We start from the raw sequence: 57671 nt of genomic DNA on the forward strand, positions 1-57671 counted from the left end.
CGGAGTTAGCTGTAGCAGGAACTGATCTTTCTATAGGTAATTTTAAACTTGAAAAGTTGTTGCCTAAATTTGAAAAGATTGGAGAAAAGATAAAACTATTTAAAATGGTTTCAGATAGAATAAAAAACCTTTTGAATTCAGAAAAAGAGGAAAGTGCAGACAATTTAATAGCTTTATCAACTTTAGTAAATGCAATACTACTTACTCAAGCACAAACAGGTATAGAAGGGAAAATAAATGTTTTAGAAGGATGCAATAAAAAGATAAATACATGTACTCAAAATCGCAAAATAGAACCAGTAGTTCAGGCTTTAACCAGTACTGGTGGAGGACGTTATGCAGTAATAGAAGAAGCTTTTAAAGAAGGAGTTTTTTCTGATACTAGATTACTTCCCTTATTAATAATGGGTTTAGATGACAAATATGCGGAGATAGGCCAACTTATTTATGACAAACTTTCCTTGCATAGCGATGAAATTCCACTTTCTCTTTTACAGGAAACTTTTAATAGGCAGGGGAAAAAAGGAGATGCTTTAAGGCTTAGACTTATAGCTAAAGGGCTAGAAGATGGAGGAAGAGAACTCTGTATTAATTTATTAGAAGATAGTTCTAAAGAAGTTAAAGTTGAAGCTGTAACTATTTTAGGTAATTTTAATGATACAGAAGGAATTTTGACAGATAGAACAAAAGCAGAAATCTTACTAGAGCAGGCAAAATCAAAAATAAAAGACATTAGAAAAGCGGCTTATTTGGGTCTGGTAAAAATAAATACAGAGGATGCAAAGGAAGAATTAAAAAAAGCTATTAAAAAAAGTGACTATAATATAGTTTTAGAAGTTATGGAAGAAAATTATTTAGAAAACTATGAAAATGGTGTTCTAAATCATGCTGACATTCTAGTTACGGGATTAAAAGATGCTTATGGAAAGATGGTTAAAAATAATACTCTTAGTAATCTTGACAAGATAATTGAAATATTAAAAGAATTGAGAATTTATAAAAGTGAAGAAGCATTTAAATTTTTAATAAAATGTCTAGAAGAAGACATTATGGTAGATTGGGAGAAAACTCAATATAGTAATGTTATGTCAGTAGAAAGATACATAATTAACTGTATAGCAGAATATGAAAATATCCCACAAGAAGTTTTAGAATTGATAGAAACTAGAAAAGAAAGAAATGGTGGTAGAATTTTTGATTTGGCCTTTAAAGTTTCTTTAAACAATAGAAAGTCAGAAGAAGTATACGGAATATATAGTCCTTATTTTATAAATAAAACTATAAAAAAAGATATTCTAGAGAATGCATTGGAGCATTTTTCAAAGTATTTAGGATATACAGATAGAAATTGCGCTAGACACGGTTGGTATAGAAATTTAGGAGAAGATGAAATTAAAACAATGCTAGAACCTGTTTGTAAAGAATTTGATAAAAGATGGATTAATATATTTAAAGAATATAGTGCTTATGGACTACTTGCTTATACCATAGATGAAAAAGATACAGCTACAATAGAATTTATGGCTAATAAAATAAAAAATTTCCAACATATGAAAAAGGATGTTAGAGCAAGGTTTAGAGAATATTCAATTGCTTTTATGGACATTACTATAGGACTAATAAAGATTGGACATGAACAAGCTTATGAAGCTATTTTAGAAGATTTAAAAAATCCAAGAAGTTTTAGTACTATGGATGAAATGTTGTTATTTATTCCTTATTTACCACAAAGCTATAGGGAAGATTTGAAAAAGTTTATAAAGGATTCAAGAAATAGCGACAAGTATGTTAGTAATTCCTATGAAGCTACAAGATTAATAACAATGGAAGATATTTTAAATAGCTTCAAGTAAAAAAATATTGAATTTTAGGAGTTGTAAAAAATGAAAAAGGCAGATAATAAGGTAATGCGTTTACCAGCAGAAAAATTATATGAAAAGGAAATTAAAGCTTTAATTAAAGGTGAAACAGAACCTGTACCAGAAGGATGGCAGATGTCTCCAAAGTCTGTTAGAACTTTTATTCTAGGTGGTACTGCAGGCAAAACTCAGATAAGTCCTAAATATATAGGAAATGAAAGATTAGTTGAAATTGCTATTGCAACTTTAGTAACAGATAGGGCACTACTTTTAATAGGAGAGCCTGGAACCGCAAAATCTTGGTTGTCAGAAAATCTTACAGCGGCAATTCATGGGGATTCCTGTAAGGTGGTTCAAGGAACTGCTGGTACTACTGAAGAGCAGATAAGATACTCTTGGAATTATGCCATGCTACTTTCCAATGGTCCAACAGAAGAAGCACTAGTTAAAACACCTGTATTTAGAGCTATGGAAAATGGACAAATTGCAAGAATAGAAGAAATTTCACGTTGTGCATCAGAAGTTCAAGATGCTTTAATATCCATTCTTTCTGAAAAAAATATAGCTATACCAGAACTTAATACAGAAATTCATGCTAAAAAAGGATTTTCTATAATAGCAACAGCTAATACTAGGGACAAAGGGGTAAATGATATGTCTTCAGCACTTAAAAGACGTTTTAATATCATTGTTTTACCTACACCTAAAAATATAGAAACTGAAGTGGAAATAGTAAGAAAGAGAGTAGAGGAGATTTCATCAGGTCTTGATCTTCAAGCATCACTTCCAACAAAAGATGCTATATCAAAGATAGTAACAATATTTAGAGAGCTTAGAGAAGGAACTACTGTAGATAAGAGCATGAAACTTAAATCACCTAGTGGAGTTATTTCCACAGCAGAAGCTATTTCTCTTTTAACAAATAGTATGGCTCTTGCAGGAAGCTTTGGAAATGGTGAAATTCAAGATATTGATATTGCAGCAGGGCTTCAGGGAGCAGTAGTTAAAGATGAAGATAAGGATAAAATGGCGTGGAAGGAATATCTAGAAAATGTAATGAAAAAAAGAGGAGCGGAGTGGCAAAATTTATATAGAGCTTGCAAGGAGCTAAATATATAATGGAAAAAGTAAATGTTTTTGGAGTTCGCCATCTTTCACCTGGTAGTTCATATCATTTGATAGAGTTTCTAGAAAAAATAAAACCTACAGCAGTATTAATTGAGGGGCTGCAGGATGCAAATGAACACATTAAGTCCATTGTTAATGCCAAAAATAAAGCTCCATTAGCAATACTTGCTTATACGGATAGTGTACCAGTTAAAACTATACTATATCCTATTGCTTCTTATTCTCCAGAATATCAAGCTTTATTATGGGCAAGTAAAAATAATTGTTATTCAGCATTTATAGATTTGCCATCAGATGTATCTTTAATGTTAAATATTCACTCTAAAAAGGATGAAAGTATATTAGATGAACAAAAGGATAGCTTAGAATATATACATTATGAAGATTCAATATATGAAAAGATAGCTAAACTTTCTAATGAACCAAATTATGAGACTTATTGGGAAAGAAATTTTGAACATATAAAGGATTTAGAAACCTATAGAGAAGCAATTTTTAAATTTTGTATGGAAATTAGAAATTTAACAGAAGAAAGTGAAGCTATACACTGCAAAAAAGAATATGCTAGAAATTTAATCAGAGAGGCATTTATGAGAAGGCAAATTAAAAATACTATTTTATCTGGGCATAAACCAGATAAAATAGTTGTTGTAACGGGAGCATATCATGCGTCTGCAATAAATATGGATTTAGATCCTATGAGTGATGAAGAAATAAATGCTTTACCAAGGATAAAGACAAATATTACTTTAATGCCATATTCCTATTATAGATTGTCAAAGCAAGGAGGATATGGTGCAGGTAATAAAGCTCCATTTTATTTTAAGCTGATGTGGGAATGTTTAATAAACAATGATTTAGATAAACTGCCTTCATTGTATTTTACAACTTTAGTAAATCATTTAAGACAAGCTGGTACTTATAGATCACCAGCGGAAGTAATAGAAGGTGTTAGACTTGCAAAGTCTTTAGCATATCTACATGGAGATAAAACACCTACATTAATAGATATTCAAGATGCCTGTACCGTATGTTTGGGACAAGGAAGGCGAGCTGTAGTGGCTGAAGCTATGGCAAAAACCGAAATAGGAACTGAAATTGGACATATAGAGGAAGGAGTAAGTCAAACTCCTATACAAGATGATTTTTATAGAAAACTTAAAGAATTAAATCTTGAAAAATATAAGAGTACTGTTTCACAGGATTTAGTTTTAGATTTAAGAGAAAATAGAAGGATTAAATCAGAGAGACTGGCCTTTTTAGATTTAAGAAGATCTGAATTTTTAAATAAGCTTAAAATATTAAATATAAATTTTGCTGTGGAGAGACATGCTTCCCAAGATAAGGCTAGTTGGAAAGAAGAATGGATACTAAAATGGACTCCAGAATCTGAAATTCAATTGGTAGAGGCAGTTTTACTTGGAAATAGTGTGGAACTTGCTACAGCCTTTAAATTAGACCAATTACTTAAAGAATGTGAAGATATCAAAGAGGCTTCAGAGCTTATTTTAACAGCTTGCAAATGTGGAATGGAAAAGGCTGTTGAGGATGGTAGAAGCATAGTTCAAGGATTATCAATAGATGCAGGAGATTTTGTTAAGATAGCTAAGACTCTTAAAAATATTTATCAGGTAATAAATTTTGGTAGCTTAAGAAAAATTGATACTAGTAGTTTAACTGAAATAGTAGAGCAATTATTTTTTAGATTAAACCTTCTATTGATAGATTCTTGTAATTGTAATGATGATAGGGCAAAAGAAATGACTACTGCAATATGTGATATTAATTCCATAGTTGCAGATTCTAGTATTAATTTGAGTAATGAGTTTTGGACTGAAAAGCTTATAGAACTTTCAGATAGAGATGATAGAAACCCTAAACTTTCGGGATATGCTGCTGGAATTCTACTAGAAGAAAATAAAATATCTGATGAAAAATTATCTATGGAAATATCACGTAGACTATCACCAGGAGTAGAGGTGGATTTAGGAGCAGGATGGTTTGAGGGATTAGCTTCAAGAAATCACTATACCCTTGTTTCAAAACTTATTATTTTAGAAAAATTGGATGAATATATAAGTTTTTTGGATGATGAAGAGTTTCGCAGAGCATTAGTATTTTTAAGAAGAGCTTTTAGTGAATTTACTCCTGAACATAAAAGATACATCAGTGAAAATTTAGGGGAGCTTTGGAATATAAATAATGAGGAATCAGAGGAAGAATTTTTAAATACCTTAGATGAAATAAATGAAGAGTCCTTTGAGAACTTAGAAGATTTTGATTTTGGAGATATATAATATGGATAAAAAGAAGTTAAAACGATGGAGACTAATACTGGGAAGTGAAAGTGAAAAAACCTTTCAGGATTATGATAAAGAAGGATTTTCCTTAGATAGTGATGAGCAGATCATGGATGAAGCATTGGCAGCTATATATGATGATACTTCTTCAAGTAATTCTATAGGTGGCAATGGCTCAAAGAGTGCAAGCCTTGCTAAGTCATCACCGAGACTTGCAAAATGGCTTGGAGATATTAGAAAATATTTTCCAGAGGATACTGTAGCTATAATACAAAGTGATGCTATAGAAAGAAAAAATTTAACACAGCTTATATTTGAACCAGAAGTTTTAAAAGATGTTAAGCCAGATATTTCTATGGTAGTTACACTTTTAGCTCTTAGGGATCAAATTCCAGAAGAAACAAAAGATACAGCTAGAGAATTAGTTAAGAGAGTAGTAGAGGATATAGAAGAAAGATTAAAAAATGACATGGTAAAAGCAGTAGCTGGATCTATAAATAAAAGAGAACATTCACCTATACCTTCACTTAAAGCTATTGATTGGAAATATACTATAAGCAAAAATTTAAAAAATTATGATGTAGAGCAGAAAAAAATTGTTCCAGAGAAGTTCTATTATTTCAATCGTGCAAGGGATTCAAACAATTGGACAATAATACTAGACATAGACCAAAGTGGTTCTATGGCGGAATCAGCTATTTATGCGTCAATTGTAGGATCTATATTTGCTAGTATAAGAGCTCTTAAAACTCATGTAATTGCATTTGATACAGAGGTTGTAGACCTAAGTGAAGAATGTGCTAATGATCCAGTAGATATGATTTTTGGAATACAGTTAGGTGGAGGAACAAATATAAATAAATCAGTAGCTTACTGTGAGAAATTTATAACTGAACCTAAAAAAACTATTTTTATACTTATTTCTGATCTCTATGAAGGTGGAAATGAAGCTGATTTAATAAGAAGAGTAAAGGATATGAAAGAAGCTGGAGTGACAGTTATATGTTTATTAGCTATATCAGATAATGGGGTGCCAGCTTATGATGAAAGATTAGCTAAAAAATTTGCTAGCTTTAGCATACCTACTTTTGGTGCTACTCCAAATGCATTGCCACCATTAGTGGAAGCCGCATTAAAAAACAAAGATTTAGAAGAGTTAGCTAAAAGTTTAAATAAAAGTGATAAACTTTGATTTTAACATTATGTTGATATTTTCACAAAAATGTCATATCATAATATTAGAAAATAAAACGAATAATAATATACAAAAAACAAATGTTGTTCGCACTTGTATATGCTGGATAATATGGTTTCAGCGTTTCTACCAGGCAACCGTAAATAGCCTGACTATGGGTGTTTATATTATGATTTTACTTGTGAAAATTTCAATATTTTAGAACTAGTATAGGAAAAAGTATAATCATGTATGTAAACTCCTGAAGAAAATTCGGGAGTTTTTTTATTTAAAAAATCTACACTAGTTACTAAAATAAATATATTAGGTGCACATACAATTTGGCTTATTGATAAGGAAATTGACTTATTCCGTTTACACAATGTGAAATCATCACATAATCCAGCAGCAGCTATGAAAGTTTTAGGATTTGCAAAAGTTTATGAATTGATTCATAAAGGAAGAACACTAAATCCAAAAGCAGTTCCAGCAGAGACTATACTTGAAATGGCAACTATAAATGGTGCAAAAACACTTCTTTAAGAAGAGGAAATAGGAAGTCTTCAAAGTGGAAAGAATGCAGATCTTATAGTTATAAATCCAAAGGGAATAGGCAGCATGCTAATACATGACCCAATAGCTAATATAGTTTATTCAATGCACTCAACAAATATTGAATCTACTATGTGTAATGGTAGATGGATAATGAAAGATAGGAAAATAACATTTATATCAGAAGAGAATGTATTAAATGAAGCAGTAAAAATGGCAGATTCAATAAGAAAACGATCTGGCATAATACTTCCAAATCGTTTTCCAACAATAAGATAAAGAATGTTTTAAGGAGGAAAAATAGTGTTTACTATAACAGAGTTAGTTCAACCACAAACAATTGAAGAAGCTTATTCAATACTTATTTCTAGAAGAAGCAATACTGTTCTAGGTGGATGTGCATTTTTAAAAATGGGGAAAAAAAGTATAGGAACAGGTATTGATTTATCTAAGTTAAATTTAAATTATATTATAGATGAGAAAGAATATATAAAGGTAGGTGCAGGGACTACATTTAGAGATTTAGAGGTAAGTTCTATAATAAATAATAATTTTAATGGTGCTTTATGTGACTCAGTAAAAAATATAATAGGTGTTCAATTTAGAAATATAGTTACTGTGGGAGGTACTGTGTTTTCAAAGTATGGTTTTTCAGATTTAATTACTGCACTTTTAGCTTTAGATACTGAAGTAGAGCTATATAAAGGAGGAAGAATGTCACTAGAAGATTTTTTAGTAAGACCTTATGAAAAGGACATTCTTTGCAATATATATTTAAAAAAGAATAGAAGAAAAGCTGTATATAAAAGTTTTAGAAATTCTTTAAGTGATTATGCCATATTAAATGTAGCTGTATCTGAACTTAATAATCAATGGAAAGTTGTTGTAGGTGCAAAACCTATGGTAGCTAGTATTGCTAAAAACGCTTCTAAATTATTATCAAAAGAAGGAATAAATCAAGCTATTATTGAGAAAGCAGCAAAGGTTGCTTCGCAGGAATTAAGCTTTGGGAGTAACATGAGAGCTTCTTCTCAATATAGAAAAGCAATTTGCAATACATTGATTAAAAGAGCAATTATGGAGGTAATACAATGCAGATAGACATTATTGTAAATGGAAAAAGACATTCTTTAAATGTTGATAAGGATGAATTTTTATTAGATACATTAAGAAAGATAGGTTATCTAAGCGTTAAAAGAGGCTGTGATACTAGTTGTTGTGGATTATGTACAGTTTGGTTAGAGGAAAAACCCATACTTTCATGTTCCACTCTTTCCATAAGGGCAAATGGTAAAAACATAACTACTATTGAAGGACTTCAAGAAGAAGCAGAGAAATTTGCAAGAATTCTTACTGCTGAAGGAGCAGAGCAATGTGGTTTCTGTAGTCCAGGCTTTGTTATGACTGTTATAGCTATGAAAAAAGAGCTTATTAATCCAACAGATGATGAAATAAAACATTATTTGGCGGGTAATCTTTGTAGATGTACAGGATACATGGGGCAATTAAGAGCAGTCAAAAAGTATTTGGAGGTAGAGTATTAATGAAAATTGTAGGAAAACCATATACCAAAATTGATGGAATGGCTATTGCCACTGGTAAGCCTGTATATACTGAAGATTTAGCTCCAAAAGATGCTCTTTGTATTAAAATTTTAAGAAGTCCTCATGCCTATGCAAGGATTAAATCTATAGATATTTCAAAAGCTGAAACAGTTGAAGGGGTTGAATGTATTTTAACTTATAAGGATGTGCCTAAAACTAGATTCACTTTAGCTGGACAAACTTATCCAGAACCTTCTCCCTATGATAGACTTATACTTGATGAGATAATGAGATATATAGGAGATGAAGTAGCTATTATAGCTGCAGTTAATGAAAAGACAGCCTTAAAAGCTATGAAATTAATAAAGGTTGAATATGAAATTTTTGAACCTGTACTTGATTTTGAAAAAGCAATAGATAATCCTACAGTTATACACAGAGAAGATGATTTGCATTGTAATATAGATATTGGAATGCAGCAAGAAAGAAATATAGTATGCACTCATAATGTTGAATTTGGTAATGTGGAAGAGGAAATTAAAAAATGCCCTGTAGTTATAGAGAGGACCTATTATACCCAAGCTCAAGTTCATGCTATGATGGAAACCTACAGAGCATTTAGTTATATTGATCATACAGGAAGACTAGTAGTTGTATCATCTACACAAATACCTTTTCATGTTAGAAGACAACTTTCAAGAGCTTTAGGTATATCTGCAAGCAAAATAAGAGTTATAAAACCAAGATTAGGAGGAGGTTTTGGAGGAAAACAAACTGGTGCTGTTGAAATATTTACAGCTATAGTTACATGGAAAACTGGAAAACCTTCAATGATAGTTTATGATAGAAAAGAAACCTTTACTTGTACAACAGGTAGACATGCTATGAGATTAAAAGTAAGACTTGGAGCTGATGAGGAGGGATTAATTAAAGTTGTTGACATAGAAGGGTTATCAGATACAGGAGCTTATGGAGAACATGCTTGTACTACATTTTGGGTTGTGGGAGAAAAAACACTACCCCTTTATAATAAAGCTACTGCTCTTAGATTTAGTGGTAATGTAGTTTATACAAATAAGGTTACAGCAGGAGCTTTTAGAGGGTATGGAGCCACTCAGGGAACCTTTGCTCTTGAATCTACCATAAATGAATTGGCAGTAAAATTAAATATGGATCCAACGGAAATAAGAATGAAAAATTTAATGAGACAAGGGGAAAGGTCTATTGCATTCGGTGGAGAAACTTTTTATAGCTCAACTTTAGATAAATGCATTGAAAAGGGTAAAGAAATGATTCATTGGAATGAAAAATATCCTTCAAAAGAAATAGATTTTAACAAGGTTAGAGGAGTAGGGATGGCTATTACAATGCAAGGATCAGGTATAGCAAATATTGATGCTGCTTCAGCAGAAATAAGGGTAAATGAGGATGGAAGTTATACATTGTTATTAGGTTCTGCAGATATGGGTACTGGTAGTGATACTATTCTTTCACAGATGGCCTGTGAAGTTCTTAATACATCAATGGAAAATATAACTGTTATTGCAGCGGATACAGATGTATCTCCTTATGATCCAGGTTCTTATGCTTCAAGTACAACTTATGTTACAGGAATGGCAGTGGTAAGAGCAGCAGAGGAACTTTTAATAAAGATAAAGGAAGCAGCTGCAAGGATACTAAAAGTTCCAAAAGAGAATGTAGATTTTGACGGAGAAGCAATAATAGTAAACAATAAAGAAGAGTTAACTTTGAGAGAGTTAGCTCAGAGAGTTATAGTTGGTCCTAATTCAAAGCAACTTACAGGTATGGGAACTTATGGTAGTGAAATTTCTCCACCTCCTTTTGTAGCAGGTTTTGCAGAAGTTGAAGTTGATAAGGAAACTGGAAAAGCAGAACTTATTGATTATGTTGCAGTAGTGGATTGTGGAACTGTAATAAATCCTAATCTTGCAAGAATACAGACTGAAGGTGGAATAGTACAAGGAATAGGGTTAGCAATGTATGAAGATATAAAATATAATTATAAAGGTAAAATGGCTACAGATTCTTTTATGCAATATAAGATACCTTGTAGAAAAGATATTAATAGTATAAGAGTAGAATTTCAGGAAAGTTATGAGCCAACAGGGCCTTTTGGAGCAAAATCTATAGGAGAGGTAGTAATAAATACACCAGCTCCAGCTATAGCAGCTGCAATATATAATGCAGTAGGAGTTAATATAAGAACATTACCTATAACTCCAGAAAAGGTATTTATGGCTATGCATAACAAATAAAATTATAAAAAAGAAGGAGTGTGGTTTAAAACATACTTCCTTCTTTACTTTTGTTTATGCATATGAAAAATTAAAACTTGATAGCATTATAAGTAAGTTTTTTTAAACTCTAAATACCCATTTTTTCTTAGTTTACAAGCAGGACACTCTCCACAACCATTACCTTTTATTCCGTTATAACAGGTTAAAGTTTCTTCTTTAACTATAGGAAGTACACCTAAATCATAAGCCATTTTCCAAGTTTCTGCTTTATTAATCCACATTAAAGGAGTAATAATCTGAAATTTGTAATCCATAGCCAAGTTTAAAGTAACATTTAAAGATTTTATAAATACATCTCTACAATCGGGGTATCCACTAAAATCACTTTGAGATACACCAGTTATAATGGTATTTATTCCTCTTTGTTTTGCAAATACTGCAACAAAGGTTAAAAACAACATGTTTCTACCATCTACAAAGGAATTAGGCACACCATCTAAAGGTGCATCTTTATCCACCTTTATATCTTGTCTAGTTAATGAATTAGGTGCTAGTTGATTTAATAAATTCAAGTCTAAAATATGATGTTCTACAGTATACTTTTTACATATATCCTTTGCACACTGTAATTCTAATTTATGTTTTTGATTATAATCAAAAGATACTGCTAAAACCTCTTTATATTTTTTCTTTGCCCAAAATAAACAAGTTGTACTATCTTGGCCACCACTAAAAACTACTACTGCTTTTTCTTTATTCATTTTTACACCATCCTATATTTTATTTGTATATTATTATATACATAAACTTTCACCTTAATATTGTAAAATCAATAGATTGATTTAAAGCATTCAGGCTATCTATAAAGCATCATTAATTTATTGTTTAAAATTGCATCGCCATTAAATCTTCCTTTTAAAGTAGTTGAAATTGTTTTTGTTCCTGGTTTTTTTATACCTCTAGTTGTCATACAGCCATGTTCACCTTCTATAATCACAGCCACATCCTTTGAGTCAGTTATTTTTTGTATAATGTAAGCTATATCTGTTCCTATTCTTTCTTGGAGCTGAAGTCTTCTGCCTACCATATCAGCTATTCTTGCAATTTTACTTAATCCAATAATTTTTTTATTAGGAATGTATGCTACTGCCACTTTCATATTGTACATTAATGCTAAGTGATGTTCACAATGGCTAAATATTTCTATATCTTTCATTAATACCATATCATTTGAGTTTTCTTCTACTGATAAATCATCTTCAAAGGTTTTATTAAACATTTCTGCAATTTCATCATTGCTATAGCACATTCCCTTAAATACTTCTTCATACATTTTAGCTACACGTTTAGGTGTATCTTTAAGTCCCTCTCTATTAGGATCATCACCTAAAGCTATCAAAATACCCTTTATATGTTCTTGAATTGCTTTTACATCAATTGACATATTATACACCTCTCTTATTTGGATCCCAAATAACTTTATGAAGTTGAAGTTGAAGATTAACACCATTCATTTTGTTGTTTTTCATAAATTCTACAATGGTATCCATGTTTATTTTCTCGAATATTGGACTAATATATATATTAGTTTTATATATAAGGTTATATTTATCTATTATATGTTTAGCCTTTTCTAAGTCACCCATAGTTCCAGATACAAATTTAACTGTATCTTTTTTAGTTAAATACTTAAAGTTATTCAATTCCATTTTATCTTCCATATTACTTGAAGGAAGTTTATAATCCATAGTAAAGCTTGGTGGATTTTCTATATTAGAAAACTTATCTAATAAAACACTACCATTGGTTTCTATTTCAGTATGAAGTTCTTTATCTTTAGAGAGTACTTCTAATAATTCTAGTATCCCTTCTTGAAGAAGGGGTTCTCCACCGGTTAAGGTTACATTTCTAACTCTCGTAGATTTTATATAGTTGTATATTTTTTCACAAGTCATTAATTCATAAGAAACATCTTCTTTATTTGCCCAGGTGGTATCACAGTAGCTACAGCTTAAATTACAACCTGCAAATCTTATAAAGACTGCTAATTGTCCTGAAAGAGAACCCTCGCCATTTATACTTGTAAATTTTTCAACTACTTTAAATTGCATTTTATATTACCTCGCTTTCTTCATATACAGCGCTATTTGTAGGAGTTTCGTAAACTGTAGCTCTTTTTACGCTATATCCTTTATTCTTCATAGTTTTAAAGAAAAATGCTGCAAAGTTTTCAGCTGTTGGTCTAAAATTAACAGTAATTACTTTAAATCCATCTTCACTAATACAGCTTAAGGTTTCTGTCCTCATAGTTCCTTCTTGTATAATTAAAGCATGATCATAATAATCTACCATTTCTTTAACATCTTTTTTTAAATCACCGAAATCTATTACCATGCCGTCAAGTTGACCACCGTTTATAAGATTTTCTGATTGTATTTCAATTTCTACCTTCCATCTATGTCCATGGATATTTCCACATTTACCTTTATATCCAGCAAGAAAATGAGCACTATCGAAACTATGCTCTGATTTTAAAATATACATGTGAATTCCTCCTAAAATTCTCTTAAAATATTACTTCCATAACAACAGCATCCAATTGCTCCATTAAATTGAGGTTCTTCAATAGATACTATATTTTCATAATCTTTTTTTAAATACATTTTTATTGCTTTATTGTTAGCAACCCCACCAGTTAAAACTAAATTTTTACCTTTAAATTTACTTAAAAGAGGGTGTAGCCTTTTATATAAAGAATAATTAACACCTGCACACAATTCTTTTATAGATACACCTTCAGCTATTTTCCCAATTAATTCTGATTCAGAAAATACTGCACAAGTTGAATTTAATTCTATAGGATTTTCATAATGTGTGCTCATTTCATCTAAGGATATTTCAAGTACATTTGCCATATTTTCTAGATACCTTCCACAGGAAGCAGCACATTTTTCATTAAGTTCTAAATCGGTAGTTAATCCTTTTTCTATTTTGACAACTTTAACATCTTGTCCACCAACATCTAAAAGTATAAAATTCTTTAAACCAGTTTGATAAATTCCTCCATATACATGAGCTTTTATTTCATTTATTGGAGTAAACAGTTTTAAATCAGTATTGTTTCTTCCATAGCCTGTGGATATAGCTTTATCTACTTTTTTTATATTAAGCTTATTTAAATCTACAATAACTTTACCATCAAAGCTACAGTAATCCCTGTAAAAATTCATGGTGCTTATTTTTTTCTTTTCTATTATTTTATTATTTTCCATTAAAACAATTTTAACTTCCCTACTTCCTAAATCTATACCTAATACTAGCATTTCCTACTCTCCTTTAAATCCAATAGCATATCAAGAAAAGCTTCTAATCTAAGTTTAGTTCTTGCATCTAAAGTATTTAATTTATCTCCTTCTATATTTAATATTGGAATATCTAAATTTTGTTTTAAAACTATATCTTCTACTGCTCTATAACAGAAAGCTTGAGTATAGTGAATTAAAGCATCTAATTTTCTTTCTTTAATTTGCTTTTTTAATTCTTTAATTCTAAACTCAGTATTATAAGGATAAGTGTAGTCGTAATACTGTTCAAATATGTTTAATGATTCATTTGCCCTAGGGAAGGCAAATTCTCTTTGAACTTCGTTGTATACAAAATGAGCATTAAACTTTTCAACAAATTCATATATATTCCCGGTCATAGGAGGAACTCCTATATAGCCTAATCTAAGTTTCTTATCTATAGGTTGTCTTTTTTTTATATTATTAATAACTTTTTTAAGTTTAGCTTCAAAAGAGTTTGTATTTCCGTTAAAATCACTTAAACTTACTTGATATAGGTGATTTTCAAATCCAGTAGTTTTACTTTCTTTATATGTTAATTCGTCAATTTCTTTAGCTAACTCCCTAATTTTATTTAGTCTTTTTCTAACAGCTTCCACTTTTTCAAAAGTCACATTAAATATATTCATAAATTTTTTAATTTCGCTTTCTACATCTTCTTTTTTATGACTATGCGGAAAAGAGAATGGATAAACTTTAATTCCTTTTAATTGAAGCACTTCAATAAGTGCTTTTGTATTAGAACAGTCTCCCTCTATGACCCCAACTATTTCTTCTATGTTATTTTCTAAACATGCTCCATATATTCCCTTTATCCAAGCACATAAGCTTTTTGGGAAGCCATCTCTTTCAGCTATATCTATATATTTTAAATAATCATCAGATGTTATAAAAATATTATTTAAATCTACAGGGGTATATTCTGCAGCAATAAGAACTTCTACAGGTACTGTAGTTGTCAATCCTATTTTTTTCATTATGATTCCTCCTAATATTTTTGCAAAATAAAAAAGGGCAGAACCTGCCCTTAAACAAAAAAACTACCCTAAGCCGATAGTTACGTCCTAGTTTTGTTTATAGACAGGATGGTTACGAACTGTCTTTATCATATTTTACAGTTATATAGTTTACTATATGAGGGTTAAGAAGTCAAATCAATGTTTTGTAACAAAGGATGTCAGTATGTCTTGTATTTTTTAAAAACAGATAACCCCTTTAAATTTAAAATTTCTAATGTATAGATATATAGGAGGGATTTGAAATGAGGGTTAATAAAATAATAGAAACTAATAAACACTATGAGAATAAAAAAAGAACTGAATTTATACAAAAAAAGCAGTATACTAATGATAAAAAGATACCATTCTCTGAAGTTCTTAAGAGTATAAGGAAAAATATATATAAAAGTAGAGTTTAAATAAATTTAATTTTTATATTAATATATATTAAATATATAAAAAATTATAGATGCATTTACTATATAAAAAGTAGTAGGTGCTTTTATTTTGCCCCATTATGACTTATCACAATATAGCAATAACCTAGAGTTAATTAGCAATAACTTTATATTATTATTGTCAACTTAAAATATAAAAATGGTTTACAATATTTATACTATAGTGTATATTATTTTTAACAAGTTATATTAAATATTGAATTTTAAGGAGTGATGATTTTTGAAAATTAGAGATTTAATTTTAGTAGCTATGTTTGCAGCATTAACGGCAATAGGAGCTTTTATAAAAATTCCTATTCCATATGTTCCGTTTACTTTACAATTTTTATTTTGTGCATTTGCAGGAATGATATTGGGGGCTAGATTAGGTGCATTATCACAAATTATTTATGTTGCAATAGGTTTAGCAGGAATTCCTGTATTCACAGAAGGTGGAGGCATAGGGTATGTTTTTAAACCAACTTTTGGGTATCTTATTGGATTTATTGTTGCAGCATATGTTATTGGGAAATTTACCGAGAGAATTAAAGAACTTACAATTTTAAAAGCTTTCTTAATTATATTATCAGGTCTATTTTTTGTTTATTTATTTGGAGTTTTATATTTATATAGAATATGTAATCTGTATTTAGGGAAAAGTATGTCACTTTACACCGTAGTATTTTATGGCTTTATAGTCTGTGTTTTGGGAGATGCAGTTTTAAGCTTCATAACAGCAATTGCCTCTGCTAAAATTGTTAAAGCCATGAGAAAAATAGGACTCTGCACCTATATGCCAACGAAGGGATAACTAATAGGCATATTTAGAAAACAAATTAGATAGTGTATTGAGTTATTTTAATTAATTATATTAGGAGGAAATGCTATGGAAGTAATAACATTACTAGAAAATAAAGTATATAAAGGAAAAACTATTAATTTTAATGAAGCAGTTAAGCTTTCAGAAATACATAATAGACATATTAATGAATTGTTTAAAGCAGCAGATAGAATACGTAATAGATTTAATGATAACATAGTTAACTTATGCTCCATAATGAATGCTAAATGTGGCTCATGTTCTGAGGATTGCAGGTTTTGTGCACAATCAGCACATTATAAAACAAACATTGAAGAACATGAAATTGTATCCATGGATGAAGTCTTAGATTTAGCCAGAGAGAATCAATATTATGGTGTAAATAGATTTTCTTTAGTTACAAGTGGAAGAGGACTAAAAGGAGAGGATTTTCAAAAAATTATAAAAATATATGAGAAATTAAAGAATGAAACAAGCATGGATTTGTGTGCTTCACTAGGCATATTAGATTATGAACAGCTTTTAGTATTAAAAGAAACAGGAGTTTTAATGTATCATCATAATTTAGAAACAAGCAGAGAACACTATGAAAAAATATGTACAACTCATTCTTATGATGAAAGGATTGAAACTATAAATAATGCTAAGAAAGCTGGACTTCAAGTATGTTCTGGCGGAATCATAGGTATGGGTGAGGATATGAAGGATAGAATAAAATTAGCTATACAGCTTAGAGAATTGGAAGTTATATCTATTCCAATTAATATATTAAATCCTGTAAAAGGTACACCACTTGAAAATACGAAAAGATTAAGTCAAGAAGAGATACTGAAAACTGTAGCAATTTTTCGATTTATAAATCCAAGAGCATATATTAGATTAGCAGGGGGAAGAAATCTTATAAAAGATTTTGGAAGGGAATGTTTCAAATCAGGTGCAAATGCTACCATATCAGGTAATTATTTAACTACCTCTGGAAATAAGATTTTAGATGATATTAATATGATAAAGAAACTTGGATTTGAGGTGAAAAGAAATGACTAAAGGTATATTTATAACTGGCACAGATACTGATGTAGGAAAAACCATAGTAACTTCGGGAATTCTATATTTACTTAGATTAAAAGGATATAATGCAGCATACTTTAAAGCAGCTTTAAGTGGAGCAGAAAATAACAATGATGATTTGATGGATACAAGAATTGTCTGTCAGGTTAGCAATTTAAAAGAGGATTTTAAAAATATAACACCATATATTTTTAGAACACCAGTATCACCGCATTTAGCTGCAAAAATAGAAGGAAACAGTATAAGCAAGAAAAAAATAGTCTATAAATACAATGAATTAAAAGAGAAATATGATTATATTATAGCAGAGGGAAGTGGGGGCATTGTATGTCCATTAATAGATGATGGGAATAATCTTTATCTTTTACAGGATTTAATTAAAGATTTAAATATGAATGTGATAGTTGTAGCTAGGGCAGGACTTGGTACTATAAATCATACTATACTTACAATAAAGTACATACAAAATCTTAGCATTGAAGTAAAGGGCATAATAATAAATGGATATAAAGATAATTTGCTTTGCAATGACAATATAGAGGTTATTAAAAAGCTTACCAATGTTCCTGTTTTAGCAGTGATTCCTTATATAGATGGACTAGAAAAAAAACAGTTGAATATAAAAAATATAAGACAAGTAGTAGAAAAATACTTAAATGCAGAATACTTAATTGAATGTATGGATATTCTATCTGAATCTAATAATCACTTTATAAAATTATTTAACCATAGGATAGGAGAAGAAAATGAATAATTATATAGATAAAGATTTAAAATATATATGGCATCCTTGTTCTCAAATGAAAGACTATGAAGAATTTCCACCTAAAGTAATTGAAAGGGGAGAAGGTTGCTATTTATACGACATTGAAGGAAATAGATATTTAGATTGTATATCTTCGTGGTGGACAAATTTATTTGGACATAGTAATAAAAGGATTAATAATGCATTAAAAAAGCAAATAGATCAGATTGAGCATGTAATTTTTGCTAACTTTTCAAATAAGCCTGCTATAGAACTAGCAGAAAAGCTTGTAAAAATTACGCCAAAGAAATTAGAAAAAGTTTATTTTTCTGATAATGGTTCTTCAGCAGTAGAAATTGCACTAAAAATGAGTTTTCATTATCATCAACATAAAGGAAACAGTAAAAAAACTAGATTTATTGCTATAAGTGATGCTTATCATGGAGAAACTTTAGGAGCGTTATCTGTATGTGATTTAGATTTATATAATAAAATATATAAGCCGTTACTTTTAAATACCCTAAGGGTTAAGGGTCCAGATTGTTATAGATGCATTTATGGAAAATCCAGACAATATTGCAGTGCAGAATGTTTTGAGCACATGGAAAAGGCATTAAAGGCTAATCATGAAAATCTTTGTGGAATAATTATAGAACCTATGGTTCAAGGAGCTGCTGGCATGAAAATATATTCACTTATATATTTGAAAAAACTTAGGGAAGCATGTAATAGATATAATATACACCTTATAGCAGATGAAATAGCTGTTGGATTTGGAAGAACGGGAAAAATGTTTGCCTGTGAATACGGAGAAATAAGTCCAGATATAATGTGCCTTTCAAAAGGTATATCAGCAGGATATATGCCTATGTCAGTGATAATGGCTAGTGAGAACATATATGATGTTTTCTATGGAGAATACAAGGAACTAAAGGCTTTCTTACATAGCCATACTTATGCAGGAAATGCTATGGCTTGTGCAATTGCTCTAGAAAATCTTAAAATATTTGAAGAAGAGCATATTATAGAAAATAATAAAGAAAAAGGTGAATTAATAAAAAAGTTAACAGAGCAGTTATCTAAGGATCATCCCTATGTTGGGGAAGTAAGAAGTATAGGAATGATTACTGCCATAGAATTAGTAAAAGATAAAAAAACAAAGGAGAGCTTTTATTGGCAAGAAAGAGTTGGATATGAAATTTATAAAATAGCCTTAAAGAAAGGGCTATTACTAAGACCCATTGGAAATGTGTTATATTTTATTCCTCCATATGTAATAAACAAAAATGATATAGAATTTATGGTAAATACATGTTTTGAAAGTATTAATGAATATTTTCACAGATATATAAATTTATAGAACAATAAAAATGAGACAAAAGAATAGTTAATATATTTAAAATATGAAACGTTATTATATGCTGATATATAATATTTATAAATAAAATGATTATATCAGCATATAACTATTTCAATAATAAAACTTTAGATTATTTAAATCCTTTAATTTTACCCTTTAACGCCTTTATACGATCATTTACATAGTTCATTAATTTGCCTTCATCGTTTCTTATATCAGAAGGAGCTTTTGAAACTATAGAACTAATGTCTAATACATTCCAGTTTATTTTTTCAGCAATACTATAAGTTAACAATCTATTTTTTACATTCCAATAGGTATCATTAAACTCATCTACTTGCTTTTTAGTATAATAACCTTTTTCAATACCAAATTGAAATAAGTCTGCTGCGGATTCTAATTCTTCTAAATCCGTAACTTCTAAAGTTTCGCTAATAAGATCTTGAAAAGTTTTCATTAAAGCACCTCTCTTTGGTAAGATATTAATATTTTGAACTTATATTGCAGTTCATATACTAGATCATATTCACATAAATAGAAAATAAAAGAACATTTATATATTTTAAATCTAGTTTTTGAAACAAACTTCAAAGAATAAGCCAGGTTTTATTTTAATACCTTAATGAGAAAATGTAAATAATTAATTTCATTTTATTAATATTAATCGTAAAAAATATTAATTCTAATAATAAACTAAGGAACTAATGCATCAATAAATGGGACTATATAAAAATAAAATTATAGTTTTATATTTTTTTTATAGAACAACTTGGAGTAAGATTGAGTAAAACACTAAAGTTTTGACAAGCACTGATAAAGCATATGAAGGCACACAATTCCGAAATTTCTTCTGAGGTAAATTCTCGTTTAATAGAGTGAAAAACACTATCTTCAATATTATAATTATTTTTGCATACTGTTTTTGCAAAGGAAACAGCAATAGATGTTCTAGTGTCAGTATGATAATGTGAAGGCATTCCTTTAGCCATACAATAAGAACAACCATTTAGAAAAGCTAATGTCCGTCTAATCTCTTCTTTGAGTTCAGTGGTAAAAGTAGAGGATGTAAATAAAGTATCTTCTAGCATTGTCCATGCATTTAAAATGGTTTTATTATGACCTAATAATTGTTGAAACGGTGTATTGCCCAATTTTGATAAATTTAATCTTGCCATTATTACCCTCCTATCTTATTATTAATGTAATGTATTAAAGGTATAATTAATTATAAAATATAGATTGACAAAAATGTATTTCAAATGAAACATAATGCACTGAAATATATAGTGAATAACATAAAAATAGGAGGAAATACTTATAAATGAAAATAGATGAGATTGATATAAAAATTTTATCTGAGCTTCAAAATAATAGTAGATTATCAATTAGAGAATTATCAAAGAGAATAAATTTATCACCACCATCTGTTACAGAAAGAGTTAGAAGACTTGAGGAAAGTGGAGTGATTGAAAACTATACTATAAAAATAAATAAAAAGAAATTAGGATTTCTTATTGATTGCTTAATTAAGGTTACTATGAGAAATGGAGAATATGAAAGGTTCAGGGAATTCATAATAGACTATCCTAGAAGTGAGTTTTGCTATAGAATTGCAGGGGATGCATGTTATATAGTAAAATTATCTGTTATATCTTTAGATGAGATAGAAAAATTTATTAATGAAATAGCCCCATATACTATCACTACCACTATGATTGCTTTTTCAGAGGTGAATGTAAAGGACAATATTAGTAAATTTATATAACTGAGGAGATAATAAAATATGCTTAACAAAAAATATCTTTTAGACTCAAATATAGTTATAAAAATTTGGAGTCAATATCCAGATGTTTTTAATTTATTAGAAAAACATCCTAATATAGATTTTAAAATATCTCATAATGTAGCTGAAGAATTGAGTAAAAAAGAATTCACAGAATATAAAGGCACACCAGTACTTACAAGTAAATTTTTAGAATTGTTAAATCATGTAACTGAAAATGATTTATGTGATTTTTCAAAAGACAGTAAATTTAATGAATATGTAAAATATGATTATAAGGAAAACATATATTTAATATGTGGTAACAAACTTTCAGAAATTGATTATAATCTTATTTGTATTTGTGAAAAATATAGTGATTATATATTAGTTACAGAAGATAAAAAATTGTTAAGTAGTGCAAAAATCATATTAGGTTATTCAAGAGTAGTTAACTTTGAATTATTTATAGAAGATTTGAGAAAATTTAATATATTATAAAATGAGAAATTGTATATTATTATGGTAAAATATGTAGTAACCATATTTATTATGTAATGAAAGTTTAATTTGCTTAAGAGGAGGTAAGAGCATAATGGATTTAATAAAAGAAATTTATGACAAAGATATTGGTATAAACACTAATAATGAAGATACAAGCTATAAAATCAGAAAAGCTGCAAGAACAATACTTTTTGACCATTGGAATAAAATAGCCATATTATATGTATCGAAGAATAACTATCACAAACTGCCAGGGGGAGGCATAGAACTAGGAGAAAGTACAGATAAAGCATTAAGAAGAGAAGTTAAAGAAGAAGTTGGCGCAGATATAGAAGTTTTAGGAGAAATAGGAGCCATATTAGAATATAGAAATGAGTTTAAACAGTTACAAATATCTTATTGCTATTATTCAAAAGTATTAGGAGAAATTAAAAAACCAAATTATACAGAAGAAGAAATTAAAGATGGATTTAAATTAAAATGGATGAACATAGATGAAGCCATTGGTATTTTAGAAAAAGATGAGCCAGATAATTATATGGGGAAATTTATTAAAGAAAGAGATAAATTATTTTTAATAAATGCTAAAAAAATTATAGGCATAAAAAATAGTTGACTTAATGGAAATTATCTGATAAACTGTTAAACATAATATAGGTGTTAAAAAGTAAATAAGCATATAAACAACATGATATAGAGGCCGCAGTTGTCAATAGTAATGTTATTTTACATGAAAGGGGCAATTGCCGAAACACAGGTTATGTGTTGGGATTATACCAAATAGGTATGGTACTGTCTTTAGAAAATTGCCCGATTTTCTAAAGGGGTGCTTGTTATGTTGGGGCAAAAGGTTTTGTTAGTATATAACAGTCATGAGTCCTTTTGCTCATGGCTATTTTTGTTTTGAGATTATTTGTTAAATTGAATAAATTATTAGCAACGTGATATAGAGGCCGCAATTCTCATTAGTATTAAATGTTTGTTCATTTAGGAAAGGGAAAATTGCCGAAACACAAGATATGTGTTGGGACTATACTGAATAAGTATGGTACTGTCTTCAAGGAATTGCCCAATTTTTTGAAGGAGTGCTTGTCATGTTGGGGCAAAAGGTTTTGTTAGTGTATAACAGTCATAAGTACCTTTTGCTTATGACTGTTTTTTTAATATTAAAAATAAAATGAATATTGAAAATATATAAAGGAGGGTATTTATTTGTCTATTATAGTTCAAAAATATGGTGGTTCATCAGTAGCAACAGTAGATAAGATAAAGGCTATTGCAGAAAAAGTAGTAGATAGAAAGAAAAACGGTCATGATATGGTAGTGGTAGTTTCAGCTATGGGAAAAACTACAGACAAGCTTATATCAATGGCAAAAGAAATTTCTTTAAATCCAAATAAAAGAGAATTAGACATGCTTATGTCTACAGGAGAACAGATATCAATTGCATTGTTATCAATGGCATTTGAAGAACTTGGTTATCCATCAGTATCATTAACAGGATTTCAAGCAGGAATAAAAACAGAGGGTATTCACACTAAAAATCGTATATCTGAAATACATATAGACAATGTAAAGAAACATTTAGACGAAAATAAAATAGTAGTAGTAGCAGGCTTTCAAGGAATAAATGAAACTGGAGATATAACTACTTTGGGAAGAGGAGGATCTGATACTACTGCAGTAGCACTAGCTGCAAAGCTTAATTGCACCTGCGAGATTTATACGGATGTGGATGGGATATATGGTATTGATCCAAGAATATATCCTAATGCTAAAAAATTAGATTTCATAAGTTATCAAGAAATGATGGAAATGGCAAGTTTAGGTGCTGGTGTTATGGAAACAAGAGCTGTTGAGCTAGGATATAAATACAATATTCCTATTTATGTAGCATCAAGTTACGAAGAAAAATTAGGAACTTATATAAAGGAGTATGATAAAACTATGGAAGAAAAATTAATTACTGGTCTTACAATTAGTGATGATGTATTAATGGTTACAGTTAATAATGTACCTTGTGGAGCTAAAAATATAGCGGTAATATTTGAAAAATTGGCAAAACATAATGTTAATATTGATATGATAAGTCAAACAGCACCATTGGATGGCAAAATAAATGTATCATTTACTGCATCTATGGAAGATATATTTACTATTGATGATATAGCTAAAGAACTAGAAGAAGAAATCAATGGTATAGAAATATCTAAGGCTTCAAATATAACAAAAATATCAGTTGTGGGAATAGGTATGATGAAGCAGTCTGGAGTTGCTGCTAAAGTATTTAGTATATTTTCAGATAATAACATAGAATTTAAACAGGTAACTACTTCTGAAATAAGTATATCTTATACTATAGATGCAGAAGATAAGCAAAAAGCAGCAACTATATTAGCGAAAGAATTAAATTTATAAATAATTTTTAGGAGGTATATATATATGAATTATAATGTTGCAGTAGTAGGATGTACAGGAATGGTAGGAAGAAAGTTCCTAGAAATACTGGAAGAAAGAAATTTTCCAATAAATGAGTTATATTTATTTGCTTCAGCAAAATCTGCAGGTAAAGAGTTACAATTTAAAAGATCAAATTATATTGTAGAAGAGTTAAAAGAAGAAAATATAAAGGATAAGAAAATAGATTTTGCACTATTTTCAGCCGGTGGAAATGTTAGTTTAGAATTTGCACCTATATTTGCAAGATATGGTGCTGTAGTTATTGATAATAGTAGTGCTTGGAGAATGGATCCAGAAGTACCACTTGTAGTTCCAGAAGTTAATCCAGAAGATATAAAATCACATAAAGGAATAATAGCCAATCCAAACTGTTCTACAATACAAGCAGTAGTAGCCTTAAAACCTCTACATGATAAGTATGGAATAAAAAGAATTGTTTATTCTACATATCAAGCTGTGTCAGGAGCAGGAATGGAAGGATATAATGATCTTTTAGAAGGAAACAAGGGAATGCCCCCAAGAAAATTTCCTTATACAATATCCGGAAATGTAATTCCTCATATAGATTCTTTTTTAGAAAATGGATATACAAAAGAAGAAATGAAAATGGTTAATGAAACAAGAAAGATACTACGTGATGATAAATTAAAGATTACAGCAACTACTGTTAGAGTTCCAGTATATAATTCACATAGTGAAAGTATAAATGTGGAATTAAACAATAACTTTGAAATAAATGATGTATTTGAAATGTTTAAAAATTCTAAAGGAATTGTTATAAAAGACGATGTAGAACATTTGGTTTATCCTATGCCTATTCAAGCATCAGGACATGATGAAGTTTATGTGGGTAGAATAAGAAGAGATTTTAGTTTAGATAATGGATTAAATATATGGGTAGTTGCTGATAACATAAGAAAAGGAGCAGCTCTTAATGCTATACAAATAGCAGAATATATAATAAACAATAAATAATAAATAACAAGCAATAAATAACAAGCAATAAATAATAAGCAATAAATAATAAGCAATAAATAATAAAGAATAAATTTTGAAAATTTATTCTTTATTATTTTTTAGTGTTTTCCTTTAATATCATATAGTTTACATAAAATAATAATTTAGGTAAAATAGAATGTGAAAGGAGTATATAATGAAAATCTTAAATTCAGTAGAAAATATTGATACATTTATAAAAGAAAATAGATTTAGTATAATATATTTTTCTTCAAACAGTTGTGGTGTATGTATTGGACTTTTACCTAAGATTCAACAATTACTTAAAGCATATCCTAGAATTAATTATGCTAAAGTAGAAGTTGATAAAGCTAAGGAAGCTGCTGCCAAATTTAGTGTGTTTACATTGCCTTGTATTATTGGTTTTATAGATGAAACAGAAATAATACGAGAAGCTAGATTTATAAGTATAATTGAGTTAGAGAAAAAGATTAAAAGATACTATGAGTTAATGGAATAAGTGCAGAAATGGAGTGAGATTTATACATGACTGGAGATAAAATAATATTTATATTAGCAGCAGTGGTTGCGTTATCTATTATAATATGTATAGTAAAAAAGGTGGCAAAACTTGTTATATTTGTTTTGGTTTTATTTTTAGCATTTACTTTGGTAAAAGGATTTATGACAGGAAAAAGCCCAGAAGATATGGTAAATGCTACAAAAGTTGATGCTATTTATACAAAACAATTATATAATTACACAGAAAAAGTTAAAAACGCTGTACAAAGTAGTTTGAATGCCCTAGATGAAAAATCTTTACCTAAACTTAAGGAAGAAAATGAAAAGTTACATACATATTTAAATGAAGTAATTAAATTACCTCATGGAGAAGAATTAAATACAATTCACAATAAATACTGTGACTATCTAAAGGGTATAGTATCCTCTTCGGATAACACTATAGCTGCAGGAAACTTTACAGAGAGCACTACAAAACAAATAGAACAAGCTAAGGAAAAGTTAAATAATTATTTAGATTATTTGGTTAATGTTGCAAAGTAATATAGTGAGGTGATAAAGTGCTTTTAAAAGGCTTTAAATTTGGTATGCTTTTACAGCTAGCAGTAGGCCCAGTATGTATTTTTATATTTCAAATAGCAACATTAAATGGATTTTATATAGCAGAAAAAGGAGTGTTTGGGGTAGTAATTGTTGATAGTCTTTTTATATTAGGAGCTATCCTTGGGATTGCAAAGATTATTGAGAAAGATAATGTAAAATTAGGACTAAAAATATTTGGAGCTTCTATATTATTTATCTTTGGCTTTAGTATTATTCTTGGAGTGTTTAATATTAAGTTAATTCCAAATTTAAGTATGATGAATTCTTACAATACAAATAGCTCCTTTATGAAGGGAGTGCTTCTTACTATTTCTAATCCGCTTACCATAATATTTTGGGCGGGAGTATTTTCATCGAAAATCGTAAATGAAAACATGAAGCGTAAAGATATATATGTTTTTGGAGCTGGAGCAGTTCTTTCTACGTTATCTTTTTTAACTTTAATTGCAGTTACAGGAAGTTTTACTAAAACATTTTTGTCAGTTCAAGCAATGAATATTTTAAATATAATAGTAGGAGCTTTGTTGATTTACTTTAGTATGAAGATGATTAGAAAAAATTAATATTGGCTGAGTTAAAATAAAAACATAGTTACAATATATTATCTTAACATATTGTAACTATGTTTTTATTTATAAAATACACATTTAATTGCAATATGTAACATATTTTAATGATTAATACTTTGGCTAGATAATAAGAAGAAATGTTAAGAAAAAGTTAAGGTATGATGTTTGTAAGATAATTTATAATATATATATAGATTGATTTAAGAATATAAAATGAGGAGGAATATAAATGATAGTGACAACAACACCTATGGTAGAAGGAAGAAGGGTAATTGAATATAAGGGAATTATATTTGGAGAAGTAGTTTCTGGTGTAAACTTTGTAAAAGATTTTGCAGCTGGATTAACTAATTTTTTTGGAGGTCGTTCAGGATCTTATGAAGGAGAACTTATTCAAGCTAGAGAAGAAGCCTTAAAAGAAATGGAAAAGAGAGCATCGGCTATTGGAGCTAATGCAGTTATAGGTGTAGATATAGATTATGAAGTTTTAGGTCAGGGAAATATGCTTATGGTTACAGCATCTGGTACGGCTGTAGTAATTGAATAATTTTAACTAAACTAAAATGTAAAGTCTAGAATTTTTAGATAAAATTCTAGACTTATTTTTATTATTAATTATATTATCTCTAGTATTGCTTTAGAAGTGTAACATTTCTTATCTACTTTATAAATAATATGTGGAGTTGAGAATGGCAGCTATAGGATAAATAATTTCCAGGTAACTATTTACAATTACGTTCTACAACTGTAGAGGCGGGTGAAAAATGAATAAATATCCAAAAATATCTGACGCTGAATGGGAAGTAATGAAAGCCATTTCAGATATTTTTCAATGGGTAGTAGTATCTTCATCTATGTGGACTGTATTAATATTTATAATCTTATAATAAAAAAGGTAATTAAAAAATCATATAGGTATTAATGTTCATTGTACTTTAGGAATGGTTAAATATAAATCACAAATTGAAAGGAGATAAGAATTGAAAGAAAAGAAAATATGGTTATACAACAGTCAAATGATTCTTAGCTTTATTTATAAATTTAAAATGGAGTGATATTAATTTTCTCTATAATGTAATAAATATAAAAAGCGGAAATATAAATAATAGTAGAATTCTAGACTAACAACAGCTTAATATTTTAAAACATAAACTTTTTAATAAAGAAAGGAAGATGTTAAATGATGGACATTATAGAAAAAATTAAAGAGCTAAGTGAAGAATTTAAACCTGATGTTATAAAGTTTGCACAAAAATTAATAAAGACTCCAAGTATAAGTGGTAATGAAAAAGAATTATCAGATTTATTATTAGAAGAGATGAAAAAACTTGGATATAACGATTATTTTAGAGATGATATGGGAAATGTAGTTGGAATAGTCAGAGGAACAGAAGAAGGACCTACGATTATGTATAATGCACATATGGATCATGTAAGTCCAGGAGATATAAATAATTGGGAAGGATATAATCCTTATGGTGGAGAAATTGATGTATGTGAAGTTGATAATCAAGAAAAAACTGCAAAAGAAATAGTAGAATGCATTCATGGAAGAGGCGCATCTGATGTTAAGGCAGGAGAGGCTGTTCAAATATATTCAGGTGGCATACTGGTAAAACTAAAAAAACTTGGATATAAATTTAAAGGCAATTATATGTTTACAGGAGTGGTACAAGAAGAACCAGCAGAAATGGTTGGAATGATACATTTAGTAGATAAAACTTTGTCAAAGAGAGGACTTTCATATGATGCCATGGTATCCTGTGAAGCGACCTCACTTAAATTATACTGTGGACATAGAGGTAGAGTAGAATTGTTATCTACAGTATATGGAAGAACCTCACATGGCAGTGCTCCTTGGCTTGGAATTAATTCTATATATAAAGCTATCCCTTTAATAAGCAAAATAAAAGATGAATTATATCCTTCTTTACCTAAGGATGATGAATTAGGTAAAGCTTCCATCTCGTTAAATATAATAGAATGTTCTCCAGGAGCTTTATCTATAGTTCCAGATAAATGTATGCTTTCTATTGATAGACGTACTATACCAGGAGAAACGGCTGAAACAGCTCTAGAAGAGATTAAAAATATAATATATGAAATAAAAAAAGATGATCCAGAATTTAAAGCAGATGTAAAAGTTAAAACAGCTTTAGAAAAGTCATATAGAGGACTAGAATATAGAGCGGCAAAGGATATGAATCCATGGAAAATAGGACAGGATCATCCATTTGTGAAGGCTGCGGCAAAAGGACTAGAGAGTTTAGGACAAACAGTTAAATATGGATATTGGGATTTTGGAACTGATTCAAGCAAGACAGCAGGTATAGATAGAAAACCAACTATAGGATATTCTCCTATGCAAGAACAATATGCTCATACACCTTATGATAAGGTACGTACAGATTATATGGAAAAAGCTTTAGCTGGAAATGTAGCTATATTTTTAAATGTAACAGAAAGTAAAGAAGATGTTTTTCAACAACTTAAATGGTAAAATTATTTTAATAATATAATTATATGATGAAGATACATAAAGAAAATTTTTTATGTATCTTCAAATTTTTAAATATTAATATTATTAAATTTTTTGATATTTTAAAGAAAATATGGCATTATTATAATATAAAATAGAGGAATAAATATGGAAAGTACATATATATATATATTAAAAGAGGTTAGCTTGTATGTGTTATGTTTATATTTTAGAATGTTCAGATAAGACTTTATATACTGGATGGACCAATAATTTAAAAAAAAGAATAGAGACTCATTCTAAAGGAAAGGGTGCAAAGTATACAAGGTGTAGATTACCTGTAAAATTGATATATTATGAGAAATTTGAAAATAAAATTTTGGCACAGAGAAGAGAATATAATATAAAACAAATGAAGAGAAAGGAAAAATTGCAATTAATAGAAATGGGATAAAAAATCTTATGGATGAAAGGTGAAAAATATGTTGTTAGAAAATGAACAAAAAGTATATGCGGTATTAAAAGAATTAAAAATTCCTTTTAAGAAATATGAACATAATCAAATTTTTACCATTGAAGAAGCAAATAAATTAGAAATTAATATTGAAGGACAGCATTGTAAAAATTTATTTTTGCGTAATAGAAAGGGAAACAAGCATTATCTTGTTATTGTAGACGAATGGAAGAAAGTTGATTTAAAAGCACTGTCTAAAAACATAGGAACTGCAAGTTTAAGCTTTGCGTCAGAAGAAAGATTATATAGTTATTTAGGAGTTAACCCAGGATCCTTTACTCCATTTGGGCTAATAAATGATATTAAAAAAGAAGTAGAAGTTATATTGGATAAGGATATAAAAAAATTAAAAAATATTAGTTTTCATCCTAATGTGAATACAGCAACAATTACAATATCATATGAAGACTTTGAAAGATATCTTCAATGGTGTGAAAATAAAATTTATTATATTGATATTTAGAAATTATGAGCATATCTATGAAAAATATTGTTTATAATACCTAAATTTTTGACATTTTTTTTTACAACAGAATATAAATGATGCAATTTGTTAATTAATAAGGTATACTAATATTATAAATTCAAAATTTTGGAGGTGTTGTATTATTAATAACGATTATATGCTAAATGAAGGTATTAGAGAAAAAGAAATTAGATTAGTTGGAGAAGGACAGTCTCAAGTAATAAGTACTAAAGATGCTTTAAATATGGCTATAGAAAGGGATTTAGATTTAGTGATGATTTCCCCAGGAGCTAAGCCACCTGTATGTAAAATTATGGATTATAATAAGTTCCTCTATGAAAAAACAAAAAAGCAAAAGGAAAATAAGAAAAAGCAAAAAGTTGTTGATGTAAAAGAAATAAGGCTGAGTGCTACTATTGAGGAACATGATATAGAAGTTAAAGCTAATCATGCTAAGAAATTTTTGGCTAATGAAAACAAAGTTAAAGTATCTATAAGATTTAGAGGAAGACAAAATAATTATACTAACGTGGGAACTAAGATCTTTGAAGTATTTCTTTCTAAAGTAGGAGATATGGCAGCAGTAGAAAAATCAGCAAGATTAGAAGGAAATAATATGGTTATGATTTTAGCACCTAAAAAAGTAATATGATTTATGAGGAAAAGATAGGTTATAATTAAACCTATCTTTTATTATATTTAATATAAAATTACATTATTTGTCTTTACAATATGAGGTTAAATAGGTAAAATTAAATATGTAGGACAAAATTGTACTACAATATTGAAGGACTATAATGAAGTAAAGGGGAATAATTATGAAAAAAATAAAAGAATATATTTTAATTAATTTTGGATTAATTTTAGTTGCACTTTCCATATATCTTATATTAGCACCTAATCATCTAGCACCAGGAGGCATAAGTGGACTTGCTATTGTAATTAACTATTTTATTCCTCAAATACCTGTTGGAGCTATAATGATGTCTACAGATCTAATATTATTTATTATTGGATTTATATTTATTGGGACTGAGTTTGGAGCAAAAACTATATATTCAAGTTTTACGCTTTCTGGGATGGTTTTTTTATTACAGAAAGTACATCCTATTAAAGAGCCATTCTCACATGATATTTTGGCACAACTTATATTTTCTACTTGTATGGGAGCTGTAGGAATGGCTATTGTATTTCAACAAAATGCATGTACAGGAGGAACAGATATTATTGCTAAGATTTTAAATAAATATTTTAATATTAATCTTGGAACAGGAGTTTTAATGTGTGATATATTTATCGCAATATCTTCAGGATTCATATTTGGAATTGAAAGTGGCATGTATGGAGTATTAGGAGTTTTAGCAAATGGAATAGTTATTGATAAAGTTATACAGAATTTGACTATTAATAAAGAAGTGGTTATTGTTAGTAATATGAGTGAAGAAATAAAAGATTTTATTGTAAGTGAATTAGGCAGGGGAGCTACTATTTATACTGCTAAAGGTGCCTTTACAAATGAAGAAAAAGAAGTTATTAGAACTATTGTAGGGAGAAAAGAATTTAATAGGTTAAAAAAATATATAAAAAGTATAGATTCTAATGCTTTTATTACAGTAAATCATATACATGAAACTTTTGGGGAGGGATTTTTACACATAGGATAATTTTATACTATAAGAAGTACTTTTAACTAAGGAGTGATTTTTTAGTGGGAGATAAAATTAAGAGATCTATGGAGGAAGTAGTTTATGAAACTTTAAAAAATGCTATATTAAATAGAAGTTTAGCTCCAGGAACTCAACTTATAGAGAGTACTATAGCTGATAGAATGGAGGTTAGCAGAACACCTATAAGGAATGCTATTAAACGGCTTGCATTAGAAGGATTTGTAACTATCATTCCAAACAGAGGCGCTTTTATTATACAGCCATCACTAGAGGAAATTATTCAGGCTTATAAAATGAGAGAAGAATTAGAATGTATTGCTATTAAATTTGGTATAGATAAAATAGTAGAAGATGATATAAATATTTTAGAAAACCTTGTAAAAAAAGAATTAGAGGCATTAACTAAAAAAGATATTATTGAATATTTTTCTGTAAATAAAAAGTTTCATACAATGTTAGCATTAAAAAGTGGTAATAAATACCTAATTAAGTTTATAGAAAGTATAATTAATCAAATAAATATTTATTTAATATTGTATGATACTTTTTACAATACTGATTTGCAATTTCCTAGTATTGAAGAACATAAGAAGATGATATATTTTATTAAAAATAAAGATTGTAGCAATCTTCAATCTTTAATTACAAATCATATAAATAGTGGATTAAATGATTTACAAATTGATAAAGTGCAATATAAGTCTTTAAATGATATTTTTTAAAAAACATAATCTGTGTATTCTCCAATTGATAAGCATAATTAAAGTATTCTTATAGAGTTTACACAGATTATTTTATTTTAGTATAAGATTAACTATTCATACCTTTTTTAGCTCTTGATTCAGCATTTAGTCGTTTAGTTTCTTCTAAACTAGCAGCATTAGTACTGCTACTCATTGCACTGTTCTGAAAATTATTCATTCCACTATTAGTTCTTGACTGAGCATTTAAATTTCTTGCCTCTTGTAGACTTGCATCATTAGCACTATTATTTAAAGCATTAGTATTTCCAGCCATATTTTTATTAGCTCTTGATTGAGCATTTAATCTTTTAGCTTCTTCTAAATTATTATTTTCCATGAGTATTCTCCTTTCAAACTATATAATTGAATACATGAAATAGTTTATCCATTATATAAAAAAATATAGATAAATATTTTACAACTGGTGGTATAATTTGGTAAATAATTATTTTTTAAATTTTATTAAATTTGATATAATTACTATATATTTATATAATAACTGTTACTGAAGAGAGAAAAGAGAATTTCATTTTAAGGGGGAAAACTTTTTTATGAAAATAGTACATACAGGAGATTGGCATATAGGGAAAATTGTAAATGAGTTTAGTATGATAGAGGAACAAGAGTATATATTAAAAAAGTTAATTAATATTATAGAAGAAGAAGAGCCAGATGCATTAGTTATAGCAGGAGATTTGTATGATAGAAGCATTCCTACTGTAGAAGCTATTAATTTACTAAATAAAGTATTTAATAAAATATTACTTCAGCTTAAAATACCTATATTAACTATAGCAGGAAATCATGATAGTGGTGAAAGGCTGTCTTTTGGTAGCGAAATCTTAATAAAAAATGGACTATATATAGCAGGGATATTAGATTCAGATATTAGAAAGGTAGTTCTTTATGATGAAAGTGAGCCAGTTAATTTTTATCTTATTCCATATGCTGATCCTAGAGAAGTAAGAAATAAGTTTGAGGATAAAGAAATAAATAATCATGATACAGCTATGAAAAAAATAATAGAAAAAATAAAAAATGGTTTTAATGAAAATGAAAAAAATGTTATAGTAGCTCACGGATATGTAACTTTTATGAAGGATATAGATAAAGAAATAACAGAAGAAGAAAATTATAAGAGAGCAGGGCTTGAAACTTCTGATTCTGAAAGACCATTAAGTATTGGAGGAACAGACTTAATAGATGGAAAATATTTTGAAGCTTTTAATTATACTGCTTTAGGTCATTTGCATCGACCACAAAAAGTTGGAAAGGATACTATACGATATTCAGGTTCATTGCTAAAGTATTCTTTTTCAGAAGCAAATCATAAAAAAGGTGTTAATATTGTTAATATAAAAAAAAATGGAGAAGTTACCATAGAGTTTAAAGAGCTAATACCAAAAAGAGACATGAGAATTATAAAAGGGCCAATAAATGAACTTGTAAATCCAGAAGTTTATAAAAAAACTAATACAGAAGATTTTGTATTTGCTGTACTCACAGATGAAGGGGAATTAATGGATCCTATATCAAAATTAAGAACTGTATATTCTAATATTATGGGGTTAAGTAGGATTAATATGGATGAAAGAGAAAAAAGCAAAACTTCAGCATCTTTAAGATATGAGAATAAATCTAAAGTGAAACTTTTCCAAGAATTTTATGAAGACATAGAAGGAATAGAAATAACAAAAGAAAAAATTGATATAATTGAAAAAGTTGTTGAAGAGGTAAATAGGGAGGAAAAATAATATGAAACCAATAAAGTTAACTATGAGCGCTTTTGGACCTTATGCGGGAGAAGAAATAGTTGATTTTACTAAATTGAAACATAAAAATATATTTCTAATTACAGGACCTACAGGAGCTGGAAAAACTACTATTTTTGATGCTATAAGCTATGCTCTTTATGGAGAAGCATCTGGAAGTAGTAGAGATAAAGACTGTTTACGAAGTGATTTTGCTTCACCAGATATTCTTACATATGTAAAGTTAGACTTTGAACTTAGAGGAAAAATATATACAATATGTAGATTTCCTCAACAGGAAAGAAAAAAGGTTAGAGGAGAAGGATATGTACTTAAAAATGCAGAAGTTGAATTGGTTTTGCCTAGTGGAGATATACTAACAAGGGTTAATGCTGTAGACGAAAAAATAAGTGAAATTATAGGAATAAACAAAAATCAATTTAAACAGATAGTAATGATTCCTCAAGGAGAATTTAGAAAGCTTCTTGAATCGGAAAGTTCTGAAAGAGAAATTATATTTAGAAAAATTTTTGGAACAGAAAGCTTTGAGGCTATTCAGAGAAAACTTGATGAAAAGAAAAAAAATCTTTATAAGAAAATTAGCGTCACTAAAACTGAAAGAGATACTCATATAAAACATATTGATCCTAGTGATGATGAAATTTTATTGAAGCTTATAAATGAAAATTATTTAAATATAACTGAAATATTAACTAGAACAAAAGATTTACTTAAAATGCACTTACAAGAAAGAAAGAATATTAAGAAAGAAATTGAACAACTTGATATGGACATTGAAAGATTTCAAAAGGATATAATGAAGGGAGAAGAAATAAATAGAAATATTAAAGAAAAGGAAGAAGTTCAAAAAGAATATAATTCTTATATATTAAAAGAAGAGGAATTTAAAAATAAAAAGGTGAAATTAGAAAGAGGTAGAGATGCCTTACAAGTAAAGATTATAGAAGATACTTATAAACATAGAAAAAGTAATTTAAAAATTAAAAAATTACAATACGAGGAAATAGAAGATAAGTTAAAAAAATCAGAAAAAAATCTATTAACATATAAAGAAATTTTACAGAAAGAAGAAGATAAAGAAATTGAAAGGAAAATAATATGGGATGCTATAGTAAATTTAAAAAATCAAGAGAAAAAAGCTAAAGAATATGAACAAAAGGGATTAGCTATACTTAGTCTTAGAAAAAAGTTACAGGATAAAAAAGACTTTATAAAAGAATTAAAATTATTTATAAAAGATGAGAAAAAGAAATTTGAAGAGAATAGTAAAAAATTATTGGATGTGCAGAGAGCGGAAATATCAAAAGAAAAGATTGATAGAGTTATATATGAAAAAGAATTTATTATTAATGAAATGAGAAATTTTTATAGAAATACTGAAGAATATATGAAAAAAGTTAGTAAACATACTAAAGAAAGCAAAAATTTTGAAGAATTTAATAAGGAATATATAAGCATAAGAAGTAAATATGAAATAATGGAAGATAATTTTAGAAGAGGACAAGCCGGACTTTTGGCTAAAAATTTAAAAGAAGGAATACAGTGTCCTGTATGTGGGGCCACACATCACCCTAAACTTGCTACTTTGATAGGAGAAGTTCCTGCAGAGAAAGAAATTAATGATGTGAAAAACAAGATTAATATATTGAAAGAAGAAAGAGATAAAAAGATTACATATCTTTCAGATTTAAATGGAATGATTAAGAATAATGAAGAAATATTATTAAATATGAGGGAAAAGTTAAGTACTGTTTTAGGAGAAGATTTAATGTCTATTAAAATAACAGATATGCTTCAATACATAACAGTAAAGGGAAAGAATATAAGTATAGAAATAAAGGAACTAAAAGAAAAGCAAAGTGAATTAATAAAAATTGTAGAAAATAAATTTGTTATAGAAGAAAATTTAAAAAAATTGGATGAAAATATAAAAAATAAAGAAGAATCATTGCAAAATGAGGAAAAGAACTATACAGAACTTTATGGAAAAGTAGAAAGTGAAGAAGAAGTTCTTAGAGGTATTGAAAAAGAGATTCCAGAAGAAATACGCTGTGCTAATAAGATTTCATTAAGAATAAAAGAATTAGAAAATGAATTAAAGGATTTAGAAAAAAATTATAAACTCGCTCAAGATAATTATAGTAAGGCTAATATAGAATATGCTTCGGTAAAGGCAGATAAAGAAGCTAAGCTTAAAAATTTACAAGAGGAATTCAAGGAAGTAGAATTGTTGAATGAAAAATTGAATTCTAAGATTAAACAATGTGGATTTAAAGATTATCATGAATATAATGAATTAAAAATTGGGGAAGATGAAATTAAAAGTTTACAACATGAAATATTACAATATAGTGAAAAAGTACATTCATTAAAAGATAGATTAGAAAGAATATTAAAGGATACTGAAGGATTAAAGGAAGTATGTTTAGAAGATTTGAAAAAAACTTTAGAAGAAATAGTTTTAAAAAAGCAGCAATTAAGTGAAAAAGAATTACATGTATTTTGGAAAATAAATAATAATGATAAAGCTATTAAAGAAATAGAAAAAATAAATAAAAATATAATGGAAGATGAAGAGAAATATAGTGTTATAGGTGAACTGGCAAGGGTTGCTAATGGAGATAATAGGGAAAGAATAACTTTTGAAAGATATGTATTAGCTGCTTATTTTAATGAAATAATTAATGCTGCCAATTTAAGATTAACTAAAATGACAGGGGATAGATTTGTACTTAAAAGAAAAGAAGAGAAAGGGAAAGGAAGAAAACAAGAAGGGTTAGAACTGGAGGTGTTTGATAATTATACAGGAAAAGCTCGTCATGTTAAAACTTTATCAGGAGGAGAAAGTTTTAAGGCTTCTTTAGCTTTAGCCTTAGGATTAGCTGATGTGGTTCAATGCTATGCTGGGGGAATAAGTCTGGATACCATATTTATAGATGAAGGTTTTGGGACTTTAGATCCAGAGTCTTTAGATAACGCAATTGAATGTTTGATTAATTTACAAAAAGGAGGAAGACTTGTAGGAATAATTTCCCACGTACCAGAATTAAAAGAGAGAATAGATGTACGACTTGAAATAACTCCAGCAAAAGAAGGCAGTAAAACAACTTTTATAATTTAATATTTTTAGAAAAAGTTTGTATTTATTATGAAATTTATATGAACTTTTAGAATACAATGTATTAATAGAAGTAATGATAAAAGACTTGATTATTAAACTATGTATATATTATTATATAATAAAGAAGATATTATTCTGAAAAGTGAGAAAATAATATTTAAGGGGAGGATTTAATGAAAAGCTTTTTTTGGGGAATAACTGTAGAGTTTTTAATTTTAGCCATTTCTTTTTTAATAAAAGAGTTTAATTTTTTTCTTTTAGCTACAGGGTTACTCGCCTTTGGAAGTTTATTCATAAGTGGTGTGATTTATGGGGTTATAAAGGATAATTTCTATAGAAATACAATTTATGAAGGAAAAAACGAAAGAGCACTTAGAATCAATAGAGCAATGAAAGTATTTTTCTTTAGTCTGCCTAGTACTGCAACCTTTTTTACTAGTATACTTCTTTAACAATATATATACCATCAGAAAAGTTCTGATGGTATTTTCTTTATCTATTCTTATATAATATAAATTTGTAAATAGATTTCTATAGTTGTATATAGTTTCATAACATATAAAATTAAATTAAGGTAAAACTTATAATACAAAACAAATTAATAAATAAATTAAATGAGGAGGAAAAGATTATGCCAAATTATAATAGTTCAAATAAACTTATAGTACCAGAGGCAAAACAAGGATTAAATACATTTAAAATGGAGGTTGCTAATGGACTTGGCTTATCCAACTATCAGAATACTGACAAGGGTAACTTAACCTCGAGACAGAATGGTTCTGTTGGTGGAGAAATGGTAAAAAGAATGGTAGAAGCTTATGAAAGAAATTTATAAAATTAAGTAAAAGGTTAACCTAAATGGCTAGCCTTTTTCTTTTTTCATGGGTATAACCTTCTACTTGGAAATCCTTTGAAAGTCCTTTTATAAATTCATTGTACCAAGGACATTTAGATCTTATACAAGAAGATAAATGTATTCTTTTTATTCCAAGCTCCTTTAGCTGTTTTGCTTTTAATATCAAATCATTAACGGCGGTATTACTACAACCATCGCATTGTATAAAACTTACTAATTCAGATTCTTCATTTATATATTTCTCAAATGAACCAGACCTATTATTAAAAGCTTTAAAGCACCCAGAACCAGAACATCTTTTAGAAACTTCCAGACAATTAATAATACCTATTTTTTTCATTGTGTTTCTCCTTTTCTAAAAAGATACATAACAATTTTATCATAAAATAAATTATTTGTCGGTGATTTTAATCACACTAATTCTTAGTTGATAGATTAAATAAAATCAACTAAAATTATAATGTAACATAATATAATAAGAAAATAATACTAATGTAAGATGGATAGTAAGGAGTTTGTTGTAATGTTAAAATTAATTTTATGGCCTTTTAGAATTATTATTGATTTAGTTACTTTTATTATAGGTATTACAGGAAAATTAATAGGATCAGTTATTGGATTAGTCATAATGATATTAGGTATGATTTTTACTGTTACTTTAGTAGGAGCGATTATAGGTATTCCAATTATTATATTTGGATTTTTAATTATGATTAAGGCTATTTTTTAGATAAAAAATAGCCTTAATCATGAAAATGAAGTTTTATAATGAAAACTTTAGAATTTTTGTCATACCATCTTTTCCTATTTCTGTATTAAGAAAGATATTTTTAGCTTTTTCAATATGTTTTTCAGGAGTGTCTAGACTAGGACTAAAATGTGTTAACCAAAGCTCTTTTACTGATGATTTTAATGCTAAAGTAGCTGCTTCTGAAAATAACATATGTTTATTTACTAAAGCTTTATCTAAACAAGTGTCTTCACCATACATCCCTTCACATATAAATAAGTCGCTATTAGAAGCAAATGGAATTATCGATTGGATAGGTCTTGTATCTGTTAAATATGTAATTTTTAAACCAGGCCTATCTTCTCCAAGAACCATATTAGAATAATAAGTCTTTCCTTCAAATTCTACTGAATCATGTTTTTGTAACTGACTCCATAAGAATTTAGGTATTTTATTATTTACAGCTTTTTGTACATCAAATTTTGCCTTTCTTTTAATAATAAAATTATATCCATTACAAGGTATAGTGTGATCTAAATTTAAACTACTAACGAAAATATCTTCTATAGAAAATATATTTTCAGAAGAATTAGAGGTTTCTATAATATTTATTTCATAAGGAAGTTCAGGACATAGGACTCTCAATCCAGCTATAGTATTTTTACAACCCATAGGACCTATTATTGTTAAAGGATATTTTCTGCCACTATTAGCAATAGTAAGTAAAAGGCCAGGAAGTCCTACAGCATGATCTGCATGAAAATGAGTAAAACAAATAAGTGATATATCTTTAAATCCAGTGTTATTTATTTTCATAGAAACTTGAGTGCCTTCTCCACAATCAACTAATATTTTATAGCTTTTATAATTAATTAATAAAGAAGTTAAAAATCTATTTGGTGTAGGCAAGCTACCACCACAACCTAATAAAGTAATATTTACCATTGAATCACCTTCGTACTTTTAAAATATTTTTCCCACAGCTCTTACAGGAGAAGCATCACCTAAGGAAATTTTTAAGGGGAAAATAGATAGTTTAATCTTTTTATTTACGACAGAGGATAAATTATTTAAGTTTTCTATAATTAATTTATTTTTCTTCAAAAGAATATGATGATTAGGTAGACGAGCATCATATTCATTATCTATAGATATAGCATCTACCCCTATTCCTTTAATATTAGTTTCACATAAATATTTGCATAGTTTATAAGAAGGATATTTGTAGTTTTTTAAGAAAGAAGGTTTATTCCAAAATTTATCATGTCCAGTATAAAGCAATAGAAAATCTATATCAGTCAAGTCATAGTTATTTAAAATATCTATAGGAATGCAATTACTTGCTTTAGTACAATCTATTGTTAATGCAATTCCATAAAAGTTTTCCAGAGATATTTCATCTATGGTTATACCTTGTTTTAAAATATGTGTAGGAGCATCAACATGAGTAGAAGTATGAGTTGTAAGAATAAGTTTTTTTACTTCATAACCTTGTTCTTCTATAGTAGATAATTTATATACATAAGGAATTTCATTTTTGCAAAATGCTATCATATTATCTTCTATAGCATGGGATAAGTCAATAAATTTCATAGTATCTCTCCTGTGCTAAATTTTCATTTCAATTATATCACAACTAAGATAATATAGTCAGGCAACTAAAAAAATAATTGCCTGGCCTGTAATATCAAATAGAAATTTTTTCATCATTTTTAGCCTTACTTAAAAGAAATCCTATAGATGCAAATAATAAATTTCTGATTTCAACTAATGCAGGATTATCTTGAGAGATCCATATAAGCCAATGAGAAGATAAAACAACTAATAAACAAAGCATTCCTATTAATGCAGCTAAATAAGTTTGAAGTTTTATATTGCTTATATTAGGATTTTCTATAGTTTGATGTCCTAATAAAAAGCCAAAAATGTTTGACATAGTTGAACGAATAGCTAGATCTGATACAGTTAAATCCCGATAGTTAATAAAAACAGAAACAATTGTATTAATTAAGCAAAGACATCCCATTAAAGCTAATGTTTTGATAGCCAAATTTGTGGAATTTAGTTGTTCTTTAAAACAACAAATTATTTTTTTCAACTTATACACCTCTATGATGCTTTAAATCCTTATTTTCAAAAAATGAATTTTGGATGCATACCAAGTATTTTCATAAGGTATGTTTAATGCTTCAAAGGAATGCTGAGAAATAAAGGGATAACCATTAGCAATATTTGTAATAATTGCAGAGTGAAAAATTTTACCTTTATCATCTTCAAAAAACATTAAATCTCCTATTTGCAATATATTTTTATCATTTACTTCAAGACCTTTAGGTCCTAGAAAATTATTTTTTTCATTAATTTTTAATCTCCAATAAAGAGAGTGGGCTACAGTCCAAGATACTGACCAACTATCATCTGAAACATTTAAGGTACCTTTATTATTGTACCACCAAGGACTATTGTTACCAAAATTCATTTTAGCTCCCCCGGCTCTTAAGCATTGAGATAAAAAGTTTGCGCAATCACCACTACTATCTCCTATAAGAGGAAAATATCTATAACTAGGATTAGGTGAAAGAGCGTATTTTTCAGCATATCTAACAGCTTCAATTCTTGAGTAAGTATTTCTAAACATTGATTACCTTCCTATCAATTTCTTTATACATTTAATTTATGATAAATGTATCTATATTGTTAGCTATAATTAGGTCTATTTATTATAGAAGATTTAATAATTATGCATATTATATATTATGTTTAATAATTTAGAGGTGATTTTGTGAGAATTTCAGTAGATTTTGGACATGGTACCACAGGAGACAGAGGAGCTCAGGGATACTTAAATGAAGAAAAAATTATAAGAGAATATGGAACTTTAGTAATTGACAAATTAAAAATCTTAGGACATACAGTGATAAATGTTACACCATCTAAACAAAATCTAACTTTAGCCCAATCTTTAGCATATAGAGTGAATATGGCAAATAATTTTAAAGCAGATTTATTTGTTTCACTTCATGTGAATTCTTTTAAGTGGGATAAAGCTAGAGGGTGCGAGGTAGAGTATATATCACTCAAAGGCAAGAATTATGCAGATAAGATATGTAATGAAATAAGTAGTTTAGGATTTATTAATAGAGGAAGCATTAAAAGAGAAAATCTTTATATACTTAAATATACTACTATGCCGGCTATATTAATAGAGCCATTCTTTTGTGATAATAAAAGTGATTGTGAATTGTATAATTCAATAAAACTTTCAAATGCGATTATAAAAGGAATAACAGGTAAGCAGATATCTGAAGATACAATGTATATAAATAATAGCATAAATAGTAATATACCAAATATAGACTATAGTATACCTACTAAAAGAAATATATATGATATCCCAGGGGGATTAGGATATATAGAAGTGATAAAAGAAAGTGGGAGAATAGATATACACTTAGATCGTTATAACTATTTATCTATACAAGATAGTGAAAAATATGGAAACAGGATATTTGTAAATACTAGAACTAAAGGAACAAAAATTATTTTATAGGGGTGATATTGTGGGAACTTTGCAAAGTGAGGTTATGAGAATAGTTGTGCAAGCAATTTTAAGTATATTAGGAGTAGTTGTTACTTATGCTATTACAATTTTAGTTTCTTATCTTGCTAAGAAGAAAGAAGCTATAATAAAACAAATTGGAGCTGAGGAGTATAATATTATTTATAATATTTCTAAAAGTATTTTTTACGCAGTAGAGCAACAATATAAAAATATTCCTGGTGCAGGAATAGAAAAAAAAGTTATATTTGATCAATTATTAAAAGAAAAAGTGCCTGAGTTAAAACAAGAGGACTTAGATCATTTTAGAGAAGCAATAGTAGGAGAGATAAATATGAAATTTAATGAATTAAAATTGCTAGAGGCTGCTCCACCCTTTGATCCTAATATTCATGAAGCGGACATAAAAATAAAAGAATAAGAGTAAAAGCAGCTAAATTAGCTGCTTTTATATCTATATTTGTCTATCTATGTTTTGGAAAAGTTCATACATAAATTTTTGTTCATGTTCAATATGATGTAGTAGAGTTTGCCACACCTTATCTTCTTTACCATATTCATCTACCGTATTTAATAGTTTAACAAAATTAGTATCAAGTATAAAAAACTCATTTATTAATTTATTTATACACATAATTGTGTGTGGAAAAGGCATTTGATAATACATAGTTTTCCTTCTAAGATCCATTGCTTTTTTGTTTAAATTACGAAAATTTTTACTTGTATCCATAAGTTTATTTTCAATGTCTTTAGGTAAATTTTTTTTAGTTAAATCTGCAACTGTTTTAATAAAGATTGGATGTTCACTAGAAATATCTGTCCATAGAATCAATTCATTGAACACACAGTTTAGGTTATTGACAAGAGTATAACAATACAAAATACTTTCCTCCAAAAATAAATATTATATTAATATAAATATGCTGCAAGAAGAAATTTGTTATAAAATTAATGTAAAATATATTATAAAAAGTATAATACAAAAATTGGAACAATTATATTTTTTTATCATATAATAAAAATGTATATAAGCACTTAGATATTGGAGGATATATGATGGAATGTAATATACCATATATGAACCCATATATGGGTTGTTCTAACTATGGCATGGATTTTACTCAAGAAGCATTAAATAAATCTCTTTGTTTAATTAAAGAGGCAGTACAAGATGAAAGAAATGATGAGTTATTATATGACTACTTAATTTGTGCTGCTCCAACTAAAGAAGAAAAAGAAATTATAACGTCAATAAGAAATGATGAAAGAAATCATAGAAAGTGTTTTAAAGAAATTTATAGATGCTATACTGGTGAATGTATAGACAGCAAAGATAATAAAGATTTTAAAAAACCTAAGAACTATATAGAAGGAATTAAAAAAGCTTTATTTGGTGAATTAGCTGCTATGGAAAAATATAGAATAATAAGATCAGGATTACCAAGTAGATGTCACAGAGATATTGTATTTGAAATTCTAACTGACGAAATAAAACATTCTATAAAATACAATTATATTCTTACTATGAATTTATGTAAATATGGATGTAAAGATAAAAAAAGAGGAGAAGAAGAGGAATTTATAAGAAAGGATAATTTAAATAATCCAAATAAATGGCTAAATAGTATTAATCCTTTAGTAAATAGAGCGCTTCAAGAGGAAAGTATGGGCATGAACTCTGAATACTTATTTTCCAAATTTATACTGTCAGGAGTTTTAGTAGGTTCAGGAATAGCTCCTGATGAAGCAGTAAAGCAAGTAGAAAAGTGGCAGGAAGATGAAAGTATAGGACTGCTAAATAAAAGATAGTATAAAATAAGCTCCTAGGTTAATGACTAGGAGCTTGCTTGTTCATATAAATATTCCATATAATCCAAGTAGTATAATTATAAAATATGAGATTACTTCTGAATACTTTGACATTCTTTTAGATAAAAATTTTTCTCCTACGAAATGACCTAATTGTATGAAAATCATACCAAATAAGAGAGAAGAAATAGAAGTTATATATACATTTAGACCTATTACACTAGCAGCAATTCCTAAACCAATGTTATTAATACTTAGTACAATTCCTAGTGACAGTGATTCTTTTAATTCTATATTTTTTGAGCCATCAATATCTATTATTTCTGGATTATTTAAAACATTATAATAATAATTTTTATCTTGTTGAATATTTTTTGTAGAAGCTTCATCTTTATTATGTTTATTTTTAGAAGATGAAATAAGCATATATAAACCAAATAAAATTAACACTATGCTTCCAATTAAGTTAGCTTTTTCTACTGGAATTATATTTAATAATAATTTACCAAAGGCCATAGATAAAAAGGTTCCTAGTCCAGAAATTGTAGCTATAAATAAATTGTTTATAAAATCTATTCTAATTTTATTTATGCCATAACTTATACCCACTATAAAGCTATCACTACTTGCAGAGATAGCAAAAAATATTATTGGTAGTATACACATAATATCCTCCTAAATTATTAATGATACATAATTATGCTATGAATTACTTTAGGTATTTGCTATAAAGATTTCATATAAAAATAAAGATTTTTTATTTTTGAAAAATACTTGAATATATGCTAAATTTAGCTTATAATTATAAAACAAACATATTATGTAGGGAGGTCGTGTAAATGTTATTTTTAGATAAAGTGAATTGCAAAATTAATATAAAATTTTATAAAATAATGCGACCTAGACTGGTAAGATAAAAATATTATTATTAGAAGCCACAGGTGTATTATCCTGTGGCTTTTGAAAATTTTATTACAAGTTTTTTATTATATGTTTTATAACAAAAACTCTAGGAATTTTTCTAGAGTTTTTTATAGTATATCCTGTTAACACAGGATATACTTTTAAGGCTGAGTTTAAGTAAAGTTGAAAAATTCATGTCAGTCTAAAGATACTTAATAAAATTAAAGGGGAGGCGTTATTATGACATGCTATTTAAGAAAAATTAATTACAAAGGTATAACTAGATATACTTGAGTAAGAAAATTTAGAAAGATAGTAAAAGAAAAGAAGGTGATAATATATGAAAGCTAAAAAGCGATTATTAGAATTCTTAAATGGAAACAAGTTGTTATATTTAGGAGCAATATTTTGTATAGCAATAGCCACATTTATAGGAATTATAGAGCCGTTAGTAATAAAGACAACAATAGACTCAGTAATTGGAGATAAACCCATAGAAACGTCTTTATTTGTAGAAAAGCTTATTAATAGAATAGGCGGAAGGTCTGTACTAGTTCAAAATCTTTGGATATGCTCTATAGCTTTAATAACATTAGCTTCAATAAGAGGGATATTTTTATTTTTGAAAGGAGCATTATCTGCAAAAGCATCAGAGAATATAGCTAAGAATATAAGAGAAAGATTGTACAATCACATACAACATTTACCCTATGAATATCATATTAAGAATGAAAAAGGAGAATTAATCCAAAGATGTACGTCTGATATAGATACAATAAGAAAATTTTTATCAACACAATTTGTTGAAATGGGTAGAGCAATTTTTATATTGATTTTTTCTATTAGTGCTATGATTGCTTTAGATAAGAAGATGACCGTAGTTGCAATTGGAACAGTTCCATTTATATTTACGTTTTCTTTTATTTTTTTCTCAAAAATAAAGAATTTATTTAAGCAGGTTGATGAAGCAGAAGCAAAAATGACTACAGTACTGCAAGAGAATATTTCGGGAGTAAGAGTAGTTAGAGCATTTGGAAGAGAAAAATATGAGATTGAAAAATATGATAAGGAAAATGAAAATTATACAAAATTGGCATACAAATTGTATGTGCTTTTATCTAATTATTGGAGTATATCAGATTTTTTATGTATGATTCAGATTGGTGCAGTTTTAATATTTGGAATTTATTTTACTGTAAAAAGAAATATTACCTTAGGAACTTTAGTTGTATTTATGAATTATGAAGGTATGCTGTTATGGCCAGTAAGGCAATTAGGTAGAATTCTTTCTGATATGGGAAAAATGGTGGTATCTATCAATCGAATTGGTGAGATATTAGATGAAAAAACAGAAACTGAGCTATGTAATGAAAAGATGCCACAAATTAGTGGAAATATAGAATTTAAAGAAGTATATTTTTATTATGAAAAGAATAATCCTATTCTTAAAGGTATATCTTTTAACATTAAAAAAGGAGAGAAGATAGCTATTATAGGGTCAACGGGCTCTGGTAAGTCCTCTTTGACATATCTTTTAACTAGGCTTTATGATTATCAACAAGGTTCTATTAAGATAGATGGAATAGAACTTAGAGATATAAATAAAAAATGGATAAGAAAAAATATAGGCTTAGTTCTACAGGAACCTTTTTTATTTTCTAGAACCATAAAAGAAAATATAAAAATAGCTAATAAAGAAGCTAATGAAGATAAAATAATAAAAGCTGCTTCAGAGGCTGCAATACACAAAGTTATATTAGAATTTGAAAAAGGGTATGATACATTAGTTGGAGAAAATGGGGTTACTCTTTCAGGTGGGCAAAGACAAAGGGTAGCTATTGCTAGAACTTTAATAAGTAACTCTCCTATACTTATATTTGATGATTCTTTAAGTGCTGTAGATACAAAAACAGATAAAAAAATCAGAAAGGCTTTAAAAAATAGAAGTAAAGGAGTAACAACAATAATAATTTCTCATAGAATAGCTACAATTAAAGATGCAGATAAAATAATTGTTATGAATAAAGGAGAAATTGCACAAATAGGTGTTCATGAAAAATTAATAAAAGAAGAAGGTCTTTACAAAAGAATTTGGCAAATACAAAAAAATGTTAGAGAGGAAGATGAAAAAGTAAGTTAGTTTTAATGGAATTTGGAGGTGATATATATGGATTTTAATATAGAAGAAAAGAATAAAAAGTTGAACTTTAATACATGGAAAAAGTTATTTCAATATATTAAAGTGTTTAAAGGTAAATTGAAAATATTGGCATTTATAATGATTGGTGTAGCAGGAATAGATGTTATAATGCCTCTTCTTACTAAATATGCAATTGATAACTTTATAGTTAAAGGAGAGTTAAAGGCAATACGAACCTTTGCTATATTATATATTGGAATAATAATAGTACAAGTAATAAATATAAAGGTTTTTATTGTTTTTGCAGGAAGAATAGAGACAGGTTTAGCCAATTATGTGAGAAAGTTAGGCTTTGAAAAATTACAAAAGTTATCTTTATCTTATTATGATAGTAATTCAGCAGGATGGATAACTTCTAGAATGACATCAGATATAATGAGATTAAGTGAGATAGTTTCATGGGGGCTTATAGATTTAGTTTGGGCTTTAGTTATGATGATTGGATTTATAATTGTAATGTTTATTCATAACTGGAAGCTAACCATTATAACTTTAGTAGTGGTTCCTCCATTGCTTATTATAGGACTATATTTTCAAAGAAAGATATTGGACTCTTATAGAAAGGTAAGAAAGATAAATTCTAAAATAACAGGAGATTTTAATGAATGTATAGCAGGAGCTATTACAACAAAGACTTTAGTAAGAGAAGAAGCAAATCTAGAGGAATTTAAAATAGATACTACAGAAATGAAAGTCTTTGCTATAAGAGCTGTAGTATTTTCCTCACTATTTCTTCCTATTGTATTGACTTTAGGAAGCATAGGAACAGGATTAGCATTATGGTTTGGAGGAAAAGGAGTTATTTTATCTAAAATAAGTTATGGAACTTTAGTTATGTTTTTATCTTACTCAGTTCAATTTTTTGAGCCAGTAGCTCAATTAGCAACTACTTTAGCAGAACTTCAACATGCTCAAGCTTCAGCTGAGAGAATTATATCTTTAATTGAAGAAGAAGTTGATATATGGGATAAAGAAGACATTTTAGATAAATATGGTGACATATTAAATCCCAAAAAAGAAAATTGGGAAAAATTAAATGGAAATATAACTTTTAAAAACGTATCTTTTTCTTATAAAAATGGAGAAAAAGTGTTGGAAAATTTTAATTTAGAAGTAAAAAGAGGAGAACAAATAGCATTAGTAGGAGAAACTGGTTCTGGAAAAAGTACCATAGTTAATTTACTTTGTCGTTTTTATGAACCAACTGATGGAGAAATTTTCATTGATAACAAAAATTATAAGGAAAGATCTTTACTTTGGCTTCAATCAAATTTAGGATATGTACTACAGAGTCCTCATTTATTTAGTGGTACTATTATGGATAACATTAGATATGGAAAGTTAGATGCATCTGAAGAAGAAATAATATATGCAGCTAAACTTGTAAATGCGCATAAGTTTATAACTAAATTGGAAAATGGATATTATACTGAAGTTGGAGAAGGTGGGGGTATGTTATCTACAGGAGAGAAACAATTGATTTCTTTTGCAAGAGCAATAGTTGCAAATCCAGCTATATTTGTTTTAGATGAAGCTACTTCTTCTATAGACACAGAAACAGAAAAAATAATACAAGATGCTATTTGCAAAGTGCTAAAAGGGAGAACAAGTTTTATTATTGCACACAGACTTTCTACTATAGTCTCTTCAGATAAAATATTAGTTATTAAAAAAGGGAAAATAATAGAAATAGGCAATCATAATCAACTTATGAAAAATAAAGGATACTATTATAATTTGTATACAAATGGATTAAATGAAGAAAAAGAAAGAGAATTATTAAATGCATAATGGATAAAATATATTTCATAAATATTTTAAATAATAATGAATAAGTAACCAGTGTTACCGTAAATATACTTTTAATTTATTATAATGTAATTGTAAATTAAAAATATTTATGGAACACTGGAGGTATTAATATGACTAATATAAATAATTTAAGAAGGCAACATTTGGAAGTAATGGCGCTTGTAAATAAAATAAGAAATTTTATAGTAAATAGAGAAAATATAAATAGAGAAATGGAAATTGCTAAAAATATAAATATATTAGCTGGTAAATTAAAAATTCATTTGGATTCAGAAGATAAATATTTATATCCTAGCTTATTAAAAAGTAGAGATTTAACAATTAAAAAAATAAGTGAAGATTATATAAAAGAAATGAGTAGTATTTGTAATGAATTTATGGAATTTAAAGATAAATATAATACTAAGAGTAAACTATTAAAGAATGGAGAAGAATTTATAAAAGAATCAGAAATTATATTTAAACTTATAGAGAAAAGAATAAGTAAAGAAGATGAGGAACTTTATAATCTTCTATAAAAAATTATAGGGTAAATGTTGACATAGTTAAATTTTAGTATTATAATCATATCAAACATATAGGATTAATATAAAAAGAGGTGTATAAGTTGAAGATTTCTACTAAGGGCAGATATGGATTAAAAGCAATGATTGATGTGGCAGTATATTCTTCTTCAGAGAATGTTACTTTAAAAAGTATCTCTGAAAGAGAAAATATATCAGAGAAATATTTAGAACAAATTTTTTCGGCTCTTAGAAAGAATGGATTGGTTAACAGTAAAAAGGGAGCTCAGGGAGGATATTCACTATCAGATTCTATGTCAAAGATAACAGCAGGAGATATTTTAAGAGCTTTAGAAGGTAGTCTGAATGTAGTACACGGAGAGGAAATAGAAGATGATTTAATGGAAAAATGTATTCAAAATAATCTATGGGATAAGTTAAATCATGCTATTAATTCTCTAGTAGATTCTATTACTTTAGAGGACTTAGTATACGAATATAACAAATACAAAAATCCAAATTATATGTATTACATATAATTTTTTACAAAATAACCCACTATTCCTATAGGAATAGTTGAGTAGAATAAAATTATAAATTTATAAACAATATATAAATAAGGAGAGATAATTATGAGAATATATAAAAATTTAACAGAATTAATTGGAAATACTCCATTGGTACGACTATCAAAATATGAAAAGGTAAATAACAGTAAAGCAAATATTATTGCAAAAGTTGAATACTTTAATCCAGCAGGTAGCGTTAAAGATAGAATAGCGCACTCTATGATAGCTGAAGGAGAAAGAAGAGGATTAATAAATAAGGATACAGTTATAATAGAACCTACTAGCGGAAATACTGGCATAGGACTTGCATTTGTGGCTGCGGCAAAAGGATATAAACTTATTTTAACTATGCCAGAATCTATGAGTGTTGAGAGAAGAAATCTTTTAAAGGCTTATGGTGCTGAGCTTATATTAACCCCAGCAGCTGAAGGAATGAAAGGAGCCATAAAAAAGGCAGAAGAATTAGGAAAAGAAATAGAAAATTCTTTTATACCACAACAATTTAATAATTTAGCTAATCCATCAATTCATGAAGAAACTACTGCAAAAGAAATTTTGATAGATATGGAAGAAAAGATAGATATATTTATAGCTGGAGTTGGTACTGGAGGGACTATTACTGGAGTTGGCAAGATATTAAAAGAAAGAAATCCTAAGGTGAAAATTATAGCTGTAGAGCCAGAGGATTCACCTGTACTTTCAGGAGGAAAACCAGGTTCCCATAAAATTCAAGGAATAGGAGCAGGATTTATACCTTCTATTTTAAATATGAACATAATAGATGAAGTTATAAAAGTATCTAATGAAGATGCTTTTATAACAACAGCAGATATAGCTAAATTAGAAGGTTTATTGGTAGGGATATCATCAGGAGCTGCAATATATGCGGCAGGAAAAGTAGGTATAAGAAAGGAAAATAAGGGGAAAAATATAGTAGTAATGTTGCCTGATACTGGTATGAGATATTTATCCACATCAGTGTTTGAATAAATAGAAAGGAGAGGGAACTATGGAGAGAATAATATATATGGATCATGCTGCAACCACTTATATCAAAAAAGAAGTATTGGAAGAGATGAATCCTTATTTTATCAATTATTACGGCAATCCCTCTTCCCAATATTCTATTTCTATACAAAATAAAATGGCTATTGAATTTGCTAAGGAAAAAATAAGTAAGGCTATTAATTGTAATGTTGATGAAATATATATAACTAGTGGAGCAACAGAGGCAGACAACTGGGCAATAAAAGGATTTGCTTTTGCTAATAAAGATAAAGGCAATCATATAATTACATCAAAAATAGAACATGAAGCAGTATTAAATACTTGTAGATATTTAGAAAATATAGGATTTGAAATAACATATTTGCCTGTGGATAAAGAAGGATTTATTAAAATTGAAGATTTAAAAAATGCTATAAAAGATACAACTATACTTGTGTCAATAATGTATGCTAACAATGAAATAGGAACTATAGAACCTGTAGAAAAAATAGGTAAGATATGTAAAGAAAGAAATATAGTATTTCATACAGATGCTGTTCAAGCATTTTGTAAAATTCCTATAGATGTAAAGAATATGAATATTCAAATGATGTCTTTATCAGCTCATAAAATATATGGTCCTAAAGGTATTGGGGCATTATATATTAAAAAAGGAATAAAGATACACAATTTAATTCATGGAGGGGCTCAAGAAAGAGGAAAAAGATCTGGTACTGAAAATGTACCTTTAACAGTTGGCTTTGGTAAAGCTGTAGAATTGGGAATAAAGTCCATGGAAAAGGAGAGCAAAAGGTTAAGTGCTCTTAGAGATAAATTAATTGATAAATTAATAAAGATAGATGGAAGTGTAATAAATGGGCCTTTAGGGGACAAAAGACTGCCCAATAATATAAACGTTAGTTTTAAAGGAATATCAGGAGAAGACTTAGTATTTATGTTAGATAGAGAAGGTATATGTGCTTCTAGCGGAAGTGCTTGTCAAGCTTCTTCCATAGAACCATCACATGTACTTACAGCTTTAGGGTTAGATTGTAATTTAGCTAAATCATCTATAAGGCTTACTTTAGGTGAAATCACCAATGAAGAACATATAGATTATGTTGAAAAGATTATAAAAAAAATAGTAATTGACATAAGAGAAAAAAATAAGTTTATAGAAGAGAATATGAGGTAGGTGTAGTATATGAAAAAGAAAGTAGTTTTAGGAATGAGTGGAGGTGTAGATAGCTCTGTAGCAGCCTATCTTTTATTAAAGGAAGGTTATGAAGTAATAGGGGTAACAATGCAAATATGGCAAAATGATGAGGAATATGAAGAAAAAGAAGGTGGGTGTTGTTCATTATCCTCTGTTAATGATGCTAGAAGAGTAGCATATAAATTAGGAATTCCTTTTTATGTTATGAATTTTAAAGATAAATTTAAAGAAAAGGTTATTACTAATTTTATAGATGAATATATAAAAGGTAATACACCTAATCCCTGTATTTCATGTAATAAATATATTAAATTTGATTCTTTTTTAAAGAAAGCTTTAAAATTAGGAGCTGACTATATAGCTACAGGACATTATGCTAAAATTGAAAAAAATAATGAAGGAAGATTTATTGTAAAAAAGGGTGTTGATAGTAGAAAAGATCAAAGCTATGTACTTTATAATTTTACCCAATTTCAATTAAAACACACTCTTCTTCCTTGTGGAGATTATACTAAGGATGAAATAAGAGCTATTGCTAAAGAAATAGGACTTAATGTTTATAATAAAAAGGATAGTGAAGAAATTTGTTTTATACCAGATGATGACCATGGAAAATTTATTAATAAGGAAGAAGGAGATAAAATAAAAAAAGGCAATTTTATAGATAAAAAAGGTAATATATTAGGAAAACATAAAGGCATTGTATATTATACTATTGGTCAAAGAAAAGGATTAGGAATATCCTTAGGAAAGCCTATGTATGTTATAGATATAGATGGAGATACAGGGGATATAACTCTTGGAGATAATAAAGATTTATTTAAAAAACATCTAATTGCAAAGGAATTAAATTTTATACCTTTTGATACATTAAATTCATCTATGGAAGTAGATATAAAAGTTAGATATTCCACTATTTCTTCTAAGGGAATTATTATGCCTTTAGAAGAAAATAAAATTGAAGTTCAGTTTTTTAATCCTCATAGGGCCATTACTAGAGGGCAATCAGTAGTATTTTATTTAGAAAATATTTTGATTGGAGGAGGCATAATTGAAAAAGTATTGGATTAAAACTGTAAATGAATAATTTACAGTTTATTTATTCTAATTACAGAATTAATTATATAAAAAATTTTTTTATATAATTTAAAATAGTACCCTATTTTATGAGTATTAGGGTACTATTTTATTTTCATATAACATATTTAGTCAAAAATTTATTAATATATTATACGTTTTTATATAATATATTAATAATAATTATAAAATGCATAAAATTTAGTTAATTAATTTTATTAAAAAAACTGAATAAATATCAAAAAAATATAGACGAATGTCTATGAAATTTGATAATATAATATTAGAATTCATAAAAACAGAAGAAAGGAGGCTAAAAGTTATGAAATATTCGGTTATTTCGCTTTATTTTGTATTTTGGATTATATTATGCGAAACCCTAAATTTGGAAGTTGCCATAATTGGGATTTTTTTATGTTTCTTTGTGTTTAAATTTAACAAAGATATGATAGTAAATGGGAAAAAAATTGATAGATTCAAAGCAAAAAATTTATTATATATTATTCAGTATGCAGGAATTTTGATAAAGGAAATATTTAAATCTAATTTTCATGTAGCTAAAATAGTGCTTAGTCCAAAGATGAATATATCTCCTCAAGTTGTAAAAATTAATACTGAAATTAAATCAGACCTATATAAAACTATGTTGGCTAATTCTATAACTCTAACTCCAGGTACATTAACTTTACTTATGAATAATAATGAATTAACTATACACTGTCTTCAAAAAGAAAATATAAAGGGTCTATATAATTCTGACTTTGAAAATATTCTTTTGAAAGCTGAGGAAGGTAAGGATGATTAAAATATTAACATTTTCAATTATATTTTTATCTATAACTATTATAGGATGCATGTACAGAGCTATTAAGGGACCTAGTGCAGCGGATAGACTTATAGCTATAAATGTTATAAGTACTAAGACCATAGTGTTGATTATTATGGTATCATTTATTCTTAGTGAAAATTATTTTGTAGATGTGGCATTAGTATATGCTCTAATTAGTTTTATTGCTTCAGTAGTTATTGCAAATTATATAGAAAATTTAGGAGGAAAAAATTAATGGTTAGAACTTTACTAGGAGGAGTGTTTATAGTAGGAGGATTATTCTTCTTTATGGTAGGAACTCTTGGTATTTTAAGATTTCCAGATGTATTTACTAGAGTGCATAGTGCAGCTAAATGCGATACATTAGGAGCCTTATTAAGTTTAACAGGACTCATTGTTTTTAATGGTTTTAATACATTGAGCTTTAAATTAATACTTATACTGCTATTTATATGGGTTACTAATCCAACAGCTACACATTTAATTGGGAAAAGTGAATATTTAAAAAGAAATACTAAAAAAGAAGGGAGAGTAGAGGAAAATGAAACTATTTAGTATTATTATGCTAACATTTTTAATACTCTCGTCTATAATTGTCTCTTCAATGAAGAGTTTATTAGGAGCTATTATAGTTTTTACAGTATATAGCTTGCTAATGGCAATATTATGGCAGCAATTAAATGCTCCGGATTTAGCTATAACAGAAGCAGCAGTGGGAGCTGGTGTAACAACTGTTTTGTTTATACTGACATTAAAGAGAATTAGGGGAGTAAAAAAATGAGAAAATTCATTGCTATAGTAGTTACAATTGGACTAACTTTAATATTACTTCTTGGAGTTTCTGAGTTACCTGAGTTTGGGAAAGGTAAATTACCAACTCATAATGAAGTATCTAAATATTATATAGAAAATGCAACCAAGGATACAGGAGCTACTAATATAATAACAGGAGTTATTCTTGATTATAGAGCTTTTGATACTTTTGTAGAATCTAGTGTATTATTTACTTCAGCTGTTACAGTAATAATCCTTTTAAGAAAGGAAAAGAAAAAGGAGGGTGACTATGAAAGATAAGATATTACTAGAAATAACTAAGGTTATAGTGCCCTTAATACAGATATTTGGAATATATGTTATTTTGCATGGACATTTAAGTCCAGGGGGAGGATTTGCTGGAGGAACTATTATGGGAGCTAGCTTTATTTTGTATAGAATAGTTTTTGGAAAAGAGATGGCACAAAGAAGGTTTAACTATGATAAACTGATAAAAATTATTACTTTTGGACTTTTATTATATGGAACTATGAAAGGGTATAGTTTTGTATCTGGGGGAAGTGACTTACATTTACCAATGCCTCCATTAGGTACTCCAGGAAATATACTAAGCGGAGGATTTTTGCTTCCATTAAATATTATTGTAGGAGCTGTAGTTGCAATTACAATGTACTTTTTTTACAGTTTGTTTGAAGAAGGAGATATATAAAAATGGATAGACTCTTAACCAATTATTATGAAACAGGAGCAATAATTCTATTTGGTATAGGCTTTGCAACTTTGTTATTGCATAATAATTTAATAAAAAAAATAATTGGACTTAATATTATGGATACTGCTGTATTTTTGTTTTTTATTGCTAAAGGGTATATATCAGGTAGAGAAGCGCCTATTATTACAGAAAAATTTAAGGGAGTTAATTCCTATATAAATCCTATACCCACATCTTTAATGTTAACTGGAATTGTAGTAGCTGTAAGTACTACTGCATTTGCATTAGCTTTAACGGTAAAGATATATGAAAAATATGGCACAATAGAGTTAGATGAAATTTTGGAAAATGAGGAGGAATGAATTTGATTATTAATAGTTTCCCGATAATTACGGTATTACTTCTATTTATTACGGCAAGTATATTACCCTTAGTTAAAAAAAATATTTTAGTAAAATTAATAAGTTTATTTTCATTTACTATAAGCTTTCTAATGTATGTATTTACTTTAAACCATGTATTGACAAAAGGTAATTATTTTTATAGAATAGGCCATTTTAATGCGCCTTTTGGTATAGAATTTCATGTAGGAACAGTAGAAAGCATGATAGGAGTATTATTTACCTTTGTAGCTATAATAGTTATATGGTATTCAATATATAATGAAGGTTTCGGCATAAATGAAGAAAAAATCCCTCTCTATTATCTTCTTATAAATATATTAGTTGGATCTTTATTAGGAATTGTTTTTTCTAATGACATGTTTAATGTTTTCGTTTTCATAGAAATAGGAAATTTAGCTTCCTGTGGTATAGTCATAATAAAAGATAAAAAGGAAAATATAAAAGCAGGGATGAAGTATTTAATAATGAGTTGTTTAGGGTCCGGATTAGTTCTTATGGGAATTGCATTTTTATATTCTTTAACGGGACATTTAAACATGACATACATTCACAATGAATTGGTAAAGAATTATACAAACTATCCTAGATCAATTCTTATAACTTTAGGCTTATTTACAGTAGGCCTTGGAGTGAAAAGTGCTATGTTTCCACTTCATACTTGGTTGCCAGATGCACATTCTAATGCACCAACTACCTCTAGTGCAATATTATCATCCTTGGTATTAAAAGGCTATGTTCTATTTTTAATTAAAATACTTTATAGAGTTTTTGGAAGAGAAATAATAGTTCAATTTCCAATACTTAATATAATTTTATTGCTTGGATGTTTTGGTATGATCTTTGGATCTATTTTTGCTATATTCCAACAGAATCTTAAAAGAGTTATTGCTTACTCTACAGTTGCTCAGATGGGATATGTGTTTTTTGCTATAGGACTTGGTACTGAAATAGGTCTAGTTATGTCTATATTTCATATTATAGGTCATGCAGTTACAAAAGCAGCGT

At 28.0% G+C, this 57671-nt stretch carries 68 protein-coding genes, 1 pseudogene and 3 riboswitches (2 of these 72 cut by a window edge); of the genes and pseudogenes, 53 read left to right on the top strand and 16 right to left on the bottom strand.

The genetic code is table 11. The features are described 5' to 3' along the window. The 9 genes from J2Z24_RS08515 to J2Z24_RS08550 form a co-directional block, all read left to right on the top strand. Nucleotides 1-1853, top strand: the 3' portion of a protein-coding gene (locus tag J2Z24_RS08515) for a HEAT repeat domain-containing protein (protein ID WP_035148083.1). It extends 40 nt beyond the left edge of the window; only the last 1853 of its 1893 coding nucleotides appear in the window; its start codon lies off the left edge, out of view; it ends in the stop codon at nucleotides 1851-1853. Between the two features lie 30 nt (nucleotides 1854-1883). After that, complete coding sequence (locus J2Z24_RS08520) at nucleotides 1884-2978, top strand: ATP-binding protein (RefSeq protein WP_035148081.1); 1095 nt, start codon at nucleotides 1884-1886, stop codon at nucleotides 2976-2978. Beyond that, a complete protein-coding gene (locus tag J2Z24_RS08525) occupies nucleotides 2978-5284 on the top strand; it encodes a DUF5682 family protein (protein ID WP_035148150.1) in 2307 nt (768 codons plus the stop codon). Before J2Z24_RS08520 ends, J2Z24_RS08525 begins: the two co-directional genes overlap by 1 nt. 1 nt (nucleotide 5285) lies before the next feature. Beyond that, nucleotides 5286-6479 (top strand): VWA domain-containing protein, encoded by a 1194-nt coding sequence (locus tag J2Z24_RS08530; protein ID WP_035148079.1) that lies wholly within the window; start codon nucleotides 5286-5288, stop codon nucleotides 6477-6479. 76 nt (nucleotides 6480-6555) lie between these two features. Beyond that, nucleotides 6556-6657: riboswitch (purine riboswitch) on the top strand. Nucleotides 6658-6845: 188 nt separating this feature from the next. Further along, complete coding sequence (locus J2Z24_RS21345; RefSeq protein ID WP_241392962.1) at nucleotides 6846-7004, top strand: hypothetical protein; 159 nt, start codon at nucleotides 6846-6848, stop codon at nucleotides 7002-7004. A gap of 9 nt (nucleotides 7005-7013) precedes the next feature. Then, nucleotides 7014-7292, top strand: coding sequence for an amidohydrolase family protein (locus tag J2Z24_RS21350; protein WP_278320934.1), 279 nt, complete (start codon nucleotides 7014-7016; stop codon nucleotides 7290-7292). A 24-nt stretch (nucleotides 7293-7316) separates the two neighbouring features. Then, nucleotides 7317-8114 (top strand): FAD binding domain-containing protein, encoded by a 798-nt coding sequence (locus J2Z24_RS08540; RefSeq protein ID WP_035148077.1) that lies wholly within the window; start codon nucleotides 7317-7319, stop codon nucleotides 8112-8114. Beyond that, nucleotides 8105-8557, top strand: coding sequence for a (2Fe-2S)-binding protein (locus J2Z24_RS08545; RefSeq protein ID WP_035148076.1), 453 nt, complete (start codon nucleotides 8105-8107; stop codon nucleotides 8555-8557). Before J2Z24_RS08540 ends, J2Z24_RS08545 begins: the two co-directional genes overlap by 10 nt. Then, nucleotides 8557-10833, top strand: coding sequence for a xanthine dehydrogenase family protein molybdopterin-binding subunit (locus tag J2Z24_RS08550; protein WP_035148075.1), 2277 nt, complete (start codon nucleotides 8557-8559; stop codon nucleotides 10831-10833). Before J2Z24_RS08545 ends, J2Z24_RS08550 begins: the two co-directional genes overlap by 1 nt. Before the next feature lie 86 nt (nucleotides 10834-10919). Here the strand turns inward: J2Z24_RS08550 and queC are convergent, their stop codons facing one another. From queC to J2Z24_RS08580, 6 genes are all read right to left on the bottom strand, one after another. Continuing rightward, on the bottom strand, nucleotides 10920-11576 hold the full coding sequence (gene queC, locus J2Z24_RS08555) for a 7-cyano-7-deazaguanine synthase QueC (protein WP_035148073.1): 657 nt from the start codon (nucleotides 11574-11576) through the stop codon (nucleotides 10920-10922). Nucleotides 11577-11671: 95 nt separating this feature from the next. Beyond that, nucleotides 11672-12259: a GTP cyclohydrolase I FolE gene (gene folE, locus J2Z24_RS08560; protein ID WP_035148071.1), complete on the bottom strand. Its 588-nt coding sequence runs from the start codon at nucleotides 12257-12259 to the stop codon at nucleotides 11672-11674. 1 nt (nucleotide 12260) lies between these two features. Next, a complete protein-coding gene (queE, locus tag J2Z24_RS08565; protein WP_035148070.1) occupies nucleotides 12261-12926 on the bottom strand; it encodes a putative 7-carboxy-7-deazaguanine synthase QueE in 666 nt (221 codons plus the stop codon). A 1-nt stretch (nucleotide 12927) separates the two neighbouring features. After that, nucleotides 12928-13359: a 6-carboxytetrahydropterin synthase QueD gene (gene queD, locus J2Z24_RS08570; RefSeq protein WP_035148068.1), complete on the bottom strand. Its 432-nt coding sequence runs from the start codon at nucleotides 13357-13359 to the stop codon at nucleotides 12928-12930. A gap of 11 nt (nucleotides 13360-13370) precedes the next feature. Continuing rightward, nucleotides 13371-14138 carry an acyl-CoA dehydratase activase gene (locus tag J2Z24_RS08575; protein WP_035148067.1) on the bottom strand — a complete coding sequence of 256 codons (768 nt, stop codon included), beginning with the start codon at nucleotides 14136-14138 and terminating at the stop codon, nucleotides 13371-13373. Then, nucleotides 14132-15136: a 2-hydroxyacyl-CoA dehydratase family protein gene (locus J2Z24_RS08580; RefSeq protein WP_111947519.1), complete on the bottom strand. Its 1005-nt coding sequence runs from the start codon at nucleotides 15134-15136 to the stop codon at nucleotides 14132-14134. The genes J2Z24_RS08575 and J2Z24_RS08580 overlap by 7 nt, the downstream gene beginning before the upstream one ends. Nucleotides 15137-15420: 284 nt before the next feature. Here J2Z24_RS08580 and J2Z24_RS08585 point away from each other — a divergent pair, with 284 nt between their 5' ends. From J2Z24_RS08585 to bioA, 5 genes and pseudogenes are all read left to right on the top strand, one after another. Beyond that, on the top strand, nucleotides 15421-15576 hold the full coding sequence (locus tag J2Z24_RS08585) for a hypothetical protein (protein WP_173680253.1): 156 nt from the start codon (nucleotides 15421-15423) through the stop codon (nucleotides 15574-15576). A gap of 259 nt (nucleotides 15577-15835) precedes the next feature. Continuing rightward, nucleotides 15836-16405 (top strand): biotin transporter BioY, encoded by a 570-nt coding sequence (locus J2Z24_RS08590; protein ID WP_173680254.1) that lies wholly within the window; start codon nucleotides 15836-15838, stop codon nucleotides 16403-16405. 75 nt (nucleotides 16406-16480) lie between these two features. Beyond that, nucleotides 16481-17458, top strand: coding sequence for a biotin synthase BioB (gene bioB, locus J2Z24_RS08595; protein WP_035148064.1), 978 nt, complete (start codon nucleotides 16481-16483; stop codon nucleotides 17456-17458). Further along, nucleotides 17451-18173, top strand: a pseudogene (gene bioD / locus J2Z24_RS08600) (dethiobiotin synthase); the annotation flags it as partial. The gene bioB and the pseudogene bioD, both read left to right, overlap by 8 nt. Before the next feature lie 55 nt (nucleotides 18174-18228). Next, nucleotides 18229-19587 (top strand): adenosylmethionine--8-amino-7-oxononanoate transaminase, encoded by a 1359-nt coding sequence (gene bioA / locus J2Z24_RS08605; RefSeq protein ID WP_035148063.1) that lies wholly within the window; start codon nucleotides 18229-18231, stop codon nucleotides 19585-19587. 130 nt (nucleotides 19588-19717) lie between these two features. Here bioA and J2Z24_RS08610 read toward each other — a convergent pair whose 3' ends face one another. Together J2Z24_RS08610 and J2Z24_RS08615 are read right to left on the bottom strand one after the other, a co-directional pair. Beyond that, on the bottom strand, nucleotides 19718-20044 hold the full coding sequence (locus J2Z24_RS08610) for a hypothetical protein (protein ID WP_035148062.1): 327 nt from the start codon (nucleotides 20042-20044) through the stop codon (nucleotides 19718-19720). A gap of 289 nt (nucleotides 20045-20333) precedes the next feature. After that, nucleotides 20334-20762: a carboxymuconolactone decarboxylase family protein gene (locus tag J2Z24_RS08615; RefSeq protein WP_035148061.1), complete on the bottom strand. Its 429-nt coding sequence runs from the start codon at nucleotides 20760-20762 to the stop codon at nucleotides 20334-20336. A 146-nt stretch (nucleotides 20763-20908) separates the two neighbouring features. On the opposite strand from J2Z24_RS08615, the gene J2Z24_RS08620 reads away from it, so the two are divergent. From J2Z24_RS08620 to J2Z24_RS08690, 16 genes are all read left to right on the top strand, one after another. Next, the gene (locus J2Z24_RS08620) at nucleotides 20909-21352 is read left to right on the top strand and encodes an Lrp/AsnC family transcriptional regulator (RefSeq protein ID WP_035148058.1); all 444 of its coding nucleotides are present in this window, start codon (nucleotides 20909-20911) and stop codon (nucleotides 21350-21352) included. A gap of 18 nt (nucleotides 21353-21370) precedes the next feature. Further along, a complete protein-coding gene (locus J2Z24_RS08625) occupies nucleotides 21371-21850 on the top strand; it encodes a PIN domain-containing protein (protein WP_035148057.1) in 480 nt (159 codons plus the stop codon). 94 nt (nucleotides 21851-21944) lie between these two features. After that, nucleotides 21945-22469 (top strand): NUDIX domain-containing protein, encoded by a 525-nt coding sequence (locus tag J2Z24_RS08630; protein ID WP_035148054.1) that lies wholly within the window; start codon nucleotides 21945-21947, stop codon nucleotides 22467-22469. A gap of 70 nt (nucleotides 22470-22539) precedes the next feature. Further along, nucleotides 22540-22693: riboswitch (Lysine riboswitch) on the top strand. A gap of 99 nt (nucleotides 22694-22792) precedes the next feature. Further along, nucleotides 22793-22951: riboswitch (Lysine riboswitch) on the top strand. Nucleotides 22952-23065: 114 nt separating this feature from the next. Further along, nucleotides 23066-24271: an aspartate kinase gene (locus J2Z24_RS08635; RefSeq protein WP_035148053.1), complete on the top strand. Its 1206-nt coding sequence runs from the start codon at nucleotides 23066-23068 to the stop codon at nucleotides 24269-24271. Between the two features lie 24 nt (nucleotides 24272-24295). After that, the gene (locus J2Z24_RS08640) at nucleotides 24296-25288 is read left to right on the top strand and encodes an aspartate-semialdehyde dehydrogenase (RefSeq protein WP_035148051.1); all 993 of its coding nucleotides are present in this window, start codon (nucleotides 24296-24298) and stop codon (nucleotides 25286-25288) included. A gap of 178 nt (nucleotides 25289-25466) precedes the next feature. Continuing rightward, complete coding sequence (locus J2Z24_RS08645; RefSeq protein WP_035148050.1) at nucleotides 25467-25790, top strand: thioredoxin family protein; 324 nt, start codon at nucleotides 25467-25469, stop codon at nucleotides 25788-25790. Between the two features lie 26 nt (nucleotides 25791-25816). Further along, complete coding sequence (locus tag J2Z24_RS08650; protein WP_035148047.1) at nucleotides 25817-26335, top strand: hypothetical protein; 519 nt, start codon at nucleotides 25817-25819, stop codon at nucleotides 26333-26335. A gap of 17 nt (nucleotides 26336-26352) precedes the next feature. Beyond that, nucleotides 26353-26958: a LysE family transporter gene (locus J2Z24_RS08655; RefSeq protein ID WP_035148045.1), complete on the top strand. Its 606-nt coding sequence runs from the start codon at nucleotides 26353-26355 to the stop codon at nucleotides 26956-26958. Between the two features lie 235 nt (nucleotides 26959-27193). Then, the gene (locus tag J2Z24_RS08660) at nucleotides 27194-27511 is read left to right on the top strand and encodes a putative heavy metal-binding protein (protein ID WP_111947518.1); all 318 of its coding nucleotides are present in this window, start codon (nucleotides 27194-27196) and stop codon (nucleotides 27509-27511) included. A gap of 217 nt (nucleotides 27512-27728) precedes the next feature. Next, nucleotides 27729-27851: a hypothetical protein gene (locus tag J2Z24_RS21630; protein ID WP_276512151.1), complete on the top strand. Its 123-nt coding sequence runs from the start codon at nucleotides 27729-27731 to the stop codon at nucleotides 27849-27851. 293 nt (nucleotides 27852-28144) lie between these two features. Beyond that, the gene (locus J2Z24_RS08665) at nucleotides 28145-29464 is read left to right on the top strand and encodes a M20/M25/M40 family metallo-hydrolase (protein ID WP_035148041.1); all 1320 of its coding nucleotides are present in this window, start codon (nucleotides 28145-28147) and stop codon (nucleotides 29462-29464) included. A 190-nt stretch (nucleotides 29465-29654) separates the two neighbouring features. Further along, nucleotides 29655-29897, top strand: a complete 243-nt coding sequence (locus J2Z24_RS08670) for a GIY-YIG nuclease family protein (RefSeq protein ID WP_035148039.1) — start codon at nucleotides 29655-29657, stop codon at nucleotides 29895-29897. A 31-nt stretch (nucleotides 29898-29928) separates the two neighbouring features. Beyond that, nucleotides 29929-30420 carry a prolyl-tRNA synthetase associated domain-containing protein gene (locus tag J2Z24_RS08675; RefSeq protein WP_173680652.1) on the top strand — a complete coding sequence of 164 codons (492 nt, stop codon included), beginning with the start codon at nucleotides 29929-29931 and terminating at the stop codon, nucleotides 30418-30420. A 160-nt stretch (nucleotides 30421-30580) separates the two neighbouring features. Continuing rightward, a complete protein-coding gene (infC, locus tag J2Z24_RS08680) occupies nucleotides 30581-31075 on the top strand; it encodes a translation initiation factor IF-3 (protein WP_035148036.1) in 495 nt (164 codons plus the stop codon). A gap of 166 nt (nucleotides 31076-31241) precedes the next feature. Beyond that, complete coding sequence (locus J2Z24_RS08685) at nucleotides 31242-32087, top strand: YitT family protein (protein WP_035148034.1); 846 nt, start codon at nucleotides 31242-31244, stop codon at nucleotides 32085-32087. A 44-nt stretch (nucleotides 32088-32131) separates the two neighbouring features. Next, on the top strand, nucleotides 32132-32812 hold the full coding sequence (locus J2Z24_RS08690; protein WP_111947516.1) for a GntR family transcriptional regulator: 681 nt from the start codon (nucleotides 32132-32134) through the stop codon (nucleotides 32810-32812). A gap of 88 nt (nucleotides 32813-32900) precedes the next feature. Here J2Z24_RS08690 and J2Z24_RS08695 read toward each other — a convergent pair whose 3' ends face one another. Continuing rightward, the gene (locus tag J2Z24_RS08695) at nucleotides 32901-33170 is read right to left on the bottom strand and encodes a hypothetical protein (RefSeq protein WP_035148029.1); all 270 of its coding nucleotides are present in this window, start codon (nucleotides 33168-33170) and stop codon (nucleotides 32901-32903) included. Between the two features lie 214 nt (nucleotides 33171-33384). Here J2Z24_RS08695 and J2Z24_RS08700 point away from each other — a divergent pair, with 214 nt between their 5' ends. From J2Z24_RS08700 to J2Z24_RS08715, 4 genes are all read left to right on the top strand, one after another. Further along, nucleotides 33385-34587, top strand: a complete 1203-nt coding sequence (locus J2Z24_RS08700) for an exonuclease SbcCD subunit D (protein WP_035148026.1) — start codon at nucleotides 33385-33387, stop codon at nucleotides 34585-34587. Nucleotide 34588: 1 nt separating this feature from the next. Beyond that, the gene (locus tag J2Z24_RS08705; RefSeq protein ID WP_035148025.1) at nucleotides 34589-37726 is read left to right on the top strand and encodes an AAA family ATPase; all 3138 of its coding nucleotides are present in this window, start codon (nucleotides 34589-34591) and stop codon (nucleotides 37724-37726) included. 173 nt (nucleotides 37727-37899) lie between these two features. Continuing rightward, a complete protein-coding gene (locus J2Z24_RS08710; RefSeq protein WP_035148024.1) occupies nucleotides 37900-38178 on the top strand; it encodes a hypothetical protein in 279 nt (92 codons plus the stop codon). A 179-nt stretch (nucleotides 38179-38357) separates the two neighbouring features. After that, complete coding sequence (locus J2Z24_RS08715; RefSeq protein WP_035148023.1) at nucleotides 38358-38561, top strand: alpha/beta-type small acid-soluble spore protein; 204 nt, start codon at nucleotides 38358-38360, stop codon at nucleotides 38559-38561. A gap of 19 nt (nucleotides 38562-38580) precedes the next feature. Here the strand turns inward: J2Z24_RS08715 and J2Z24_RS08720 are convergent, their stop codons facing one another. Beyond that, complete coding sequence (locus tag J2Z24_RS08720; protein ID WP_035148022.1) at nucleotides 38581-38922, bottom strand: CGGC domain-containing protein; 342 nt, start codon at nucleotides 38920-38922, stop codon at nucleotides 38581-38583. A gap of 183 nt (nucleotides 38923-39105) precedes the next feature. Between J2Z24_RS08720 and J2Z24_RS08725 the strand changes: the two genes are divergently transcribed. Next, nucleotides 39106-39312 (top strand): hypothetical protein, encoded by a 207-nt coding sequence (locus J2Z24_RS08725; protein ID WP_035148018.1) that lies wholly within the window; start codon nucleotides 39106-39108, stop codon nucleotides 39310-39312. A gap of 33 nt (nucleotides 39313-39345) precedes the next feature. Here J2Z24_RS08725 and J2Z24_RS08730 read toward each other — a convergent pair whose 3' ends face one another. The 4 genes from J2Z24_RS08730 to J2Z24_RS08745 form a co-directional block, all read right to left on the bottom strand. Further along, entirely contained in the window at nucleotides 39346-40257 is a 912-nt protein-coding gene (locus tag J2Z24_RS08730) for a ribonuclease Z (protein ID WP_035148016.1), read from the bottom strand. Between the two features lie 18 nt (nucleotides 40258-40275). Beyond that, entirely contained in the window at nucleotides 40276-40905 is a 630-nt protein-coding gene (locus J2Z24_RS08735; RefSeq protein WP_035148014.1) for a cyclase family protein, read from the bottom strand. 94 nt (nucleotides 40906-40999) lie between these two features. Further along, complete coding sequence (locus tag J2Z24_RS08740; RefSeq protein WP_035148012.1) at nucleotides 41000-41410, bottom strand: hypothetical protein; 411 nt, start codon at nucleotides 41408-41410, stop codon at nucleotides 41000-41002. Between the two features lie 21 nt (nucleotides 41411-41431). Next, nucleotides 41432-41950 carry an amidase domain-containing protein gene (locus J2Z24_RS08745; protein ID WP_035148007.1) on the bottom strand — a complete coding sequence of 173 codons (519 nt, stop codon included), beginning with the start codon at nucleotides 41948-41950 and terminating at the stop codon, nucleotides 41432-41434. A gap of 144 nt (nucleotides 41951-42094) precedes the next feature. Here J2Z24_RS08745 and J2Z24_RS08750 point away from each other — a divergent pair, with 144 nt between their 5' ends. Together J2Z24_RS08750 and J2Z24_RS08755 are read left to right on the top strand one after the other, a co-directional pair. After that, nucleotides 42095-42862, top strand: coding sequence for an N-acetylmuramoyl-L-alanine amidase (locus J2Z24_RS08750; RefSeq protein ID WP_051593261.1), 768 nt, complete (start codon nucleotides 42095-42097; stop codon nucleotides 42860-42862). Between the two features lie 10 nt (nucleotides 42863-42872). After that, nucleotides 42873-43292, top strand: a complete 420-nt coding sequence (locus J2Z24_RS08755) for a hypothetical protein (RefSeq protein WP_242990645.1) — start codon at nucleotides 42873-42875, stop codon at nucleotides 43290-43292. A 33-nt stretch (nucleotides 43293-43325) separates the two neighbouring features. Here the strand turns inward: J2Z24_RS08755 and J2Z24_RS08760 are convergent, their stop codons facing one another. Continuing rightward, the gene (locus J2Z24_RS08760) at nucleotides 43326-43751 is read right to left on the bottom strand and encodes a DUF2935 domain-containing protein (RefSeq protein WP_035148006.1); all 426 of its coding nucleotides are present in this window, start codon (nucleotides 43749-43751) and stop codon (nucleotides 43326-43328) included. Nucleotides 43752-43927: 176 nt separating this feature from the next. On the opposite strand from J2Z24_RS08760, the gene J2Z24_RS08765 reads away from it, so the two are divergent. Further along, nucleotides 43928-44680, top strand: a complete 753-nt coding sequence (locus J2Z24_RS08765) for a ferritin-like domain-containing protein (RefSeq protein ID WP_241392963.1) — start codon at nucleotides 43928-43930, stop codon at nucleotides 44678-44680. 42 nt (nucleotides 44681-44722) lie between these two features. Here J2Z24_RS08765 and ytaF read toward each other — a convergent pair whose 3' ends face one another. Next, nucleotides 44723-45346: a sporulation membrane protein YtaF gene (gene ytaF / locus J2Z24_RS08770; RefSeq protein WP_035148005.1), complete on the bottom strand. Its 624-nt coding sequence runs from the start codon at nucleotides 45344-45346 to the stop codon at nucleotides 44723-44725. Between the two features lie 577 nt (nucleotides 45347-45923). On the opposite strand from ytaF, the gene J2Z24_RS08775 reads away from it, so the two are divergent. The 15 genes from J2Z24_RS08775 to J2Z24_RS08845 form a co-directional block, all read left to right on the top strand. Beyond that, complete coding sequence (locus J2Z24_RS08775; RefSeq protein ID WP_035148004.1) at nucleotides 45924-47723, top strand: ABC transporter ATP-binding protein; 1800 nt, start codon at nucleotides 45924-45926, stop codon at nucleotides 47721-47723. Nucleotides 47724-47750: 27 nt separating this feature from the next. Continuing rightward, entirely contained in the window at nucleotides 47751-49574 is a 1824-nt protein-coding gene (locus J2Z24_RS08780; RefSeq protein ID WP_035148002.1) for an ABC transporter ATP-binding protein, read from the top strand. 131 nt (nucleotides 49575-49705) lie between these two features. Continuing rightward, complete coding sequence (locus tag J2Z24_RS08785) at nucleotides 49706-50113, top strand: hemerythrin domain-containing protein (RefSeq protein ID WP_035148001.1); 408 nt, start codon at nucleotides 49706-49708, stop codon at nucleotides 50111-50113. An 89-nt stretch (nucleotides 50114-50202) separates the two neighbouring features. Beyond that, the gene (locus tag J2Z24_RS08790; protein ID WP_035147999.1) at nucleotides 50203-50637 is read left to right on the top strand and encodes an RrF2 family transcriptional regulator; all 435 of its coding nucleotides are present in this window, start codon (nucleotides 50203-50205) and stop codon (nucleotides 50635-50637) included. A gap of 90 nt (nucleotides 50638-50727) precedes the next feature. Then, complete coding sequence (cysK, locus tag J2Z24_RS08795) at nucleotides 50728-51657, top strand: cysteine synthase A (protein WP_035147997.1); 930 nt, start codon at nucleotides 50728-50730, stop codon at nucleotides 51655-51657. A gap of 19 nt (nucleotides 51658-51676) precedes the next feature. Further along, entirely contained in the window at nucleotides 51677-52849 is a 1173-nt protein-coding gene (nifS, locus tag J2Z24_RS08800; protein WP_035147996.1) for a cysteine desulfurase NifS, read from the top strand. A 9-nt stretch (nucleotides 52850-52858) separates the two neighbouring features. Then, on the top strand, nucleotides 52859-53941 hold the full coding sequence (gene mnmA / locus J2Z24_RS08805; protein ID WP_035147994.1) for a tRNA 2-thiouridine(34) synthase MnmA: 1083 nt from the start codon (nucleotides 52859-52861) through the stop codon (nucleotides 53939-53941). A gap of 328 nt (nucleotides 53942-54269) precedes the next feature. Continuing rightward, nucleotides 54270-54752: a Na+/H+ antiporter subunit E gene (locus tag J2Z24_RS08810; protein ID WP_051593197.1), complete on the top strand. Its 483-nt coding sequence runs from the start codon at nucleotides 54270-54272 to the stop codon at nucleotides 54750-54752. Continuing rightward, the gene (locus tag J2Z24_RS08815) at nucleotides 54745-55011 is read left to right on the top strand and encodes an MrpF/PhaF family protein (protein ID WP_035146716.1); all 267 of its coding nucleotides are present in this window, start codon (nucleotides 54745-54747) and stop codon (nucleotides 55009-55011) included. The genes J2Z24_RS08810 and J2Z24_RS08815 overlap by 8 nt, the downstream gene beginning before the upstream one ends. Further along, nucleotides 55011-55331 carry a monovalent cation/H(+) antiporter subunit G gene (gene mnhG, locus J2Z24_RS08820; RefSeq protein WP_035146718.1) on the top strand — a complete coding sequence of 107 codons (321 nt, stop codon included), beginning with the start codon at nucleotides 55011-55013 and terminating at the stop codon, nucleotides 55329-55331. Before J2Z24_RS08815 ends, mnhG begins: the two co-directional genes overlap by 1 nt. Then, nucleotides 55318-55557, top strand: coding sequence for a hydrogenase subunit MbhD domain-containing protein (locus J2Z24_RS08825; RefSeq protein WP_035146721.1), 240 nt, complete (start codon nucleotides 55318-55320; stop codon nucleotides 55555-55557). Before mnhG ends, J2Z24_RS08825 begins: the two co-directional genes overlap by 14 nt. Beyond that, nucleotides 55554-55850 (top strand): hydrogen gas-evolving membrane-bound hydrogenase subunit E, encoded by a 297-nt coding sequence (gene mbhE / locus J2Z24_RS08830; protein WP_051593198.1) that lies wholly within the window; start codon nucleotides 55554-55556, stop codon nucleotides 55848-55850. Before J2Z24_RS08825 ends, mbhE begins: the two co-directional genes overlap by 4 nt. Next, nucleotides 55840-56259, top strand: a complete 420-nt coding sequence (locus J2Z24_RS08835; protein WP_051593199.1) for an MnhB domain-containing protein — start codon at nucleotides 55840-55842, stop codon at nucleotides 56257-56259. Before mbhE ends, J2Z24_RS08835 begins: the two co-directional genes overlap by 11 nt. Nucleotides 56260-56261: 2 nt before the next feature. Continuing rightward, nucleotides 56262-56624 (top strand): sodium:proton antiporter, encoded by a 363-nt coding sequence (locus J2Z24_RS08840; RefSeq protein ID WP_035146724.1) that lies wholly within the window; start codon nucleotides 56262-56264, stop codon nucleotides 56622-56624. A 2-nt stretch (nucleotides 56625-56626) separates the two neighbouring features. After that, on the top strand, nucleotides 56627-57671 hold the 5' portion of the coding sequence (locus J2Z24_RS08845; RefSeq protein WP_035146725.1) for a complex I subunit 5 family protein. The gene runs 425 nt beyond the window's last position; only the first 1045 of its 1470 coding nucleotides appear in the window; its start codon is at nucleotides 56627-56629; its stop codon lies off the right edge, out of view.

Source organism: Clostridium tetanomorphum, assembly GCF_017873215.1.
Taxonomy (GTDB): domain Bacteria; phylum Bacillota; class Clostridia; order Clostridiales; family Clostridiaceae; genus Clostridium_AO; species Clostridium_AO tetanomorphum.

Excerpts from the sequence above, each read along its gene's own strand:
- J2Z24_RS08520 (WP_035148081.1), top strand. The coding sequence starts at position 1,884 with ATGAAAAAGGCAGATAATAAGGTAATGCGTTTACCAGCAGAAAAATTA.
- J2Z24_RS08525 (WP_035148150.1), top strand. The coding sequence starts at position 2,978 with ATGGAAAAAGTAAATGTTTTTGGAGTTCGCCATCTTTCACCTGGTAGT.
- J2Z24_RS08530 (WP_035148079.1), top strand. The coding sequence starts at position 5,286 with ATGGATAAAAAGAAGTTAAAACGATGGAGACTAATACTGGGAAGTGAA.
- J2Z24_RS08545 (WP_035148076.1), top strand. The coding sequence starts at position 8,105 with ATGCAGATAGACATTATTGTAAATGGAAAAAGACATTCTTTAAATGTT.
- J2Z24_RS08550 (WP_035148075.1), top strand. The coding sequence starts at position 8,557 with ATGAAAATTGTAGGAAAACCATATACCAAAATTGATGGAATGGCTATT.
- queC (WP_035148073.1), bottom strand. The coding sequence starts at position 11,576 with ATGAATAAAGAAAAAGCAGTAGTAGTTTTTAGTGGTGGCCAAGATAGT.
- folE (WP_035148071.1), bottom strand. The coding sequence starts at position 12,259 with ATGTCAATTGATGTAAAAGCAATTCAAGAACATATAAAGGGTATTTTG.
- queE (WP_035148070.1), bottom strand. The coding sequence starts at position 12,926 with ATGCAATTTAAAGTAGTTGAAAAATTTACAAGTATAAATGGCGAGGGT.
- queD (WP_035148068.1), bottom strand. The coding sequence starts at position 13,359 with ATGTATATTTTAAAATCAGAGCATAGTTTCGATAGTGCTCATTTTCTT.
- J2Z24_RS08575 (WP_035148067.1), bottom strand. The coding sequence starts at position 14,138 with ATGCTAGTATTAGGTATAGATTTAGGAAGTAGGGAAGTTAAAATTGTT.
- J2Z24_RS08580 (WP_111947519.1), bottom strand. The coding sequence starts at position 15,136 with ATGAAAAAAATAGGATTGACAACTACAGTACCTGTAGAAGTTCTTATT.
- J2Z24_RS08585 (WP_173680253.1), top strand. The coding sequence starts at position 15,421 with ATGAGGGTTAATAAAATAATAGAAACTAATAAACACTATGAGAATAAA.
- bioB (WP_035148064.1), top strand. The coding sequence starts at position 16,481 with ATGGAAGTAATAACATTACTAGAAAATAAAGTATATAAAGGAAAAACT.
- bioA (WP_035148063.1), top strand. The coding sequence starts at position 18,229 with ATGAATAATTATATAGATAAAGATTTAAAATATATATGGCATCCTTGT.
- J2Z24_RS08610 (WP_035148062.1), bottom strand. The coding sequence starts at position 20,044 with ATGAAAACTTTTCAAGATCTTATTAGCGAAACTTTAGAAGTTACGGAT.
- J2Z24_RS08615 (WP_035148061.1), bottom strand. The coding sequence starts at position 20,762 with ATGGCAAGATTAAATTTATCAAAATTGGGCAATACACCGTTTCAACAA.
- J2Z24_RS08620 (WP_035148058.1), top strand. The coding sequence starts at position 20,909 with ATGAAAATAGATGAGATTGATATAAAAATTTTATCTGAGCTTCAAAAT.
- J2Z24_RS08625 (WP_035148057.1), top strand. The coding sequence starts at position 21,371 with ATGCTTAACAAAAAATATCTTTTAGACTCAAATATAGTTATAAAAATT.
- J2Z24_RS08630 (WP_035148054.1), top strand. The coding sequence starts at position 21,945 with ATGGATTTAATAAAAGAAATTTATGACAAAGATATTGGTATAAACACT.
- J2Z24_RS08640 (WP_035148051.1), top strand. The coding sequence starts at position 24,296 with ATGAATTATAATGTTGCAGTAGTAGGATGTACAGGAATGGTAGGAAGA.
- J2Z24_RS08645 (WP_035148050.1), top strand. The coding sequence starts at position 25,467 with ATGAAAATCTTAAATTCAGTAGAAAATATTGATACATTTATAAAAGAA.
- J2Z24_RS08650 (WP_035148047.1), top strand. The coding sequence starts at position 25,817 with ATGACTGGAGATAAAATAATATTTATATTAGCAGCAGTGGTTGCGTTA.
- J2Z24_RS08660 (WP_111947518.1), top strand. The coding sequence starts at position 27,194 with ATGATAGTGACAACAACACCTATGGTAGAAGGAAGAAGGGTAATTGAA.
- J2Z24_RS21630 (WP_276512151.1), top strand. The coding sequence starts at position 27,729 with ATGAATAAATATCCAAAAATATCTGACGCTGAATGGGAAGTAATGAAA.
- J2Z24_RS08665 (WP_035148041.1), top strand. The coding sequence starts at position 28,145 with ATGATGGACATTATAGAAAAAATTAAAGAGCTAAGTGAAGAATTTAAA.
- J2Z24_RS08670 (WP_035148039.1), top strand. The coding sequence starts at position 29,655 with ATGTGTTATGTTTATATTTTAGAATGTTCAGATAAGACTTTATATACT.
- infC (WP_035148036.1), top strand. The coding sequence starts at position 30,581 with ATGCTAAATGAAGGTATTAGAGAAAAAGAAATTAGATTAGTTGGAGAA.
- J2Z24_RS08685 (WP_035148034.1), top strand. The coding sequence starts at position 31,242 with ATGAAAAAAATAAAAGAATATATTTTAATTAATTTTGGATTAATTTTA.
- J2Z24_RS08695 (WP_035148029.1), bottom strand. The coding sequence starts at position 33,170 with ATGGAAAATAATAATTTAGAAGAAGCTAAAAGATTAAATGCTCAATCA.
- J2Z24_RS08700 (WP_035148026.1), top strand. The coding sequence starts at position 33,385 with ATGAAAATAGTACATACAGGAGATTGGCATATAGGGAAAATTGTAAAT.
- J2Z24_RS08705 (WP_035148025.1), top strand. The coding sequence starts at position 34,589 with ATGAAACCAATAAAGTTAACTATGAGCGCTTTTGGACCTTATGCGGGA.
- J2Z24_RS08710 (WP_035148024.1), top strand. The coding sequence starts at position 37,900 with ATGAAAAGCTTTTTTTGGGGAATAACTGTAGAGTTTTTAATTTTAGCC.
- J2Z24_RS08715 (WP_035148023.1), top strand. The coding sequence starts at position 38,358 with ATGCCAAATTATAATAGTTCAAATAAACTTATAGTACCAGAGGCAAAA.
- J2Z24_RS08720 (WP_035148022.1), bottom strand. The coding sequence starts at position 38,922 with ATGAAAAAAATAGGTATTATTAATTGTCTGGAAGTTTCTAAAAGATGT.
- J2Z24_RS08725 (WP_035148018.1), top strand. The coding sequence starts at position 39,106 with ATGTTAAAATTAATTTTATGGCCTTTTAGAATTATTATTGATTTAGTT.
- J2Z24_RS08730 (WP_035148016.1), bottom strand. The coding sequence starts at position 40,257 with ATGGTAAATATTACTTTATTAGGTTGTGGTGGTAGCTTGCCTACACCA.
- J2Z24_RS08735 (WP_035148014.1), bottom strand. The coding sequence starts at position 40,905 with ATGAAATTTATTGACTTATCCCATGCTATAGAAGATAATATGATAGCA.
- J2Z24_RS08745 (WP_035148007.1), bottom strand. The coding sequence starts at position 41,950 with ATGTTTAGAAATACTTACTCAAGAATTGAAGCTGTTAGATATGCTGAA.
- J2Z24_RS08765 (WP_241392963.1), top strand. The coding sequence starts at position 43,928 with ATGGAATGTAATATACCATATATGAACCCATATATGGGTTGTTCTAAC.
- ytaF (WP_035148005.1), bottom strand. The coding sequence starts at position 45,346 with ATGTGTATACTACCAATAATATTTTTTGCTATCTCTGCAAGTAGTGAT.
- J2Z24_RS08775 (WP_035148004.1), top strand. The coding sequence starts at position 45,924 with ATGAAAGCTAAAAAGCGATTATTAGAATTCTTAAATGGAAACAAGTTG.
- J2Z24_RS08780 (WP_035148002.1), top strand. The coding sequence starts at position 47,751 with ATGGATTTTAATATAGAAGAAAAGAATAAAAAGTTGAACTTTAATACA.
- J2Z24_RS08785 (WP_035148001.1), top strand. The coding sequence starts at position 49,706 with ATGACTAATATAAATAATTTAAGAAGGCAACATTTGGAAGTAATGGCG.
- nifS (WP_035147996.1), top strand. The coding sequence starts at position 51,677 with ATGGAGAGAATAATATATATGGATCATGCTGCAACCACTTATATCAAA.
- mnmA (WP_035147994.1), top strand. The coding sequence starts at position 52,859 with ATGAAAAAGAAAGTAGTTTTAGGAATGAGTGGAGGTGTAGATAGCTCT.
- J2Z24_RS08810 (WP_051593197.1), top strand. The coding sequence starts at position 54,270 with ATGAAATATTCGGTTATTTCGCTTTATTTTGTATTTTGGATTATATTA.
- J2Z24_RS08815 (WP_035146716.1), top strand. The coding sequence starts at position 54,745 with ATGATTAAAATATTAACATTTTCAATTATATTTTTATCTATAACTATT.
- mnhG (WP_035146718.1), top strand. The coding sequence starts at position 55,011 with ATGGTTAGAACTTTACTAGGAGGAGTGTTTATAGTAGGAGGATTATTC.
- J2Z24_RS08825 (WP_035146721.1), top strand. The coding sequence starts at position 55,318 with ATGAAACTATTTAGTATTATTATGCTAACATTTTTAATACTCTCGTCT.
- mbhE (WP_051593198.1), top strand. The coding sequence starts at position 55,554 with ATGAGAAAATTCATTGCTATAGTAGTTACAATTGGACTAACTTTAATA.
- J2Z24_RS08835 (WP_051593199.1), top strand. The coding sequence starts at position 55,840 with ATGAAAGATAAGATATTACTAGAAATAACTAAGGTTATAGTGCCCTTA.
- J2Z24_RS08840 (WP_035146724.1), top strand. The coding sequence starts at position 56,262 with ATGGATAGACTCTTAACCAATTATTATGAAACAGGAGCAATAATTCTA.